We start from the raw sequence: 55,246 nt of genomic DNA, 5'->3' as shown, positions 1-55,246 counted from the left end.
TGTTCAAGAGAGCGAGGTTGGCGTTGACGACTGTTGGATCGGCCATGCCGGCCTTCGCTTCGAGCAGCAACGCCTTGGCCTTCTTGCGATTGCCGCGCAGCAGTTGCGAATAGCCCATATTGTTGACGATCTGCGGCTTGCGGCCGGCGACCTTCAAAAGCTGGCCGTAGGCTCGGTCGGCGAAGTCGAAGCGGCCGAGTTCATCATAGGAAGCGGCGAGCCCCATCCAGGCCTCCGCATTGTCGGCTTTCAACTCGACGGCCTTGCGGAAGTGCTTTTCGGCGAGGCCGTAATTGGCGTCGCGAAACTGCGCCTTGCCTTGCGCCAGATCGGAGGTTTCGGTGTCTTTTGCCGCCGGTTGGATGGCGGTGGTCTTGGTGGTGTCGACGCCACTCGTCGTACAGCCAGACATCATCAAGACGGCCGCCATTGCGGCCATTGCCGTGAAATTACTGTGACGCATGCCCCTGCCTCATCGCCCGATTTGCCGGGTCGTTCTCAGGAAACACAATATATCAGCGGCGATTAAACTTCGGTGCCGAAACGCCGCCAAAATTCGGCTTCGGGCACACCAGCCATTAACCACCAGGCACCAGACGAAGACCTATTCCTAAGAGAATCCCGGCAGCAAGGAAGCGAGCGGCCTTTCATGGCCCCATGACCTTGAGTACTTCGGGAACCGGATAGCGGTTGCCGTCATAGCGCAGCCGGTAGGTCCGTTTCACCGGCTTGCCGGGATGGGACTGGCACTCGCCATCCTTGTCGGGAGACGGGTCATCGGTTTGCGTCCGCTCGAGCGCGACCATGTCGTGATAGCCGTGATGGCTCGTCGGGCTCATTGCCAGGCTGACCTCGGTCGAATGAAAGGATCCCGCGCAATTGGTGTCGCCCTCGCCGCCATTGCCGGCCACGACAAGGCCATCGAGTACCAGGCGCAGGGCATCGTCGGCGAGAACATAAAGCCGCAGGTCGGTTTCGCTGAAGGGATTGGCCTGCGAATGGTTCGCGATTTCGATGCGCAGGCCGAAGGCCATCACCCCGGGCGCCAGCCTGTAGCGGCCGGTATCGAACTCGATCTTGCGGATGGCGATGGCATCATCGGCGATCAGCCCCGGCTGGAGCAGGCGCTGGCGCACCTGCAGGCTGTTCATGTCGACGACCAGAAGCTCGATATCGCCGACATGGCCGTCGTCGCTGGATTGGGCGCTGTCGATCAGCGGCACGGCTACCAACAGCAGGTCGTCATGGGCAGGCCAGATCTTGCAGCTCAACCCAAACGGCGTGTCGCCATCCGTCAGGGCGATGCTGAAATGGGGTTCGAGCGTGAATGAGGTGCCGTCGGCGCGCTTTCGAGCTTTGGGGTAGGCCTGCTGCACCAGGGCGGCGGCATCGCCGCAATCGTCGGCCACGGCGCAAGCGGGCGACAGGCTGGCTGCGGCAAGGCCGAGGAAGAGAGTGCGCAACAGCATGGACTTTTCACCTGCAAGGCCGAGTACGGTCATAACAATGGTTTGTCAGTCCCCTTGCTAGGACTTTTGTGGGGCGCTCGCCAGAGCCGGACGATTTCAGCTCGAATCGAAGCCTCACACCTTTCGGCATCATGCTATTGCGCCGTCATTTTGACGATGACTGGAATGGCCGCGATCATCAGCACCACCGGCAGGATGCATACCACCACCGGCACCGACATCTTGGCCGGCAGAGCGTGCGCCTTTTCCTCGGCCAACGACATACGCTTATGGCGCATGTCGTCGGAAAAAACGCGCAGCGCCCCCGACAGGCTGGTGCCGAGTTCCTTGGACTGCTGCAGCAGCGTGGCGAAGGAACGCACCTCGTCCAGGCTGAGGCGGTCGGCGAGCGCCTTCAGCGCATCGTCGAGGCTGCGCCCTGCCCTCAGCTCCAACGACACCAGCTGCAGGTTCTGGCTGAGCGCGGGATAGGTCTTGGCGAGTTCCTTGGAGACGCGCTCTATGCCCGCCTCCATGCTCATGCCGGCATCCGAGCAGACAATCATCAGGTCCATGAAATCGGGAAAGCCGTTGCGGTACTCACGCCTGCGTTCCCGCACTTTCTGGCTCAACACCAGGCCGGGCAGGAAATAGCCGGCCGCTCCCGACAGGATGACGAATGTCCAGCGACTGGCCATCGTCGCGTCCGGGCTGGCCATCCACCGGTTGAGCACAAACACACCGATTGCCGTGCCGATCATCGCGCTGAACCGGATCAGGAAGAACGTGCCGACAGCGCGCGGCTCCATGTAGCCCGCCTGGATGAGCTTCATGCGCAGCCGGGCGACATTTTCCGGATCGCTCCTGGCGTAGAATTCCTGCGCCCGCTTCACCGCCTTCTCGCGCACGACGCCGGTATTCTTCTTCTGCACCGGCTCTGGTTTGGCGGCCACGGGGCCGTTGTCGACCCTGAGCCGGCGCATGACCTCGTTGCGGTCGCCCTTCGCCATGACAACAGGCCAGGCAACAGCGGCAGCACCCGCCGCCAGCAGCAGGATGGCCACCGGCATCAATGAGGTCGGCGCAAGCGAGGCGAGGAATTCGATGAAGCCCTGCATGTCAGAACTTGAAATTCGACATCTTGAACATGATCAGATTGCCCAGCATCAGCCAGGTGATCGAGCCGCCGAGCAGGTACCAGGTTTTCGCCTCGCCCCAGACGTCGCGGTAGAAGCCCGGCATCAGCGCCATAATGGCGGTGAACAGCAACGCCGGCACCGCTGTCAGGATGTAGGCCGACATCCGACCTTCTGTCGCAATGGCGCGCACCTTGCGGCGCAGCTTGCCGCGCTCGCGGATCGTCGTCGCCAGGCCGTCGAGGATCTCGCGCAGATTGCCGCCCGAACTGGTCTGGATCGAGACGGCGGTGACGAACAGCGGCAGATCCTCCTGGCCGACCCGGTCGAACAGCGAGTTCAACGCCGAAACCAGATCGGAGCCATAGGTCACCTCGTCGGCGATGACGCCGAACTCGGTGCCGATCGGGTCGGGCATCTCGCGCGCCACCATGGCGATCGCCACCGGCACCGGGTGGCCGGCCTTCAGGCCACGCGTGATCAGTTCCAGCGCCTCCGGCAATTGCATGCCGAACCGCTTTACCCGGCGCTTGCGCTTGAAGCGCAGCGTGATCACCGGCAGCACCGGCACAAGCACCACAAACAGCACAAGCCCCATCAGCGGCGGCAAGCCGTACCAGATGGCGACCAGGGTCATCGCCATCGCCACGCCGCAGCTGATCATCAGGAATTTCGACAGCGGCATGATCATGCCCGACTGGGTTCGCAAAGCGCGGAACCGATCCAGCGAAAACAGCGGCGTGCCTGCGTCGAGGCCGCGTTCCTTGCGCAGTTGGACAAGCACCTGCTCCTGGCTGATCTTGTTTTCCTGCAGCTTCATGCGCCGGTTGATGGCGGTGCGCTTGTCGCTGCGGCCGGCATAAAGCAGGTAGCAGGCCTCGGCGATCAGGATGCCGGTCAGCGCGGCCGCGGCATAAACGACATAGATAGCGCTCATTCCATCGAACACTTGGCTACTCCTGCGGCCGGCCGGGTTCGAAATATCGTCCGGGAAACTCGATGCCCATGGCACGCAGATCCTCAAGGAAGCGCGGCCGGATGCCGGTCGCCTCGTAGTGGCCCAGAATCCTGCCGTCGGCCTCCATGCCGGTACGCACGAAGCGGAAGATCTCCTGCATCTGGATGACATCTCCTTCCATGCCGGTCACCTCGGCGACACTGGTCACCTTGCGCTTGCCGTCGGACAGGCGCGTCAGCTGAACGATCAGGTCGAGCGCGCTGGCGATTTGGCTGCGGATCGACTGCACCGTCATCGGCATGCCGGTCATGCCGAGCATCTGCTCGAGCCGCGAAATGGCGTCGCGCGGCGTGTTGGCATGGATGGTCGCCATCGACCCTTCGTGGCCGGTGTTCATTGCCTGCAGCATGTCGAAAGCCTCCTCGCCCCGGCACTCGCCGAGGATGACGCGGTCGGGGCGCATGCGCAGTGCGTTCTTGACCAGGTCGCGCTGCTTCAGCTCGCCATGGCCTTCGATGTTAGCCGGACGTGTTTCCATACGCGCGACATGCGGCTGCTGCAGTTGGAGCTCGGCCGCGTCCTCGATGGTGATCAGCCGCTCGTCCTCGGGAATGAAGGCCGACAGCGCATTGAGCATGGTCGTTTTGCCGGTGCCGGTACCGCCCGAAATGATCGTCGTCTTGCGGGCATGCACGGCCGCCGCCAGCACTTCGGCCATGTTCTGGGTGATGGCGCCGAATTCGACCAGTTTGTGCAGGCCGAGCTTGTTCTTGGAGAATTTTCGGATCGACACCAGCGGCCCATCGACCGCAACCGGGCGGATGGCAGCGTTGAAGCGCGAGCCGTCCAGCATGCGGGCATCGACCATCGGCTGCGATTCGTCGACGCGGCGACCAACCGCGGCGACGATCTTGTTGACGATGCGCAGGAGATGCGCCTCGTCCTTGAACGGAATGTGGACCGGCTGCAGCTTGCCCTTCTTTTCGACAAAGCAGTTCATGTGGCCGTTGATCAGGATATCGTTGATGTCCGGGTCCTTGAGCAGCGGCTCGAGCGGACCGAGGCCGACCATCTCGTCGACGATGTCGTCGACCAGCGCGTCAAGCTCGACGGTGTTGATCGCCATCCGCTCCTGCTTGGTCTTTTCCGACACGAAATCATGCACTTGCCGGCGCATCTCATCCTTCGGCAAACGCTCCAGCGCGACAAGATTGATCTCTTCGAGCAGCAGCCGGTGGATACGCACGCGCGCATCGAGCACCTTGTTGGCATTCTTTGCCGGCGCTGTGTCCGGCTTTGCCGGCAAAGCCTTTCGGCTGGTCGGAATGACGACGGCATGATGGGCGACCGGCGTCGTCTCAGGCACGCGCTGCGGAAGCGCATCGCGGTTCTGCAGGGCGGAGAAGCGGCTGGTCATCCGGCTTTCCTCTTCAGCAATCCACGGCCCATGCCAAACAGCGAGCGCGATTTCGCCCGGGTTGGGACCGCCTCCTCCGGCAGGATGATCTTCTTCAGATCGTTGACGACATTGGCGTTTGGATCGATCTCGTGCAACGGCACGCCGCGATCGACCGCCTCGCGCACCAGCCGATAGTTGTTGGCGATACCGCCGACGAAATGCTCGCCGAGAATTTCCTGGACGTCCGCCTGCTTGATGCCGTTGTCGAACATCTTCTGTTCGAAACGGTTGACGATGACGTTCGGCTTCACTTCCTTGCCGGCAGTCTCGTAGACCGCCTGGATCAGCCGCTGGGTGTGGCGCAGGCACGGCACCGTCATTTCCGCGACGATGTAGAGCTTGTTGGAACCGAGCAGCACGGTTTCCGTCCATGGAAACCAGGTGCGTGGCATGTCGATGACGACATTGTCGAAATAGGCCGAAACGAGGTCCAGCATGCGCACCACGACATCGGTCTTGAACGAGCGCATCTCTGCTGGATGCGCCGGTGCCGCCAGCACGCACAGCCCGCTGGCATGCTTGGACAGCATCACGTCGAGCAGTTGCCGGTCGAGACGCTCGGGCTGGTTCTCGATCTCGGTGATGTCGAAACGCGGTTCGAGGTCGAGATATTCGGCACAGGCGCCCTGCTGGAAATTGAGATCGACGACGCAGGTCGACGCGCCGCGCGTCACCGAGTGATGCAGCTGGAAAGCGGTCTGCAGCGCCAGCGTGGTGGTGCCGACGCCGCCCGCGGCAGGCATGAAGGTGTAGATCTGCGATTCGGTGTTTTCCTCGCGCCCGGGTCCCTGCAGCGCCCGCACGACGGAGCGCACCAGATCGGCCGTGGTGATCGGCTTGACCAGGAAATCCGCGACCTTGAGCTGCACCAGAATGCGCACCGCGGCGGCGTTGAACTCCTGGGTGACGACGACGACCGGAACCTTGTCCTCCAGCCGGCGCATAATGCGCTGCAGCGACTCGACCTCCTCCAGCCTTGCCGCATCCATGTCGACGATGATGGCGCCGAAGTCGGCTTCCTGGATCTCGCCGCGCAACTCGGTGACGTTCTTCTCCACCGTCGAGAGCTGTATGATCTCGGAGGCGGAAAATGCGGTGCGCGTGTCCTGCGCAAATGTCCTGTCGGTCGATACGAGCAGGATCTTCCTGGTCTTGATGCCGTTTGCCATTCTGTCAGCCTGTCAGGTCGATCGACCGTTGGATCAGTTGCCCGTGGGATCAATTGGTCGTGCTGGACTGCGACGCCTTGGCACCGGCCGCCTGATCGGGTGTGACAGCCGCGGCACTGCCTCGTTGGGCCGGCACCAGGAGCCTGGTGTTCTGGACCCCGTATTTCCAGGGATCGACCATCTGCATGACGGTGTTGGCGGCCTGCGCATTTCCGGCGCCGGCCGTCGGCCCTTCGCTGCGCACATAGTCGTCGCTGGTGCAGCCGGCGGCAAAGCCGGTCAGCAGCAAGGCGACGCTCGATCCAAAGACCAGACGCATGGCTTCAATCCTTCGGCAGGTCGAGGAAATGCCCAGCCGAAGCGGCCGCTGCAGGTTGAGTGACGCGGCCGTCTGCCAGCGCCACGGTGCGACCGGCATCGGAATCCTTCACTTCCTCGGTGTTGTTGAGAAAATAGTCGGCGTTGCTGGCCGGCTGCGTGCCATCTGTCGGCTCGATGAGCTTCTTCGACGGATCGACCGGCTTGACCAGATAGGGCGTCACGATGATGACGAGGTCGGTCTCGCGCCGCTGATAGGATTTCGAGGAAAACAGCGCCCCAAGCACCGGCATCTTGCCGAGGCCGGGAATGCGCGACGTGGTGATGTCGTTTTGCGACTGCAGCAGTCCAGCGATCATGAAGCTCTGGCCGTTCTTCAGGTCGACCGACGTCCTGGCACGGCGCACGATGAAGCCGGGAACCGAGATGGTGCCGATATTGTAGGAGGCCGATGCGTCGATCGAGGAGACTTCCGGCGCGATGTCCAGACTGACCAGCCCATCCTTGAGGACGGTCGGCGTGAAATCCAGGCTGACGCCGTATTTCTTGTAGCTGACCGAGATCTTGCCGTCGTCTTCGGAGACCGGGATCGGGAATTCGCCGCCGGCGAGAAAGCTCGCCGTCTGGCCGGACCGGGCGATCAGGTTCGGCTCGGCCAACCGACGGGCGAGACCGCGTTCCTCGAGCGCCTTGATAGCGATATCGATCGACACGCCGTTCGACAAAAGCCTGCCGATGATCTCGCCGGTGCCGGCGGCCGGCACTGTACCCGGATCGATCGAGACGTCGCGGCCACCGAGGCCGTAGGCAAAATTGGCGGCGTATTTGGCGCCCAGATCCTGACCCGCCTGGCGGTTGATCTCGACAAAGCGGACATTGAGCTGGACCTGCTGCGACGATGAGATGTTGACCGAGTTGATGACCTCCTCGGCGCCGGAAAAGCGCGTCGCGATCTTGTTTGCCTTTTCGGCGGCGACCGCGTCATCCGCCTCGCCCGACAGCACGACCCGGCCATTGGCCGATCCGACCTTGATCCTGGCATCCGGCACGCTGGCCCGAATGGTGCTGGCCAGCTGGTCTGTGTCGAGCGTCACCTCGATGTCGACGGTGCCGACAAGCTGCTTCTTCTCATCGAACAGCGCAATGCCGGTAGTGCCGAGATTGTTGCCGAGCACGTAGAAGGATTTGTCGGTCAGCGGATTGACGTTGGCGATCTCCGGGTCGCCGATGACGATCTGGTAGAAGGCGGCACTGGTCATGATCGTCTTCGGCTTGCCCTTGGCAACCTTGATCGACGCATTCTTGGTCGACGACACATAGACGATGTCGTTGTCAGCTCTCGCCGAGGCGCCGAAAGCCAGCATCGCGGCAGCAGCCAGCGAAGACGCGACAGCCACCGCACGCAAAATGCGCAACCGCCCCATGACCCGATATGTGAACAGCCCGAACATTGTCCCGTCCCTCACCCAGTCCCCACTGGCTTATTTCTGGTCCCGCGAAGGAACCTGGTATTCCTCGGCCTTCGTGCCGCGCGTTACGATGACCGTCTTGAACTTCGGTTTCTCCGGCTCCTTGGTGACGGCGTCGAACACCGAGCCGGCCGCGGCCTGCACATCCGAGGCGACCGATCCGCCGAAGGAGGAGATGGTGGTGACGCCGTTCTTGCCGTCACCGCCTTCGCTGGCGGACCGAAGCGACAGGGACAAGGTGCCGACGGTGCGGGCCAACGCCACTTTCTGCGCGCCGTCTGTCGTCACCTCTATAGTCACCGAATTGGAAATCTGCGGCGTCGTCTGGCGCTCGTCGGCGCCCTGCCCGACGCTCAGCACCTTGGCATCGGCGACGACGATCTCGGAGGTGATGGTCGAACCGGCGGCCCCTTGCGCATTCTTGGCCACTTCCTGAATTTCGCCGGCATCGCGCGTCAGCACCACGTCCACGCGGTCACCGGGCGTGACGAAGCCGCCGACACCGGCGATCTCATCGGTGCGGATGGTGACCGCCCGCATTCCAGGCGTCATCATGTTGGAGAGTGTCGCGCGGCCGTTCGGACCGGACAGCTTGGTCAGCAGCACCGGTTCGTTGACCTCGATCGGCGACAGCACCACGCGGCTGCCATCGGCAAGCAACGCATTGATGGTGGTGAAGGCGCCCTGCGGCACGGCCTCTTGCGACCACGGGATTTCGCTGAGCTGCGCGCGGTCGAGCGCCATGCCGTAGCGCAATGGGGCATTCGCCACCACGATGGTCTTGAACTCGACCTTCGGCACAACAAGTGCCGGGATCGACGACGTCTTCTCTTCGGAATCGGCCTCGGCCTGGCTTTTGACCCAGAAATCCGCGGCAAAGATCGAGATCGCCCCGAAAACGGCGGCGATGCCGATCATCGATATGGCCTTGCCCCTCACGCCTAAACCCCTGATATCAGCAGTTTCTTGTTTTGTTGGGCTCACGCTAGGCCGCATTGTTAAAGAATCAGGAATCTTGCGCGGCGGCATCGGACCTATTTCCGCCCGCTTGGTTATCGAATGGTTTTGGGTTAAGAGGGATCAGATCCCCGAACGGAACAGGAACCTCGGTCGCTTGGCGCTGAAAAGCGTGGCAGTATCGCGAGGTGATTCGCAGCACCGGACCCTATGGCAGGCATGGACGACAACAACGATCTCTTCGGCAATATGGACAAGCAGCCGCAGCCGGTTCGCACACCGGCGCGCCCGGCGGATCCGCTGGTGCAGGCCACCAAGCGTCCTGCCTCAATCAAGGATGGCAGCGAGGGCTATAGCGCTGCCGACATCGAGGTGCTGGAAGGGCTGGAGCCGGTGCGCCGCCGGCCAGGCATGTATATCGGCGGCACCGACGACAAGGCGATGCACCATCTGTTCGCCGAGGTCATCGACAATTCGATGGACGAGGCGGTAGCCGGCCATGCCACCTTCATCGATGTCGAGCTCTCGGCCGACGGCTATCTCGCCGTGACCGACAATGGCCGCGGCATCCCGATCGATCCGCACCCGAAGTTCAAGAAGCCGGCGCTCGAAGTGATCATGACGACGCTGCATTCGGGCGGCAAGTTCGACTCCAAGGTTTACGAGACATCAGGCGGCCTGCATGGCGTCGGCGTGTCCGTGGTCAACGCGCTGTCGGACCATCTCGAGGTCGAGGTCGCGCGGGGACGGCAACTGTATCGACAAAAATTCTCGCGCGGCGTTCCCGTGACCGGCCTGGAGCAACTGGGCGAAATCCACAACCGGCGCGGCACAAAGATCCGATTCCACCCCGACGAGCAGATTTTCGGCAAGGGCGCTGCGTTCGAACCGGCGCGGCTCTACCGCATGACGCGCTCGAAAGCCTATTTGTTCGGTGGTGTCGAGATCCGCTGGACCTGCGATCCGTCGCTGATCAAGGAAAAAGATCAGACACCGGCCAAGGCTGAATTCCATTTTCCCGGCGGCCTGAAGGATTATCTCAAGGCATCGCTCGGCGACGACTTCCAGGTGACTCGCGAAATCTTCGCCGGCAAGAGCGAGAAACAAGGCGGCCATGGCTCGCTCGAATGGGCGGTGACCTGGTTCGGCGGCGACGGCTTCATCAATTCCTACTGCAACACCATCCCGACCGGCGAAGGCGGCACCCACGAAGCCGGCTTCCGCAACGTGCTGACGCGGGGCCTGCGCGCCTATGCCGATCTCGTCGGCAACAAGCGCGCCTCGATCGTGACCTCGGAAGACGTCATGATCTCGGCGGCGGGCATGCTGTCGGTGTTCATCCGCGAGCCGGAATTCGTCGGCCAGACCAAGGACAGGCTGGCGACGATCGAGGCAATTCGAATTGTCGAGACCGCGATCCGCGATCCGTTCGACCATTGGCTGGCCGACAATCCGCAGGAAGCCTCGAAGCTGCTCGAATGGGTGATCGCGCGCGCCGACGAGAGGGTGCGCCGACGGCAGGAAAAAGAGGTGTCGCGCAAGAGCGCGGTGCGCAAACTGCGGCTGCCGGGCAAGCTCGCCGATTGCACGCAGAATGCCGCGGCCGGCGCTGAACTGTTCATCGTTGAAGGTGACTCGGCCGGCGGCTCAGCCAAGCAGGCGCGGGACCGCGCCAGCCAGGCGGTGCTGCCATTGCGCGGCAAGATCCTCAACGTCGCCAGCGCCGGCAACGACAAGCTCGCCGGCAACCAGCAGATCTCGGACCTGATCCAGGCGCTCGGCTGCGGCACGCGGTCGAAATACCGCGACGAGGATTTGCGCTACGACCGCGTGATCATCATGACCGACGCTGATGTCGACGGCGCCCATATCGCCTCGCTGCTGATCACCTTCTTCTACCAGGAGATGCCGGCACTGGTGCGTGGTGGCCACCTCTATCTGGCGGTGCCGCCGCTTTACTCGATCAGGCAAGGCGGCAAGGTCGCCTATGCCCGGGATGACGCGCACAAGGACGAGCTCCTGCGCACCGAATTCACCGGGCGCGGCAAGGTCGAACTCGGCCGCTTCAAGGGCCTGGGCGAGATGATGGCGGCCCAGCTCAAGGAAACCACCATGGATCCGAGGAAGCGCACGCTGCTCAGGATCGACGTGATCGACGCCGAGGCGGCGACCAAGGACGCCGTCGATGCGTTGATGGGCACCAAGCCGGAAGCCCGCTTCCGCTTCATCCAGGAACGCGCCGAATTCGCCGAGACGGAAGTGCTGGATATCTAGCCATCAGCCGGTTTAGCTTGCGCTTCTGATATGGAGACCAGCGTGTGATTGCGGCACGGCTGAAAGGCTATTTCGAAACCAGTTTGACCGACCTGACGCAACCGACGCGCTCGGACTGGATTTTCGCTCTTCGCACCGTTTCAGCCGGCCTGATCGCACTGCTGGCCGCCTACGCCCTAAAACTCGACCACCCGCAATGGGCCATGATGACGGTGTTCATCGTCGCCCAGCCGGTTGCCGGCATGGTGCTGGCGAAGGGCTTCTACCGGCTGCTCGGCACGCTGGTCGGCGGCGTCGCGGCGATCGGTATCACCACCGTATTCGGCACCAACCCCTGGGTGCTGGTGACGGTGCTTGCCGTCTGGATCGGCATCTGCACCTTCGTCTCGTCGCTGCTGCGCAATCCGGAAGCCTATGGCGCCGCGCTCGCCGGCTACACCGCAATGATCATCGGCCTGCCCGCCTTCGGACAGCCGCATCTCGTCGTCGACCTCGCGATCGCGCGATGTGCCGAGATCGTGCTTGGCATTGTCTGCGCCGGCCTGACCAGCCGCCTGATCCTGCCAAAACTGGCCAGCGACGCCATCGTCTCGCGCCTGAAACGCTGCATCCTCGATCTTGCCACCTATGCCGACGGTGCGTTCTCCGGCGGCGACCCGGCAACGCTGTCCGCGCTGCACCGGAAGCTGATCACTGATGCCCAGACGCTCGGCGAGATGCGCGCCTATGCCAGGCTCGAGGCGCCAAGCTTCGCGCCGCGCGCCCATCCGGTCCGGCGCACCATCGGACAGCTGCTCTCGGCCCTGTCGGCGGCACGCGCGCTGCATTCGCACGCCGCTCCGAAGAATGCGGCGCTCATTCCGGTACGCTCGGAACTGCAGTCGCTGGTCAGCGAGCTGGCGACCAAGCCCGGCGCGCTGAACGATACGGCGCTGTGGATGGCTCGGCTCGATGCGATTGCCGGAAACGCCCGGCAAATGCCCGATGCCTCGACCGAACAGGGCGACGACAGGGTCGGCACTATCACCCGCCTGACCATCGCCGCCGATTTCGCCGATGCGCTCAAGCAGGTGCTGCGCGGCCTCGATGCCTTGCGCGCGCCTGCCACGCGGTCGGCCAGGGGCAGCAGGCAGCCTGCGCTGGTGGTGCATCGCGATTACGCCGGCGCGTCGCGCAACGCCGTGCGCGCTGCCCTTGCCACGCTGCTGGTCGCGGCCTTCTGGTTGACGACGAAATGGTCGGAAGCGGCCGGTACGGTCATCCTCGTTGCTGTCGTATCGAGCCTGTTTGCTGCTCGCCCCGACCCTGTGCAGGTCGCCTGGGGTTTCTTCAAGGGAACGCTGCTCGCTTTGCCCTTTGCCTTTCTCGTCGGCCAGATCGCGCTGCCCGCTTTGCCGGGCTTCGGCTGGTTCATGCTGTTTGTCGTGCCCATCCTTGTACCGACGGCGCTGGCCATGGCCAATCCACGCTATGTCGGCGTGGCGACGGCCTTCGCCATCAACTTCCTCGCCTTCCTGAGCCCGCACCAGGCAATGACCTACGATCCCGTACCCTTCTTCGCCGGGTCGGCGTCGATCCTGGTCGGCATCCTGCTGGCGATCGGTGTCTTCATCGTCGTGCTGCCAGCCGATCCGTGGCTCGCGGCCAACCGCATCGTGCGCGCCATGCGCGAGGATCTGGCGCGGCTTTGCCTGCATGAGCGGGTGCCGAGGCGGTCGGCCTTCGAGAGCCTCGCCTACGACCGCATCAACCAGCTGATGCCGCTGGTGCAGAATGCCGGTCAGAAGGGCGATGCGGTTCTGGGCGGCGGAGTCGCCGCCGTCACCGTCGGCCTGGAGGTCCTTCGGCTGCGCGATGCAAGCCAAAGCCATGCCATTCCATCCGAGACCGCGCTTTCGATCGCCAACTTCCTGAGGGGACTGGCGCGCGAACTGCTTTTCCGCGCGCCCGGCGATCCACAGACCTCGACCGTCGCCGTCGCCCGGCAGTACGCAGCGAACATCGCCGAGCGAAACGGCACCGGCGAATTGCTACAAATCGCAGCATCGCTGCGCATCATTGCCGCGGCGATGGAGGATTTCCCGGACTTTTTCGCGAGGGATAAAGGCTAAGCCGCCGCTATCGCCAGTGCGTGGCCGCGTGCGTTCTCGCGCAGCGCGTCGAGATGGATCGACTTGACCAGCGTGGCAAGATCGCCTTCCGCGGACTGCCCGCCCTCCTCCTTGAGCATCAGCCAGCTGACCTCTTGCACACCGGCGACGCGCTTGCCGTTGGCAACCTCGCGCCAGATCTTCAGCGCACGCAGGATGATGGCATGGGTGACTGCGGCAAGTCCTGCGCTGCGGAACAGCGCCTGCAAGGCGACATCATGCCCGCCGGCAAGCAGCGCCCTTACCCTTTGTTCGGACTGCTGGCTGAGCGCGACCAGCGCCGAGCCGAAGAAATCGACCTTGCCATGCGCGATGGTGCGGATCAGAAAGCTCGCGGTAAGGTCGCCGCGCAGCCTGAGATGCTCGATCAGGGCCGCATGTTCTTCCTGGCGCGTGCCTTCTATCAGCGTCACCGAAGCCTTGACGCAGGCGTCGCGCATGACGCGGTCGGCTCGCGCCGCGCCCATCATCGCCATCACCAGTGGCGACGTTTTCAACATTTCGCCGAGCTTGACGAGCAGCATATGCCGACAGTCGGCCGGCAGCCTGATATCCGATATCAGCGCCTCGCGCACCAGCGGCAGGTGCCCATGCCGTTCGGCCATGCGGCGGAAGCTGAGCGAGGCGATGTCGGCGCCGCTGTTGGCGAGCAGCACCGCGCAGGCGTCCGCCTCGCCGATCTCGGCGATGGCCGCCGACAGCGCCATCGAGACGAGTGGCCGGTCGGCGATCAATTTCTGTGTCGCCTTCGGACTTGAGGCCACGCGGTTGATCAGGTCGGCGTCGGTGAGCAGCGGCGAGCGCGCCAGCACCACGCCGGCGACTTCCGGCTGGTCGGAGGCCAGCACGCTGATGATCTGCATTGGCGCTTGGTGGCTCATCGACAGCGCCTCGGCCATCGCCAGCCGCACCTTCGACGAGGCATCGTCGAGCAATAGCGTCAGCGCCGCCTCGGCGGCGCAACGGTCCTCGAAAGGCAATTCGGAATTGATATAGGCCCGGGCCAGAGCGCTCGCCGCCGCTGCACGCTCCGACACCCTGGCGGTGTAGATCCATTTCAGGAAATGCGAAACAACAACCATGCCCGCCTGCTTACGTCCCTTGTCAGAAGCTTCTGACCCCACTGACGACCGTAGGCAGAATTGGTTTACGAACCGTTCACCATGTTCATTAACTGGCTTGCGAGGCTGATTTGCAGCGCCTATCACCGTCAAGCACCTGAGGAGAAAGAAATGGCCGGGCTTTATCTCGAAGAGTTCGTTGTCGGCCATGTCTTCCAGCACACGCTGCGCAAGACCGTTACCGAAAGCGACAACATGCTGTTTTCGGTAATGACGCTGAACCCGCAGCCGCTGCATATCGACTTCGATTTCGCCGCCAAGAGCGAATGGGGCAAGCCGCTGGTCAACTCGCTGTTCACGCTCGGCTTGATGATCGGCATTTCGGTCAATGACATCACAGTCGGCACTACGGTCGCCAATCTCGGCATGAAGGAGACCGTGTTTCCGCATCCGGTCTTCCATGGCGACACCATCCGGGTCGAGACGACAGTCATCTCGGTGCGCGAATCCAGGTCGAAACCCGATCGCGGCATCGTCGAATTCGAGCATCGCGCCTACAACCAGCATGGCGATCTCGTCGCCAAATGCACCAGGCAAGCGATGATGCTGAAGAAGGCGATCTGACGCATGCGTTCGCTGCTGTTCGTCCCTGGCGATTCCCAGAGGAAACTGGAAAAAAGTTTTGGTGCCGGCGCCGACGTGATCATCGTCGACCTCGAAGATTCCGTGGCGCCGCACAACAAGGCGCTGGCGCGCGAGGTGGCGGCGCGCTTCATCCTGGAACGCAGGGCGCAAACCAGTTCAGCCATCTATGTCAGGGTCAACGACCTCACGACCGGCCTGACGGATGACGATCTGGTGGCGTTGGTGCCGGCACGACCCGACGGCATCATGCTGCCCAAGTCGAACAGCGGCCAGGATGTACAGCATATGTCGGCAAAGCTCAGGGTGCGCGAGGCCGAAAATGATCTGGCCGACGGCGCAATCAAGATCCTGCCGATCATCACCGAAACGCCGGCAGGCGTGCTGGCGGCGGCGACCTATACCGGGACAAGTGCGCGGCTTGCCGGCCTCACCTGGGGCGCTGAAGACCTGTCGGCGGCGATCGGCGCGCGCAGCGCCCGCGACGAGCATGGCCGCTACACGGACGTGTTCCGACACGCTCGCACCATGACCATACTTGCCGCCGGTGCGGCGGAGGTCGAGGCGATCGACACCGTCTTCCCGAATTTTCGCGACATGGCGGCCTTCGAAGCGGAATGCACCGAGGCCGAGCGCGATGGCTTTACCGGCAAGATGGCGATCCACCCCGATCAGGTGCCGGTCATCAACGCCGCCTTCACGCCGTCGGCCGAGGCCGTGAGACAATCGGCAGCAATCGTCGCCGCGTTCGCGGCAGCGGGAAGTCCCGGCGTTGTCGGCATTGACGGCAAGATGTTCGATCGACCGCATCTGCGGCTAGCCGAGCGGCTTCTGGCGCGGGCAAAGGCGGCAGGTGTTTCCGCCTGAGCGCCTGCTACCAAACCAATGGGATCAGGCGGTAACGGACCCGGGCCACATAGTCGTCATAGCCGCGCAGGCCGGTGCGAAGCGTCTTCTCTTCAATGAAGGTGCGGATGGCCAGGAGAACGACGATCACGAGTACCGACGCCAGCCCCCACCAGGAACCAAGCAGAAGTGCAGTGCCGGCGAAGAAAAGGATGGCGCCAGCGTACATCGGATGGCGGACGTAGCTGTAAGGCCCCGTGGAGATCACACGTTGTCCGCGTTCATCCTGGATCTTCACCACGGGCGCCGCGAAACTGTTCTCCAGCATCGTCAGATAGCAGATCCAGATTCCGAGCAGCAGGACGAGCGCGCCGACCACCTGCACCCAGACGGGAACCACGGACCAGCCGAAACGGACGTCGAACCCCATGAATATCTGCGAACCAAAGATGGCGAACAGTAGTATGGACAGCAGGACCTTGTCGGCCGTGTCCTGATTCTTCTGGATGGGAGAACTCAGCCGCTCATTCATCAGGCCGGGATCGCGCCTTGCCAGCGCCACGCCCAAGGTGAGACTGAGCCCCACCATCCCCACCAGATAGACCCAGGCCCCCGGCCAGTGCAGTGTGCCGGCCGACAGGAAGAGCAAGGCGCCCATGGCGCCAAACCAGACGAATGTTTGGAGGACCAATTTCGCGATCATGATCGACCTTTCATGATATCCGCTCACTTGCACTGGCAATTTCAGACCATCGGTCTACCATACCGACCAGCGGTCTGTAATTCAAGCGAACTGTGCAGAAGGTTCATCATGCCCCGTGTCATCAAGCATCCAGAGTTCAGGCGAGAAGAGCTTCTGGACCATGCCCAGACCCTTTTCCTGACGCAGGGCTATGACAAAGCGAGCCTCAACGACGTGATTGCGTCCGCCGGCGTCTCGAAGGGCGCCTTCTATCACTACTTCCCCTCCAAGGAGGCTCTTCTGGAAGCATTGGCCGATCGCTTTGCAAGACAGGCACTGGCTGGGGTGCAAGACATAATCGACGATCCGGACCTAGACCCGCTTGGCCGCCTGAATGGCCTGCTCAGCCAGTCGCGGCGGGCAAAGATCGAGACCGCGCCCGAAGCTTGGACTCTTTTCGAGACGATGTTTCGGCCTGAGAATCTGGTGCTTTTCCACCGTATCAATCTGGCCGCCAGCGCGTCGTTTTCACCTCTGCTGGTCAAGATCATCAGGCAAGGGATCGAAGACGGCACTTTCAGGACCTTCGATCCGGAAGGTGTTGCCGACATCGTCATGCAGTTCGGCATGGCCACGCATGACGTCGTTGCCAAGGCAATTGCCGGCGGCAGCGACGCCGACATGGAGATCGCGATCGAGGCCCTGGAGAAACGCGTCAGGCTCTACGAGATCGCTCTCGACCGCATACTGGGCCTGCCCGATGGAAGCATCCGGATCGGCGAGCCCGGCTATGTGCGCACCGTCATGACGGCCAGGCGGCGAAAGAGTGCCGGCAAGGCGCTGGCCAAGCCTGATACCTAGTCCTTGTCCCAGCGCGGCCGGCGCATCGAAAACACCTCGTCGACGCTGGCATAATCCATATAGCCGAGACGGGCGACATTGCCGGCCTTGGTGATGTCGAACAGGCCGTCTGTCAGGAAGGCGTCGTCGATGTGCACGCCGACCACTTCACCGGCAACAATCACAGCGCGTGTCGGCGATCCGTCCAGCGCCTTTGGCCGAAAGACTTCCGTCACCCGGCATTCGAGCGCGGCCGGCGCTGCCGCCACGCGCGGCGGCGCCACCAGCCGAGACGGCGCCATGGCAAGATCGGCATAGACGAACTCGTTGACGCCGCGCGGTGCGTTGACCGATGTGCGGTTCATCTTCTCCGCGAGATCGCGGCCGACGAGATTGGCGACGAACTCGCCGGTTTCCTGGGCGAAGGAGGCGCTGTCCTTCTCGCCTTCGGAGGAGAACCAGACGATGAAAGGCCGCGTAGAAACGGCATTGAAGAAGGAGTATGGCGCGAGATTGACCTCGCCTGCCCTGTTCAGTGTCGAAATCCAGCCGATCGGACGCGGCGCCACGATCGCCTTCGAAGGGTCATGCGGCAGGCCGTGGCCCTTTGAGGGTTCGTAGAACATTCAGCCCGCCCACGGCCCCGAATAGTCACTGTACAGCTTTGCCGGATCGGGCCGGGGCCGCTCCGGTGCCGGGCCGGCATAGGAGCCGATATGGATGAAGCCGATGACCCGCTCCTGCGGCGCCAGCCCCAGCAGCGCCCTGCCCTCCGGCACATCCGAATACCAGTTGCTGATCATGTTGGTGCCATAGCCCAGCGCATTCGCTGCTATCATCAGGTTCATCGCCGCCATGCCGCCCGACAGGAACATTTCCCATTGCGGGATTTTTGGATTCTCCCTGGGAATCGACACAACGCCGATCACCAGTGGCGCGCGCGAGAATCGCGCCAGTTCCTGGTTGCGGCGGCCTTCGGACAAGGGACCTTCCCGCTGCTCTGCAAGCGCTGCCAGTTGCCTGCCGATCTCGACGCGGGCGTCGCCACGGTAGAGGATGAAGCGCCAGGGCTCCAACCGGCCATGGTCGGGCACCCGGGAGGCAGCGGCGATCATCGTGGCGATCTCCGCATCGCTCGGCGCCGGCTCCTTCAAATCGGGGATCGGTGCGGAGTTTCGGGTGAGCAGGAAGTCGATGATCGGCGACGCCATGGGCGCAAGTCTCCTGGACATTCTGTTTTGAGCTGAAGCGCACCATCGGGGATTCGGGCGGCTCGGGCATTGGCGCGGGATACGCCGGAGGGAAGAGTCGTTTCAACTCTTAAGCCTTGAAATTGCCACCGCCATGGGCTTCAACGCAAGGCATGTTTGAGGGGACTGTCCGTCTTTTCCTGGTCTGGCTCGGCGCGCTGATATTCATGGCGCCGGTTTCGCTTGCCGTGGCGCAGAACGTCGACGGTGTCACCGACCTGAAGCTTCCGGGAATTTCGAGCTACGCGACGCCGAAAGGCGAGACGTCGCTGGCGCTGAGCGGCGGCGGCGCCATCACATTGTCCGCCCAACTGACCGACAAGGGTTCCGACATCACGCGCGGCATCGTCTGGCGGGTTTTCAAGCCCGAAGCCGTCAACGGCAAATTGCCGATGGTTGCCTCCTCCCATGGCGGCACCGCCGTCTTCCAGCTCGAACCCGGCAGCTATCTGGTTCACGCCTCCTACGGCCGGGCCGGCGCCACCAAGCGCATCACTGTCGGCAAGGACGCCAAGCGCGAAAGTCTCGTGCTCGACGCCGGCGGCCTCAAGCTCGACGCAGTGCTGTCCGGCGGCGTGCGCATTCCACCAAAGAAGCTGCGATTTTCGATCTACGAAGGCACCGCCGAGGCCAATGGCGACCGCGCGCTGATCATTCCCGATGTCGAGCCCAACAGCGTCGTGCGGCTCAACGCCGGCATCTACCATGTCGTCTCGACCTATGGCGCGGTCAACGCGGTCATCCGCTCCGACATCCGTGTCGAGGCCGGCAAGCTGACCGAAGCCACCGTCGAGCACCACGCCGCCGAGATCACCATGAAGCTGGTGCGCGAAACCGGTGGCGAGGCGATCGCCGATACGTCCTGGTCGCTGCTCAATGAATCGGGCGATCCGATCAAGGAAACCGTCGGCGCCTTCGCCTCGATGGTGCTGGCCGAGGGCGACTACACCATCATCGCCAAGAACCGCGACCGCATCTATCAGAAGGATTTTACGGTCGTGGCCGGGCAGAACCAGGAGATCGAGGTTCTGGCCACCGAGGCCGCGGCGATGGATCCCGAAGAAGGCGCGGACTAGATTGTAGTTCGCACTTCCTACCGGGGAATCAGGTGTCTGCGTCATCCTCTGAACCGGCCGGATAATCCTGTCCGCCGTAGAGCACGCGCAGGATGACCACGGTGCCACCGTCGACCCGGAAAACGATCGACACGCGGCGTTCAAAACCGACGATGCGGACGCCGGGGCCAACGGTGTCGCGCACGGTCCCGCGTTCCGGGAAGGTGGACAGCGCCATGCACGCGGCCTCTATGCGGTCGACATAGTCGCCGGCACGCCGATTCCCGCTGTCGTTTTCGATGTAGTTGTAGATGGCGAAGAGGTCGGCTTGAGCCGCCGGCCTGAAGACGACCTTATGTGTCACGCTTGGAGGTCTTCATGCGGTCCGCATGATGGGCGCGCAGCTCTTTGAAGACCTCTTCTGCCGGGATGTCTGGACGCGGGTCGTCAAGAGCTTCCTGGACCTTGGCGCGCATGATCGCGGCGATGGTCTGCTCCTCACGGTCGAGGGCACGCAGCGCGGCGCGCATGACCTCGCTGGCGGAGTCGTAGGCGCCCGACGCCAGACGTGCGTCGAGGCCGCTCTGCTGGCGGCCAAGGGTCACGGTGATCGGTTTGCTGGTTCTCATGGCAAGTCCTTCCTTGCCTTTCTATAGCACGCGACGTTACAGTGTCATACTATTTCTGCAATGGACGGCCGAGACCGGCCCCCTTTTGAGCTGGACGTTTGGCTGCCTCAAGCCGCCATCTTGGTCCGCGCCGGCAGGAACGGGATCCGGCGGCGTGGCAAAGCTGGCGCCAGGTCGAACACGCCTCGATAGAGGCGGTCGAGCAATGCCTTGCGGTCGCGCAACGGCTCCAGCTCGCTCCAGCTCAGCACATCCCCGACGCGCACCTCGATCGCCTTGCCGGACAGCCGCGCGAATTCGTGAATGAGCAGCGACGTGCGCAATGTCAGAGAGGCCCTGCCGACGAATTTCGCCAGGCGACTGTCGCGCTCGGCCATGTTCATCGGGCCGCTGACGAGATGGAACAGCCTGCCGTTCTGTCCGGAAAAATGCATCGGGATGACCGACGCCCTGGCGTCCTGGACGAGACGGGCTGGAAACATCTTCCACGGCAAGTCGCGTGCCCGGCCAAAGCCCTTCGGCGCGGTGGCGACACCGCCGGCCGGAAACACCACGATGGTGACGCCTTCCTTCAACAGCCGCACCGCCTCATGGCGCACGGCCATGTTGTTCTTCAGCGCGTCCTTGGTCTCGGAAAAGTCGATTGGCAGCGAGTAAGACTCCATTTCGCGGATCTTGAGCAGATCCTTGTGGATCATCACCCGGAACGGGCGTCCGAGCTGCTCGACCAATGACAGCACGGCAATGCCGTCACCAATGCCGAACGGATGATTGGCGACGATCACCAGCGGCGTATCCGGCAATTGCGCCGGCGGCCATTGATCCGATGTCCGCACGCGGACGTCGATCAGTTCGAGCATACGGCTGAACACGCGTTCGCCGGTCGGCACGACCTGGCTGCGCCAGAAATCATAAAGTGCTGTGTAGCGGTCGCGGCCTGACAGGCCTTCGACCGAATGAATGAACCAGCGTGTCAGCGCCGGCTGGCGCGGATTGGCATAGGAAAGCTCGGGAAAGGGTCGTTCGCGCAATTTCAACTTGAGCATAGGGGCTGGTTACAAGGTCGGCGTGACAGGGATATGAAAATGGCGGTGGATCGCTCCACCGCCATTAGTCGAAACTATGCCAATCAAGCCGCGCGTTTGCGCCGGCGGTCGGGTGTAACAGCTTCTTCGGCCAATTGCGCGATCGCCTGGTCAAGGCCAAGCGATTCCTGGTCGCGCGAGCCCAACCGGCGCATGTTGACGGTCTGCTCTTCGGCCTCGCGCTTGCCGCAGACGAGGATGACCGGAACCTTGGCCAGCGAGTGCTCGCGGACCTTGTAGTTGATCTTCTCGTTACGCAGATCCGCTTCCGCCAAAAGCCCGGCGGCCTTCAGCTTTGCCACCACCTCGGTCGCATAGCCATCGGCATCCGACGTGATCGTCGCCACCACCACCTGCAGCGGCGCGAACCACAGCGGGAAATGGCCGGAATAGTTCTCGATCAGGATGCCGAGGAAGCGCTCCATCGAGCCGCAGATGGCGCGGTGCACCATCACAGGCTGCTTCTTCTCGGAATCGGAGCCGATATAGAAGGCGCCGAACCGTTCCGGCAGGTTGAAGTCGACCTGCGTCGTGCCGCACTGCCATTCGCGGCCAATGGCATCCTTGAGCACGTATTCGAATTTCGGTCCGTAGAAGGCGCCCTCGCCCGGATTGATGGAGGTTTTGATGCGATTGCCGGACCGTGTCCTGATCGTCTCCAGCACGCTCCCCATGATCGCCTCGGCATGATCCCAGGCTTCGTCGGTGCCGACGCGTTTGTCGGGCCGCGTCGAAAGCTTGACGCTGATTTCGTCAAAACCGAAATCAGCATAGGTCGACAGGATCAGGTCGTTGATGCGCAGGCACTCCGCAGCCAGCTGCTCCTCGGTGCAGAAGATGTGCGCATCATCTTGCGTGAAGCCGCGCACACGCATCAGCCCGTGCAGCGCGCCCGACGGCTCGTAGCGATGCACATTGCCGAATTCCGCAAGTTTGACAGGCAGATCGCGATAAGACTTCAACCCATGCTTGAAAATCTGCACATGGCCCGGACAGTTCATCGGCTTCAACGCGAAGACCCGGTCGTCATCGGTGTCGTCGCCGGCGACCGTCACCTTGAACATGGCGTCGCGATACCAGCCCCAATGGCCTGACGTCTCCCACAGGCTCTTGTCGAGCACCTGCGGCGCGTTGACCTCCTGATAGCCCTGCTCGTCGAGGCGGCGGCGCATGTAGTTGACCAGGTTCTGGAACATCTTCCAGCCCTTGGCATGCCAGAAGACGACGCCCGGTCCCTCTTCCTGGAAATGGAACAGGTCCATCTCGCGGCCGATCTTCCTATGGTCGCGCTTCTCGGCCTCCTCCAGCATCATCTGGTAGGCTTCGAGCTGCGCCTGATCAGCCCAGGCCGTGCCGTAGATGCGGGTCAGCATCGGGTTGTTCGAATCACCGCGCCAATAGGCGCCGGCCACCTTCATCAGTTTGAAGGCATTGCCGATCTGCCCGGTCGAGGCCATGTGCGGGCCACGGCAGAGGTCGAACCAGTCGCCCTGCGCGTAGATCTTGAGATCCTGATCCTCGGGAATGGCATCGATCAGCTCCAGCTTGTAGCGCTCGCCCTTGTCGGCAAACACTTTTTTCGCCTTGTCGCGCGACCAGACTTGCTTGGTGAACGGCTTGTTGCGCGCGATGATCTCGCGCATCTTCTTCTCGATCACCGGAAAATCGTCAGGCGTGAACGGCTCGTTACGGGCGAAATCGTAGTAGAAGCCGTTCTCGATCACCGGCCCGATGGTCACCTGCGTTCCCGGCCATATCTCCTGCACGGCTTCCGCCAGCACATGGGCCGCGTCGTGGCGGATCAGCTCCAGCGCGCGCGCGTCGTCGCGGGTGACGATCTCGACCTTGCCGGACTTGCCGAGCGGATCGCTGAGATCGCGAACCGTGCCGTCGATCGCATAGGCGACCGCCTTCTTGGCCAGCGATTTCGAGATCGATTCGGCGAGGCCGGCACCGGTCATCGCCGCGTCATATTCGCGGACGGAGCCATCGGGAAATGTCAGAGAAACGGAATTCAGCATGTATATCTCCTATCCAGTCCCGCAAACGAGCGCGGGTGGTTGAAATGCATGTCGCCCAAAAGTGTATGGCGGTTTTGGAGTTACGACATGCATAGGGAAAAGCCGGATGCGTCCGGCAGCGGCTGTCTTTTATGGACAGATTCCGCCGCCGTAAAGCCCGGCTCAAATGTCAGCGTTCATTTGATGAGGAGCGGCAAATCCTTGAGGAACGCAGCCCGGGTCTTGAGGCCCTTTGGCATGTCGGTGCGGTTGGTGTCGACGACAAGCCGCGCAAAGACGATCTGGCGGCCATCCTTGTTCGCCCAGCCGACGAACCAGCCGAGCGAGCGCTTGTCCTGAACCTTGTCGGCGTCGTTGCGCAGCCTGGTGCTGCCGGTCTTGCCTTGCACCGTCCAACCCCCGGCCTGGAAGGTCGGGATGATGGCTGATGTCATGTCGTAGGCCTTGGCCGAGACAGGCAGCTTGCGGGCCAGCAGCTTGCGCAGGAATTCGACCTGCTCGACCGGCGTGATCTTGAGCGAGGAATTCACCCAGGACTTGGTCAAACCATCATTCTTGCCGGGATTGCCGGAAACATCGGCATTGCCGTAGTCGAATTTCGAGGCATAACCGGCAAAACTCTCAGACCCAAGCCGGCGGGTGATTTCCCGGGAAAACCACAGGATCGAATCTCGCTCCCAGACCACCGGATCGACGGTCTTCTGATCCCGCTTCACCGCGTTGAATTCAGGCTTGTAATCCCAGCTCGGCGTGTGCTCGTCGCTCAGGATCCCGCTGTCATAGCCGATCAGCGACAACGGCACCTTGAACGTCGACGCCGGGCTGAACCGCTGGTCGCACACCCCGTCCTGGTAAAGCGTCTTGCCGCTCGCCGCATCGGCGATCACCGTGCACTGCACGTCCCCCAACGGCGCCGATTGCGCGCGCAACGGAAATCCCAGCAGCCAGGCGAGCAGGAACAGTATCCCGGCAAAGATGAAGGGAAGACGGTCGAAATTGCGCATTTGTCTGCTCGCTCAAGAGGGGGGTTCGCGAGCGGCTTAGCGAGGTCTCTTGTCTCGATTTTGTCTCAAATGCGCAGTCTTTGTGCAGGCTGTTGTTAACCCTACCGGATCGTAAACGGGCAGAGCCGCCGGTACCTGACCGACGCGATCATCCCTGCGCTTCGCCGCGCTTGCTGCCGATCCGCCAGTACCGCCATGGCGTGAACCAGACATAACGATCCTCCAGCACCTCCGGCACGCGGTCGATGCCATGCGTGCCGAATGGCCCGCAGCGCAGCACACGGAACAATCCCATCCAGCCGCCGGCCCACAGGCCATGGCGGGCGATCGCCTCATGGGCATATTCCGAACAGGTCGGCAGATGCCGGCAGGTATTGCCGACAAAGCCCGACAGCGTCAGCTGATAGAGGCGCACGAGCGACGTGCCGAGGAGACGGCCCGGCGTCTTGCGCCATGGACCGGGCCAGTTGCGGCCGCGTTTCGGCGGCCTGGCGATATGCGCATGCCCATGCTGGTCGCGCATCACAGTCTCCGTATCGCGTTTCCCAGGCGATAGATGTGAGCTTCCACTGGAGAACGCAATCCCCACTCCTTGTGCGCACTCAGTCGTCACGGGCGGAACGGCGAAACGGCTGCCTGTCAGGCGAAGACGCCCACCGGGCACGACTGGTCGGCTCTTCGTAACGCTTTTCATGCTGTCTTCTGTCACGCCATTGAAACGTTGCGATCCGCATGACATCGCCAAAGATGCTCAGCAACTGGATCATGGTCAGTCTCCTTTGATGCGATTAGACGGCCGCTGGCCTTCGCCTTCAAACGAGTATAATTTCCACTTCGGATAATCCTGGGTTATGCGAATGAAGCGTGGGCGCCTGCCGCTGACGGCATTGAGGAGCTTCGAGGCGGCGGGCCGGCATCTGAGCTTCAGCCGGGCCGCCGAGGAGCTTTTCGTCTCGCAGGCGGCGATCAGCCGGCAGATCCGGGAACTCGAAATCTTCCTGCATCAACCCTTGTTCGAACGTCACCATCGCCGGGTCGAGCTGACCGACACCGGCCGACGTCTGCTGGAGCAGCTTGTCAGAAGTTTCGACGCCATCGACACCTTGCTTGGAGAACTGGTGGCGACACCGGCGCAGTCCGTGGTCCGCGTCAGTGTCGAGCCGTCGCTTGCATCCGTGTGGCTGGTGCCGCGACTCAACCGGTTCCGCCAATTGCGGCCTGACATCGACATCTCGCTCGAGGTCGACCCAAGGCTGATCGAGTTCCGCAGCGATCAGCCGGAGCTTGCCTTACGCTTCAGCACACATGTCACCGCGTGGCCGCGCAGCGAAGCGGAGCGGCTTGCCTCGACTGTCGATTCACCGGTTCTGTCGCCGGCGCTGCTTGCTTCTGGCCCAGCCCTCGATAAGCCGATCGATCTTGCCCGCTACACGCTTCTGCACGAGGAAAACCGTCAAGGCTGGGCGCGCTGGTTCGAAGCGGCCGGCGTGCCCGCCGACGCCATACCGGCGCGCGGGCCGATGCTGGCGGATGCGTCGCTTTCAAAACAGGCCGCCTTGCTCGGACATGGCGTGGCCTTGGGCGATCTCTTGCAGATCGGCGGGGAAATCGCATCCGGCGCGCTGGTCAAGCCGTTCGACATCGACGTCGCATCCGGCGCCTATTGGCTGGTGGCCAGAAACTTGCGCGACCTCTCGGAACCGGCCGCCGCGTTCGCCGACTGGCTCAGAAGCGAATTCGTCGAAAGCAGGCGGGTGCTGGAAGCGCGGGCTTGAACCCTTCCGGCCGGGCTCCCGCTACTTTGCCTTTTTGCTGTATTTTTCGAAGAGTTTGTCGAGCGCATCCGCGGCCGGAAGCTCGCCCGGTGAGTCTTCTCCCGGGTTGAATGTGAGGATGACATCGCGCCACATATCGTAGTGGGCAGCATATGATGTCAGCCTGGGAAATGGCGCGCAGCGTGCGATGGCCCGGACAGCGGACTCGGCAACCTTGTCCGGCGGCGTCGTCACAGGACCGAGGATTTTTGGCGGGCCTGCGAGTGACCCGTCCTTGTTCAGACTGATCTGGACGCGTGCAATGCTGTGGGTGTTTGCAGGCATGTTCCAACAATGCTGGATTGCCTTCATGAGATAGTCGCCGATAGTGCTCGACCGCTACGTCTGCCCGGCTCGGGGTCCCGCTCAACGCGAGTGAGCCAGCAAGGCTCCCGGCAAACACCAGGCTTTGGTAGCCAAACGCCAAGGTCAGGCCGCTTCTTCGGCGCGCTTCTTCTCGATCTGGCCGATGGCGTCGACCACGGCATCGAAAGTCAGCATGGTCGAAGCGTGCCGCGCCTTGTAGTCGCGCACCGGCTCCAGATATCTGAGATCCGCGAAGCGACCGTCCGGCGGGGCGCCATTTTCCTTGAGCATCTTCAGCATGGTGTCGCGCACCGCGCGCAATTCCTCAGCACTCGCGCCGACGACATGCAGCGCCATGATCGATGACGACGCCTGGCCGAGCGCACAGGCTTTCACGTCATGGGCAAAGTCCGTGACCAGGCCGTCCTGCATCTTGAGGTCGACGGTGACCGTGGAACCGCATAGCTTGGAGTGAGCCTTGGCGGTCGCGTCAGGATGATCGAGACGGCCGATGCGGCCAATGTTCCCGGCAAAACCGAGAATTTTCGCGTTGTAGACCTCGTTTATCATTATTTTCCAATCCGTCGCCGCCAAGCGAACAGCGATTGCCGCTGTCGTGTCTTCCTTTCGCTCGCTATGACCTTATATAATGCTGGCAGTCCGGTATCGACAAGAACGACGAAAGCCAATGTCCTTGCCGGGAAGTTCACGCCACTTACGGGGCTGGAAACGGGGCGAGTTTCCGACACCGAAAGGTCGTGGTCCGTTCAACTCGTTCCTCCGCCGAGAGGGACTACGGGAGACGCCTTTATGGATGCCGTCATCAAGAAGCTCATGCCACAGTCAGCCTATATGGAAAAGCCGGTCACCGACCGGCCAAGCGAAGCCGAAGTCGAAGCCGCCGTGCGCACGCTTTTGCGCTGGACCGGCGACAATCCGGACCGCGAAGGCTTGGTCGACACGCCGAAGCGGGTGGCAAAGGCCTTTCGCGAAATGTTCGGTGGTTACGACATGTGCCCGGCCGACGAGCTCGGCCGCACCTTCGAGGAGGTCGCCGGCTACGACGACCTGGTCATCGTCAAGGACATAACATTCCATTCGCATTGCGAGCACCACATGGTGCCGATCATCGGCAAGGCGCATGTCGGCTATCTGCCGGATGGCAAGGTTGTCGGCCTGTCCAAGATCGCCCGCGTCGTCGATATCTTCGCCCACCGCCTGCAGACCCAGGAGGCGCTGACGGCGCAGATCGCCGGCGTCATCCAGGACGTGCTCAATCCGCGCGGCGTCGCCGTCATGATCGAGGCCGAGCACATGTGCATGGCCATGCGCGGCATCCGCAAGCAGGGTTCAACCACGCTGACCTCGACCTTCACCGGCGTCTTCAAGGATACGCCCGAAGAGCAGGTTCGTTTCGTGACCATGGTGCGTGGCGGCGGGATCTGAATGGCCCTGCGACTTCGCTAGATAAGGACCGGCGATGTCGGCATTGGAATTCCCGAAAGCTTCGTCAGACAAGAAGGCCATGGAGGAAGGCGCGGTGTTTTCACCACGCTTCGATGCCGCTGGCCTCGTCACGGTCGTCGTCACCGATGCCGCGGACGGCATGCTGTTGATGGTGGCGCACATGAACGCGCAAGCGCTGGCGCTGACACTGGAGACAGGCATCGCCCACTACTGGTCGCGCTCGCGCAACGTGCTTTGGAAAAAGGGCGAAACATCAGGCAATTTTCAGCATGTCGTCGAGATGCTCACGGATTGTGACCAGGATGCCATATGGTTGCGCGTCAAAGTGTTAGGCCACGACGCAACCTGTCACACTGGCCGGCGTTCATGCTTTTATCGGACGGTGGGGCTGATCGATGGCAAGGGGACGCTTGCCGACGACGGCAGCAAGCCGCTGTTCGATGCGGTAAACACGTATCGGAAACCACCAGCTTGAACCTTCTGCCTGACACCAACCACACAGATTCATCATTTCGATACGGCCCGCTCGTATAGTGGCCGTGGGACAAGGGAGATCATGATGCTCGAGTGGGCGTCATTGCGTAACAGACCAGATGTCAGGGAGGCCAACGGCCTATCCTCGTCAGGCGGCGCGTCCGAAACGAACTCCCAGAAGAAAACAGCCATTTCGCTCGCCTTGGGTGGCGGTTGCGCCCGCGGCTGGGCGCATATCGGCGTGCTGCGCGCGCTCGACGAAGCCGGCATCGAAGTGTCGATGATCGCCGGCACCTCGATCGGCGCTTTGGTCGGCGGCTGCTATCTCGCCGGCAAACTGGACGAGCTCGAAGAATTCGCCCGCAGCCTGACCAAGCGCCGCATCTTCGGCCTGCTCGATCTCAATTTGCGCGGCAGCGGCCTGTTCGGCGGTATGAAGCTCGATGCAAGGCTGCGCGAGCACATGGCCGGCATTCGTTTCGAGGACCTTGCCAAGCCGTTCGTCGCGGTCACCTCCGAGATCCGCACCGGCCACGAAATCTGGCTGTCGAGCGGCTCATTGATCACCGCCATGCGCGCCTCCTACGCGCTGCCCGGCGTGTTCGAGCCGGTGAATTGCAATGGCCGCGTGCTGGTCGACGGCGCGCTGGTCAACCCGGTACCGGTTTCGGTCTGCCGCGCCTATGAGCAGCCGCTCGTCGTGGCGGTCAACCTTCACTATGATCTGTTCGGCCGCGCCGCCGTCATCAAGCACAGCGCCGGCGAGCTGGTCGTTGAAAAGGACGCGCCGCGGCCTGGTCAGATCGACGCCGAGCGCCAGTCGCATCAGACGCGGCTCGGCATCACCGGCGTCATGGTCGAGGCCTTCAACATCATTCAGGACCGCATTTCGCGCGCCAGGCTTGCCGGCGACCCGCCTGACATGTCGCTGCAGCCGAAGCTCAGTCATATCGGCCTGACCGAATTCCACCGCGCCGACGAGGCGATCAACCTCGGCTATCAGGCGACGATGGCGCAGATCGGCGAACTGACCCGGCTGCAGACCGTTCTCGCCTGACGCATATCTTCCCAACGCATGGAATCAAAACACTTGAAGCACGTCGATTGAATTCAACGCGACGCGCTTCAAGGTGACTGAGCAAGGATCAGTGCGCAGCTTCGGCAGAGGTGGCGGCATCCTGGGCTATGCCCGGAGCCTGCTTGAGCATCAGAGCCAGAACCGCACCAAGGAAAACCGCGGCGGCGGCGAACAATCCTGCCATACGCAATCCGTCGACGACATCCGATGTGGTAGCGGCCACTCCACCCAAACCGACATTGGCCACGACAAGAGCGGCGGCAAGACCCAAGGCTGCGCCGATCTGTAGGGATGTCGACCCTAGCGCCGAGGCGACTCCTTGTTCGTTGGCGGCCACTCCGGAAGCGGCAGCTACGAACAGCGTCGTAAAGGCGATGCCGCCACCGAAACCATAGATGAGGATCCCGGGCAGCACGGCCCAGTACGACCCGCCTGGTGACAGAGCAAGAGCGATCGCCACCAGCCCGATCCCATAGATGAGCATGCCGGCAACCATCGTGGCGCGAGTCCCCCACTTGGTGAGCAGCAGTGCCGCGCCCTTGCCGCCGCCGACCATCGCCAGCACGCCGAGCGGAACGAATGCCAGACCGGCGGCGAGCGCGTTGTAGCCAAGCAGGTTCTGAAAGTAGGTCGTGAGAATATAGTAGCCCGAACTCAGCGCCATGTGATGAAAGAAACTCACCGCCATGGCCGTGACAAGGCTTCGATTGGCAAACAGCCGCAGTGGCGCGAGCGGATCGCGCACGCGTCTCTCGATGAGAATGAAGGCACAAAGCAGCAGCACACCGATTGCAAGCGATCCGGTGCTGCGAACCGTATTCCAGCCCACCTCAGGTCCACTGGCCAAGCCGAACACCAGCAATGTCGCGGCTGCCGTGACAACCAGCGCACCCGGCAGATCAAAACTCCGCCTCTGGCCACTATTTACCGGATCGGGCGCCAGGAGAACTGGCGCGGCGACAAGAGCGGCGCCCAGAGCCAGTGGAACGGTGAAGAAGAAGACCGCTTGCCAACCCCAGCCATTGGTCAGGACGCCTCCGATGATGGCACCGGCTGCCAGGCCGCCACTACCCGTGGCACCCCAGACTGCCAGCGCCCGATTGCGTTCTGCACCTTCCGCGAAGCTGGTATTGATCAGCGCCAGAGTTGCAGGAAACAGAAGCGCCCCGCCCAGGCCCTGAACGGCCCGAGCGACCACCAGCGTAAGAGCATCGGGCGCAAAGCCTCCTGCAAAGGACGAGACGCCATAGAGCACGAGCGCCAGGATGAACATGCGCCGCGGGCCAAGCCGGTCAGCCGCTCGACCGCCGAGCAGCAGAAAGCCGCCAAACGCCACGGCGTAAGCGCTCACCACCCATTGCAGCGACTGTGGCGTAAAGCCGACCTCCCGGCCAATATCCGGCAGTGCGACATAGACGATGTTGTAGTCGATCGCGATTATGAACTGCGCGAACGCCAGCAGCGCGAGCCTGAGCCCGGACCAGCGTGGCACTCCCGCATCGGTTTGATTCAGTGATTTCCGCATTTGCATCTTTCCCGACTATGGATTCCGCAGCCCGCTCTTCGTCAGCGAGACCCGCATGCGGCTACCCTGGAGGCGCAGCGCTTGTTTCGGAATTGGCATTTTTGACAAAGATTGTGCTAAACTTGCCACTCGACGAAACCGATACCGGGAGCCGCCCCATGGCTGGCAAGTGCATCCACGTGGTCATCTGGCTGCCGTCCGATTTCTATTCGGCGGTTGTCTCGACGCTGGTGGAGATGTTTCAGCTCGTGAATGACGTCAGCGGCTCACAGGTTCTCTCCTGCGAGTTCGTTTCCAGGGCGCCGCCTGCAATTTCGACGGCCGGAATTTCTTTCCCTGCGAAGACGCAACCGTCTCGAAAAATGGATGTGTTGATCCTCATCGCGATGCCAGGTGTCGATATTCCCGAACTTCTGCGCTCGCTTGACCAGGAGAGTGAGTACTCAAAACCGCTGATCGCACTCGCACGACAACAGGATGCAATCATCGCGGCACATTGCGGTGCATGTTATCTGCTCGCCGATACAGGGCTGCTGGACGGCAAGCGTGCGACGATATCCTGGTGGCTAAAGTCCCACGTAAGCAGCCGATTTCCGCAAGTTCAATGGGACTCGTCGCACATGCTTGTTCGCGACGATCGCCTATACACTTGCGGCGGCGGATTTTCGGGACTGGAACTCGCCAAAGCTCTGCTGGTCGATCTCGGCTTCTCGAAAGAGGAGCGGATCGTTCGAAAGCTCTTGGTTCTTCCGCCCTCGCGCAAATTTCAAAGCCCCTACGAATTCCCTCTCGAAGAATTGCCGAAGGAGACCAATCCGCTGGAGACCAAACTGCGTGGACTCGCGGAAAACAAGATACGGGAAATCGATTTGGGCTTTCTCGCGGCGGGACTTGGCATGTCTGCGCGAACGCTGTCTCGCAGATTTGTTAGTGAACTCAAGACCACGCCGGGAAAATGGATCCAGGAAAGACGGCTTGAACTCGCAAGGTCGCTGCTTGAGGGAACCAAGCTAAGCGTCTCGGAAATCTGCTATCGGGTGGGCTATCAGGACGTGGCTTCGTTCAGTCGCACTTTCTCCAAGACGACCGGAATGGCGCCGGGCGAGTTTCGGAAGCAGATACGATCATAGATCGCCCGAGGCGAACATTGCCGCGCAAGCTACGGTTCGGTCACACAAGAACCTCACGCACGAGCCGCATCGCTGATGCGAAACTGCACGGTGCGGTTGCCGTTCCAGTAGTTGCCTGACAACGAACCGGCGACGTGGATCGTCTTGCCCCGGTTCTTGAACAGGAATTCGCCAAGTGCGGTTTCGACAGCGCGAAAGGCGATCGCCTGGATACGGCCGCCGCTTTCCGATTGCAGTTCGACGCGGATGTGGTTGGTGCCGACCGGCCGCGCATCGGCCAATCGGTGGCGCGGCAACGCGAAAACAGGGGCCACATGCCCGGCACCGAAGGGTCCGGCCTGTTCCAGCGCGTCGAGCAGGCTGAGCGTCGCGCCTTCAGCGGCAAGTGCGCCGTCTATGGCCAGGCTTTCCTCGCCCTGCAGGCGAAACACGTCGGCTGCCGCCCGTTCTTCAAAAAACGCCCTGAGTTCGCCAAGCCTTGCCCGCTCCACGGTGATGCCCGCCGCCATGCCATGGCCGCCGCCCTTGACGATCAGACCGGCAACGGCCGCCTCGCGCACCAGCCGGCCGAGGTCGAAACCCGAGACCGAGCGGCCCGAACCGGTGCCGATGCCCACAGCATTGAACGCGATGGCGAAGGCGGGCCGCCGGGCATGATCCTTCAATCGCGAAGCGAGCAGGCCGACAATACCCGGATGCCAGCTGTTGGAGGCGGTGACGACGATAGCCGGGCCATTGCCGCCGGCGAGCTCTGCATCGGCCTCGACGCGCGCCGCCGCGAGCATCTCCTGCTCCATCAACTGCCGTTCCTGGTTGAGCCGGTCGAGCGTCTCGGCAATGGTGCGCGCCTCGACCGGATCGTCGGTCGCAAGCAGCCGGCTACCAAGTGCGGCATCGCCGATGCGTCCGCCGGCATTGATGCGCGGGCCGATCAGATAGGCCAGATGGAAAGTGCTGATCGGCTCGCCGATGCGCGACACGCGTGCCAGTGCCGCCAACCCTTCATTCTTCTGCTGGCGCGCCATCTGCAGCCCCTTGACCACGAAGGCGCGGTTGACGCCGGTCAGCGGCACCACGTCACAGACTGTGGCCAATGCCACGATATCAAGCAGCGAAAGCAGGTCCGGCGGCGTAGCATCGGCCATGCGGCCGCGCAGGATCCTGGCCGTCTGCACAAGGGCGAGGAAGACCACGCCGGCGGCACAGAGATGGCCCTGCCCGGAAAGGTCGTCGTCGCGATTGGGATTGACGACGGCAATTGCCGCCGGCAAGGCACCGCCGACCTGGTGGTGGTCGAGCACCAAGACATCGGCCCCAGCCTCGTTGGCGGCATCGATGGAAACTGCGCTGTTGGTGCCGCAATCGACAGTGACGATCAGTGTCGCGCCACGCGAAACAAGTTCGCGCATGGCATCCGGGTTGGGCCCATAGCCCTCGAAAATACGATCCGGAATGTAGATTTCCGACGGCACCGAGAAATGCGTGAGGAACCGCTTCAGCAAGGCCGACGAGGCGGCGCCGTCGACATCATAGTCGCCGAAGATCGCCACCTTTTCCTTGGCCATCACCGCGGCGGCGATGCGGGCCGCCGCCCTGTCCATGTCGGTCAGCGATGCCGGATCCGGCAGAAGATCGCGGATCGTCGGGTCGAGAAACCGCTCGGTCTGTTTGGCGGTAACACCACGGCCGGCAAGCACCCGCGCGACGATGTCGGGCACGCCATGGCCTTGCGCGATGGCGAGCGCAATCATGTCCTGGCGTTCTGTCAGCCGATGTTCCCAGGAAACCCCTGATACTGACTGCCTGACATCGAGGAAGAGGCGTTTTTCGCCGGTCATACGCTTTGCCAACTCATCGTTGGCCGCACGATAATGCATGTCGCCCATAAGTGGGCAGCGGTTTTGGGGCGACGACCTGCATTGGCAACAATTTTAAGCGCGTCGCGTTCACGCGACGCTCTATAGGCCAAAGGCAGGCAAAGCCAAGCGATTCACGGGTGCGCGCGGTCCCGAAATAAGTCAAGAAAACTGCGCTTTCGGCTTTTCAGCCTGGCGCCGAAGCCATTCGTCGGCCGCATCGCCCATCGTCTTTTCCACACCGTCCTTGAGCCAAGCCATGAAAGGCCGGTCGAACCTGAATGCATCGCCGCATTCCCGGATGAGAAAGCGACGCACATTCTGGGTGTTGCGATAGGACTTTGTGATGGCGGTGGCACGCGAAATCGGATCCGCATGCCAGTCGAACGGTTTCATCGTCAAATCCTTGCAGCCAGCATCGGATGCGCCCGAATGGCTAGCAATTGCAAGGTGGCTTCGCAAGCGAGCGTCAGAACTTATCCAGACCCTGATGGCGGGCCTTGATCTCGCGCACCGTCCGCGACGACGAGCGCAGCACGATCGTGTGGGTGGTGATGTAATTGTGGCCGAACTTGACGCCAGCCAGCATGTTGCCGTCGGTGACACCGGTGGCCGCGAACAGCACATCGCCGCGCGCCATGTCCTCCGTCCGATAGACCCGTTTCGGATTGGAAATACCCATCTTTGCCGCGCGAGCAACCTTTTCCGGCGTGTCGAGGATCAGCCTGCCTTGCATCTGGCCGCCGGTGCAGCGCAGCGCGGCAGCGGCCAGCACGCCCTCTGGTGCGCCGCCAGTGCCGAGATAGATGTCGATGCCGGTTTCTTCCGGATCCGTGGTGTGGATGACGCCGGCGACATCGCCATCGCCGATCAGCCGGATCGCGGCACCCGTGGCGCGCACGGCATCGATCAGCCTGGCATGACGTGGCCGGTCGAGAATGCAGGTGGTGATATCCGATATCGCCACGCCCTTCGCCCTGGCGAGGCTGGCGATGTTCTCAGCCGCCGAGGCGTCGATGTCGATGACGCCGTCCGCATAGCCCGGACCGATGGCGATCTTGTCCATGTAGACGTCGGTCGCAAACAGCAGGCTGCCCTTTTCGGCGATCGCGATGACCGCGAGTGCATTGGGCAGGTTCTTGGCGCAAATCGTCGTGCCTTCGAGCGGATCGAGCGCGATATCGACGGCCGGACCTTTGCCGGAGCCGACTTCCTCGCCGATGTAGAGCATCGGCGCCTCGTCGCGCTCGCCTTCGCCGATCACCACAGTGCCCTTGATGGCAAGCCGGTTGAGTTCCTGGCGCATGGCGTCGACTGCGACCTGGTCGGCCGCCTTTTCGTCGCCGCGCCCGCGCAGCCTGGCGGCCGCGACGGCGGCTCGTTCGGTGACGCGCACCAGTTCCATGGTGAGTATCCGGTCAAGGCCGGCGACGATGTTCTGGGCCACATTCATCTGGTGATTTCCTCGTTGGCAATGCGGCCTCCCGCCGGAGGCGGGCCTGTTTTGTCAAACCAGCATGACAACGGCAAGACCTACCGAGGATTTTATCGAATAACCAACAATATCAATCGATTAAACCGCATCCTGAAACGAGACTGGCCCGATCGCCGTGCGCCGGGCCAGTCTCAAAACGGTAAAAATGGCGGCGTTCGCGGCCTAGAAAACCGCGAGGTATTTGAGCAGTGAAATGATGCCGATGATGATGACGATGACCTGAACTATCTGTCTCATCCGGCCATCGAGCGGCAGGCGTTGAACCAGATAGAGAACGAGGATGATGACGAGGAATGTGATCAGGATGCCGATCAATGCTGATGAAGCCATGGTGCCCTCCTTAAAGTGATTTGCTGAAAACAAGAGAGTGGGCCGGAAGCCCGGCCCTATCGCGCTGCGGTCAATACCAGCGGCGGGAGGTATCGTTCGTCGATTGACCAATGGCGAAGCCGGTCAGAAAGCCGAGCAGGCCGATCACGCCGACCAAAGCTGTCGTCGTACCTGGATTTTCACGCGCGACCTCCGAAACAGCCTGAGCCTGGCTGCGCAGCTGTTGCGCCGTACGCGAAGCGCGGCTCGCGGCCGTGTCGTACAACTCGGACGCCTGTTCGCCGGCGTCGTCGAGCATCTCCGCGCCCCGCGCCGAAATGCTCTTGTTGATCTTGGTGATCTCCTTGCGCAAATCGGCAATCTGCTTTTCCAGCGTCTTCTGGATGTCGTCGATATTAGGGGTGTCGGACTTGTTGGTATCGGCCATGAAGCGGTTCCTCTGGTTGCTGACCAAGAGAACGGCGACGACACCAATTCGTTCCCGCGTGGCGGCTGTCCCCACCAGACCAGACCTCAATGCCTGCGGGATTCCTGTCCCGCAGGGCCCATCGGGCGAAAGCTACCCTGCCCGCTCGATGCGGATGACCTGCGGCTTGTCGGTCAGATGGCCATCCTTGGTGATGCCATCGACGGCCTTGCGCACAGCAGCCTCGGTCGTCTCGTGGGTGACGAGGATCACCGTCTTCTGTGCCGCCGCCTCGCCATTGACCGCGTGCTGGACGATCGATTCCAATGAAATGTCATTATCGGCCATGCGCTTGGCGATTGCCGCGAAAACGCCGATGCGGTCATGCACGGTCAACCGGATGAAATAGCCGCCGGCATGGCTGCGCATCTGCGCCTTCTTGTAGGGTTTCAGCTCCTTCGCCGGCCGTCCAAAGACCGGACCATGCTGGAAGCCTGGCCGGCTCTTGGCGATGTCGGCGATGTCGCCGATGACGGCCGAGGCGGTGGCGTTGCCGCCGGCACCGGGGCCTGACAGCAGCAGTTCGCCCAGAATGTCGGTCTCGATCGCCACCGCATTGGTGACGCCATGCACCTGCGCGATGACCGATGCCGTCGGCACCATCGTCGGATGCACGCGCTGCTCGATGCCGCTCTCGGTGCGCTGGGCGACACCCAGCAGCTTGATCCGGTAGCCAAGATCGGCGGCCGCGCGGATGTCGGCCTGGGTGATGTTGGAGATACCTTCCATATAGATGTCGTTGGCGGCGATCCTGGTGCCAAAGGCAAGGCTGGTCAGGATCGACAGCTTGTGCGCGGTGTCGTGGCCCTCGATGTCGAACGTCGGATCGGCTTCGGCATAGCCCAGCCGCTGCGCGTCCTTCAGGCAAGCATCGAACGAGATGCCCTCGGCCTCCATGCGCGTCAGGATGTAGTTGCAGGTGCCGTTGAGGATGCCGAACACGCGCGTAACCGAATTTCCGGCCATCGCCTCGCGCATGGTCTTGATGACGGGAATGCCGCCCGCCACCGCCGCCTCATAGTTGAGCAGAACACCCTTTTTCTCGGCGATCTCGGCCAGCGCCACGCCATGCTTGGCCAGCAGCGCCTTGTTGGCGGTGACGACGTGACGGCCGGCTTCGAGTGCCGCTTTCACCGACGAGCGCGCCGGGCCCTCGTCGCCGCCGATCAGTTCGACGAACACGTCGATTTCTGCGGTCTGCGCCATCTTGACCGGATCGTCGAACCACTTTGCCGAGCTCAGATCGACGCCGCGATCGCGCTTCTGGTCGCGCGCCGAGACGGCGGTGACGATCACGTCACGGCCGCACTGGCGGGTCAGTTCCACCGCTTTGTCGCGCAGCACGCGCGCCACCGACGCGCCAACGGTGCCGAGGCCGGCAATTCCAACACGCAATGCTTCAGCCATGTCCGGCGACGTCCCTCAAAGTCAGATCGAATTTGCGTGCGGCAAGCTTACCGGTGAGCGGAGAGCGGCACGACATTGTTGGGCTGCTTGGCGCTGGTCGACAGGAAGCGCTTGATGTTGCGCGCCGCCTGCCGGATCCTGTGCTCGTTCTCGACCAGAGCGACGCGCACGAATTCGTCGCCATGCTCGCCGAAGCCAACACCGGGCGCCACGGCCACGTCGGCATGTTCGATGAGCAGCTTGGAGAATTCGAGCGAGCCGAGATGTCGGAACGGCTCCGGGATTGGCGCCCAGGCGAACATCGATGCCGCCGGTGCCGGAATGGTCCAGCCAGCGCGGCCGAAGGCATCGACCATCACGTCGCGGCGCTTGTGGTAGATGTCGCGCACTTCGGCGATGTCGGCGCCGTCGCCATTGAGCGCATGTGCCGCCGCCACCTGGATCGGCGTGAAGGCGCCGTAGTCGAGATAGGATTTCACCCGCGTCAGCGCCGAGATCAGCCGCTCGTTGCCGACGGCAAAGCCCATCCGCCAACCGGGCATGGAGAAGGTCTTCGACATGGAGGTGAATTCGACGCAAACGTCGATCGCGCCAGGCACCTGCAGCACCGAGGGCGGCGGATTGCCGTCGAAATAGATCTCCGAATAGGCAAGGTCGGACAGGATGATGATGTCGTTCTTCTTGGCGAAGGCGACCACATCCTTGTAGAAATCGAGCGAGGCGACCAGCGCCGTGGGGTTCGACGGATAGTTGAGGATCAGCGCCAGCGGCTTCGGGATCGAATGTTTGACTCCGCGCTCGAGCGCCGGGATGAAGCCGTCGTCCGGCTCCACCTGCAGCGAGCGGATGACGCCACCAGACATGATGAAGCCGAAGGCATGGATCGGATAGGTCGGGTTCGGGCACAGGATCACGTCGCCGGGCGCCGTGATCGCCTGCGCCATGTTGGCGAAGCCTTCCTTCGAGCCAAGCGTGGCCACCACTTGCGTGTCGGGGTTGAGCTTCACGCCGAAGCGCCTGCCATAGTAGGCGGCCTGGGCCCGACGCAGGCCCGGAATGCCGCGCGACGAGGAATAGCGATGCGTGCGCGGGTCGCGCACGACCTCGCACAATTTGTCGACGATAGCCTTGGGCGTCGGCAGGTCCGGATTGCCCATGCCGAGGTCGATGATGTCGGCGCCACGCGATCGGGCGCTGGCCTTGAGCCGGTTGACCTGCTCGAACACGTAAGGCGGAAGCCGGCGAACCTTGTGAAATTCTTCCATGGCAGTTCCAGACAGCGAAGGGGGTGTTGGGCGCGCGCTATATACTTATTTGCAGGTAGGGTCGAGGGCGGGGTCGCATTTGGCTTCGATCTGCTTCAGCGTTTCGTCGCCATGCTTCTTGGCCAGATCCGTCAGCGCCGCCTGGTTGGCGACCTTCGGGCCGCCGCCCTTTGCCGCCTGCGCATTCTCATCCGCCTTCAATTGCGCGAGCTTGGCGTTCTTCTCGGCTTCGGTGAACTGAGGCGCCGCCACTTGCGGCTTGATGTTCAGGTTCGGAAAGGTGCCGGTATCCTTCGGCCCCGTACCCGCAGCGACAGGCGTCGGGCCATTCGTGTTGGTGCTCGAGCACCCGGCAATCCCGATGAGGACGATCGCCGCGCCGATGCGGCAAAAATGTCCAGCACCGAAAAAAACAGTTTCGCCAATATTAATCGTCATATTGTTTCCTTGGCAGCCGAGGTAGAGCGAGATTGGCCCGGTCGGATGTCCCATGTTAATATGTCAAGAAAAGGCCTCGGGAGGAACCCCGCCAACCATGTCCAAAACACCCGATTCGGGCAAAGCGGAAGATGACGAGCCTTCGACCGTCGAGCAATATCTGGTGAAGGACCCGGAACGCTTCGCCCTGAACATGGCGCGCATGATCGAGCAGGCCGGCAAGGCCGCTTCCGCCTGGGCCGAGCCGCGCGAAAAAGGCGACGTGCGCGACCATGTCGCTGAGCCCGTTGTCGATATGGTGAAGACCTTTTCCAAGCTCAGCGAATACTGGCTTGCCGATCCGCAGCGCGCGCTGGAAGCGCAGACGCGGCTGTTCTCCGGCTATATGACGGTCTGGGCCAACGCCATTCAGCGCACCAGCAACGCCGCGCAAGACACCGAAGACGCGGTCAAGCCGGAGCGCGGCGACAAGCGGTTCCTCGACCCGGAATGGGGCCGCAACGCCTTCTTCGATTTCCTCAAGCAGGCCTATCTCGTCACCTCGCGCTGGGCGGCCGATCTGGTCGAGCACGCCGAAGGCCTTGACGAGCACACCCGCCACAAGGCCGGCTTTTACGTCAAGCAGGTGTCCAACGCCATCTCGCCGTCGAATTTCATCCTGACCAATCCGGAACTGTTCCGTGAAACCGTCGCGTCGAACGGCGAAAACCTGGTGCGCGGCATGAAGATGCTGGCCGAGGACATCGCCGCCGGCAAGGGCGACCTGAAGCTGCGGCAGGCCGACTACTCGCCCTTCGAGATCGGCAGGAACATCGCCACCACTCCTGGCAAGGTGGTCGGCCGCAGCGACGTCGCCGAAATCATCCAGTACGACCCGGCGACCGAGACGGTGCTCAAGCGGCCCTTGCTGATCTGCCCGCCATGGATCAACAAATTCTACATCCTCGATTTGAACCCGCAGAAATCCTTCATTCGCTGGGCGGTTGAACAGGGCCACACCGTGTTCGTCATCTCCTGGATCAATCCGGACGAGCGCCACGGCACCAAGAGTTGGGAAGCCTATATCCGCGAGGGTCTGCAATACGGCCTCGACACCGTCGAGAAAGCCACCGGCGAACGCGACGTCAACGCGATCGGCTATTGCGTTGGCGGCACGCTTCTGGCGGCGGCACTGGCGCTGATGGCGCAAGAGGGCGACGACCGCATAAAATCGGCTACCTTCTTCACCACGCAGGTCGACTTCACCTATGCAGGCGACCTGAAAGTGTTCGTCGACGAAGAACAGGTCGCCGCTGTGGAAAAGTCGATGAGCGAAAAGGGCTATCTCGACGGCACCAAGATGGCGACCGCCTTCAACATGCTGCGCTCAGGCGACCTGATCTGGCCCTATGTCGTCAACAACTACATGCGCGGCAAGGATCCCCTGCCCTTCGACCTGCTCTACTGGAATGCAGATTCCACCCGCATGGCGGCGGCCAATCACTCTTTCTACCTGCGCAACTGCTATCTCGAGAACAACCTTTCGCAAGGCACGATGGAACTGGCGGGCCACACGGTCTCGCTTGGGGACATCACCATCCCGGTCTACAACCTCGCCTCCAAGGAAGATCACATCGCGCCGGCGCTTTCGGTGTTCCTCGGTTCGAAATATTTCGGCGGCACGGTCGAGTATGTGATGGCCGGGTCGGGCCATATCGCAGGGGTCGTCAATCCGCCGGCATCCAACAAATACCAGTACTGGACCGGGGGTACGCCGACGGGCGACTTCAGCCAGTGGATAGCCAATGCCACCGACCATCCAGGATCCTGGTGGCCGCACTGGCAAGACTGGATAGAGGCCAAGGACAACACCCGCGTGCCTGCCCGCAAACCGGGCAAGCATATGAAAACCTTGGGTGATGCTCCCGGCACCTATGTGAAAGTACGTGTGTAACGGACTGTAATGTGTGGTGAGTTGACGGACCGCCAAAAGCGGGCGAAATGGTGTCGTCAACCATCAAGCGGCCGTAATTCGGCAATCACCGCAAAAATACTTCCAGGCTTGCGGATTTGACACATGTCTCGTTTCCGGATCGGAGACAAAGGTCACCCTGGCATCGACGCATGCGTGTGGCGCCAAGGATATACCGACCGGACATCGAGGGGGAATTTGACTTTGAAATCAGCAGGATGGAGCCTCGCAAAGGGAGAACGCCGCGCCATTGTGGCAGCGCTCTGCTCCTTGCTTCTGGCCTCCTGCACTTCGGCTGGCGACCCGACAATGTCGGTCGGAATGCCCGGTTACAATGCCACCGCATCGGATATGAATGCCGCCTCAAGTGGCAAGTCGGCCGCTGTCGCCGATTCGTCCGAGATCACGACCGAGCAGTCGACCGTGATGACGAGCGATACGGCGCTGCCTGAAAAAGTCGCCTACGTGCCTATGTCCAAACCGGGAGCTGCCTTTCCGCTGACCACGCCGGCGGGCGCCGAAACCATCGTTGGAAACACGCCGCAATCGCTGACGCAGCAGGCACAGACCGCGCAGCAAACCGACGCGGTCGCCCAGCAGATTGCCGCGGTCGACGGCGACGTGGCGGCGCCGAAGCCCGCTGCCGCTCCGGCCATGAACAACCCGGTCTATGTGACGGCTGGCGAGATGCCGCAGGCCGAAGCACCAAAGAAGAAAGGCTTCCTCGCCTCGATGTTTGGCGCAACGCCAGCCTCGGCGACACCATCCCCCATCATCAGCAACGCCCGGACGGGCGAGCAGCCCCCGGCGCAGGCAAAAGCGGCGCCAGCAGCGGCAAAGCCGATCATCACGCTGGCCTCGGCCAATTCCACGGCCAAGCCGGTGCAACTGGCTTCGCTCGGTGGCGATAGCGGTCACATCACCGGCAGCGATGCCCTGCCCGGCGTGCGCCAGACGGCCCTGTTCGAGATCAAGCGCAAGTCCGGCCTGGACGACGAAAGCGACGTCGACCTCAACGAGGATGAGGGGCCAATCGGCGGCTCCTATCAGGTTGCGTCAGCCGCCGGCATGGCCCGGTTGGCGCCCAACGGGCTGCTCAAGCAGAACGAAAGCGTCGATGTGGCCTGCCTGAAGCCGTCGCTGGTGCGCGTGCTGAAGACGATCGAAGGCCACTACGGCCGCAAGATGACGGTGACGTCAGGCTATCGCGACCCGGCCCGCAACCGGCGCGCCAACGGCGCCAAGAATTCGCTGCACATGTATTGCGCCGCCGCCGATATCCAGGTTCCCGGCGTTTCGAAATGGGAACTGGCGAGCTACATCAGAAGCATGCCCGGCCGCGGCGGCGTCGGCACGTACTGCCACACAGAATCGGTTCACGTCGACGTCGGCCCCGAGCGCGACTGGAACTGGCGCTGCCGCCGGCGCAGCGGCGGTGACGGCTAGTCTAGCAGACGGTCTTAGGCCTATTAGCAGCCAAGATCGTACCGGTGACCATTCTGAGCATTCGGGATTAGCCGAAGCCTCCCACAAACTTCGTCATCCTAGGGCGAAGCAGGAGCGAAGCTCCGTCGCGAGACCCTGGGATCCATGCCGCGACGGCTGTCGAGGAATGCGACGGAGCAGAATTCTGCACCGTGGTGATGCGTTTGAGTCGCGGCATGAATCCCTTGGGTTGCGGAGCAGCTCCAGGGGTCTGCGCTGCGTCGCTGCGCTCCTTGCTCCGCCCGAGGATGACGAAACGATGGGTGTCGCCGCTAATTATCAAAGCCTGCCAACCCTCGGGAAATCGTTGATTTGGCTGGCCCGGAAAAAAGTTGTCCAAGGTGGCACCTGACGGGTTGCCGGTTGCGCACAACGCCAGTATAAGCCGCTTCGTCTGAGCGCGCCCATCGTCTAGCGGTTAGGACACCGCCCTTTCACGGCGGTAACAGGGGTTCGATTCCCCTTGGGCGTACCAGAAAAATAATGCGTTTAGCGCAAACCTCCCTCCCAATGTGGCCAATTTCGACTGGCTCCCTGCCGCGGTCTTCAACTGACGCGCAGCTTCCGCGATCACACCATAGGCTAACGCGGCCACACAGGTCATAATCCTGCTACAAAGTGGTCGATTCCTCAGGGATGTAGCCGCTCCAAGAGCCCGCCGCAGGTCGCCCCCGTGGCGGGCTTTTCGTTGCACGGTCGAGTTGGGTTCTCGGGCACCGCGACAAATGAGAAAGCCCCGCAGTGGTAAGCCCGCATTTATTGCCTGGTTTCCCGGCTTTAAACAGCTGACTTCGCGGTGTACGGATTCGGGCGCAAAAGCCGGATACTACCTGATGAACGCGAGCCACCACGGTCAAAGAGTGGGTGTTGCAACCCCCTCAAGCGCAATGATCCTGGTGTTGGCGCAACGCTTCCGGATTTCAATAAGGCGGGCGTATTCCGGCGAATTGTACCAGCCCATCAACGACGTCATGTCGGGGAATTCGATAATAACCAAACGGTGTGGCTCCCAATCGCCCTCCAAAACCTTGGTCGCACCGCCACGACCTAGATATCTCCCACCATAACGCTCCTCGGTGGCTGGCACATCCCGCCGGTATTCCTCGAACGCGGCAGCGTCCTTTACGTCTACATCCGCGATCAGATAGGCGGCCATTTGCGCTTCCTCCTTCTCGACGGCGCCCGACCGTTACGGTCCGGTCCCGGGGGCGGGGCCTGTCGGTTAAGACGACTCTCTTCAGCGCTTCAACCGGCATCCGCCAACGCGAAGTCAAAAGCCTGTTATAATCCACGGATTGGCGTCGTATCCGAGGCGCGGCTCTGCCTTTGCGCCGCTATCTTCCGATTTGGCTGTTCCCGTGAAACCACAGTCCAGATTTGGAGCGGGCTTCTTGGCTGACGGGTTGGTGGAACATAAAGCGGCGGCGTCACTGACCGCCGCCTTCTTTTCCTTGGCAACAGCGATACCAGTCGCAGCGAAAACGACAGCCACGCAAAATACAGCCACTCTCATTGGAACCCCCATATTGCACCCGACAGATGGTCGGACATGACCTAGCGTCACCTTAATATTAGCACTACGAAATATATTATCTAGCCCCGTGCCATCAAAAGCAGGCTGATTGCCAAGCTTGCATCGTGACCGCCAAAACCGGTGCCGATCTGGACACCAGCCGGCATGAGTCGCATTCTGCTCGTGGAGAAGGACCTGGATCGACAAAACACAGGGGCTGATCAGGCCAACGCTGGCGGGACCGGGCCCTGCGCAGTCGCCGGAGGCGTCTGTCACACAACATTGTGTCGTGGGCGCTGATCCTCATGGCGATAACCATTCTCGGCGGTCTGATCGCGCTCAAGGCGTATCTGATCGCGCTCAAGGCGTACAAGTAAGCAGAGCCCCAGCGCGAGGCTATCAGGCCACAGCCTAGCCGCTGCCAAGCAGCGGCACCGTAACGGTTGTCGCGTAGTTGATCGGGAAGGAACTGAAGTAGGGAAAGTCGATGACGAAGGCATAGGCGGCGGTCAGATGCGCCATGCGGAAGCCGCCGCTCACGGGGTCGATGGCGATGGTGACGTTCACGTCCTTGAACCCCAAGGCCTGCAATTTCTGCGTGGCGATCGATTGAATGTCGGCCTGGGTCAGCGTGTTTTTAAGCTGCAGCGAGCGCGCTGACGTCTCCAGCGTATAGCGAACACTGGAGACCGAGTGCATCGACCAGCCAAAGGCGAAGATTCCGAACAGCAGCATGACAAGGAAGGGCGCGATCAGCGCGAACTCCAGCCCGGCCCCGCCCGATCGATCCCGCCGGAACGCGCTTACCCTAGCGGACACGGATCGTCTCCTGGTGACCGATGACGGTGGAAGTGGCAAAGGCGCCGAAGGCAATTGGCGGCACCCAGGTGCCCGATGCCTGTATCTGGACATAGACCGCTGGCACCTTCGGCCCACTGCACATGGTGGACGCGTCGACCACCGTCGCCCCGCACATACGGATGCGGCTTAGCGTGACCTGGCCGTCTTCCGGCCGATTTTCCCAGCTCGCAATGGCAAGGGCCTGGGTCGCCGCATCATCGGTCGATCCGCTCATGACCAGGTTCGCGGCGGTCTTCACACCGGCGCGCATCGACAGTGAACTCGTTACGTAGGACCAGCCGTCCAGAATGCCAAGCAGCACCAGGCACAGAATCGGCAGCACCATCGCGAACTCGACCGCCGCAACGCCCGAATCATCGCCAAGGATCGGAATCGATCGGTGACGCACGGCGCTACTCGGACAGTGCCACGGACCGCGCGGCTGGAATGTTGGGCACTCCGAGGCTCGAGCAATCCTGACTGATGGTTGAGTTACCGGACCATTGGATCGTGTTGGCGACGACCCTGGTGCAGCCGCCATTGCCCGAGAAATTGCCAAGATAGTTCACTTGCTGCTTAGGGAAATAGATGGCCCCGGTCAAAAGCGAGTCCGCGGTGCCGTTGAACGTGCTGGATGCGCTCATGCCGGTCCTGTCGCCGTAGAACAGAACGCCTGAATAGGTGCCCGAAGTCGCCGCGCTGAGCTTCACGGACGCATTGCCATTCATGCTGACCGTCGAACTGCCCGACATGAAGATGGTCACCCCGCTGCCGGTGATGGCTGCGTTGGCGTTTATCTTGAAACTGCCCTGGACGACATAGACGCCGGGCGAAAGCGTGACATTGCCCTTCAGGTTCATGCCGCTGCAATAGGTGCCTGGACCGAGCGTCGCCTTGTTGTCGTTCTGGCAGGGGGTTGCGGCCACTGGGGCCGGCAGGTCGACAAAGGGATCGCCGGCAGGCAGTGCCTGGGTGATCGGGGCCGCGCAGACGGTGGTGACGGGATTGCTGAGAGAGACCCCGCCCGCCGATATAAGACAATCGGCCTGCAGACCAGCCGAGCCCTGAAGCTTGATGGCGTCCGAAGCGATCGAATTGGACATGACCGAGCAGCCGTTGAGCTTAACGCTGGTGCTGCCGGAAAACAGCGCCGCCTGCGAAGCGGACGGATCGAGCGCGAGCATGCAGGCACTCGAGGCATCGGTAATAACGGCCACCGCCCTCGCCTGTTCGGGGACCTTGTCCTGCGTGAAGATCAGGGTGAACATCCGGTCGAGCTGCTGGCCGACGATCACCTCGACCGCTTTTTTCGCCGTATTCGGTCCGGACGCCGGCGGCGTATTGACGACGATCGTGCCCGAACCCAGTCCGTTCGACGCCGCGGACTGGGTCGCGGCCGCGACGATCGTCGGCTTGTCGGAACCCGAAATCTGTTCGAGCGCACCGGCATAGGCGGCTGCATCGGCCGTCGCCTGCAATCTCAGGCTGTTGTAGTACCAATAGGAGGTCTCGACGCCGAAGCCCGCAGCGCCGACAACGACCGGCAAGGTGAGGGCAAAAATGGTGGCGACATTTGCGCCCGTGCTCCGGCGCAGGGCGTCCATTACAAGCCGAACACGGGTGAAGCTACTCAAGGCCATGGATTAAATTAGAAAGCACGCATAAATGAACGAATGGCTAAAAAGTTCGTTGCATTTTTGAGCAGTGGTCGATTGGCTTCAAAAAAAGTGTTTCGCTGGCTGACCTACGCGCAAGCGCGTCGATGTCTCAGAGTGGGCCGCCCCTCAAGGCCGGCGGGAAATTGCCGGATTCGCAGCCGAGACCGCGCGAACAACGACCGGGTCTCCGAAAACCACACCGGAGCAAACGTATTTACAAATTATTGAAGCATGTATTGAGGCTGGAGGTTCAGGATTTGCTTCAAGCGGAAAGAATTGGCATCGACTCTGCGACCGTATCAGCCAACATCTCTCGCTGCACGGCCAGGAAAAACCTGCGCACTTCATCGCTGGCTGCCGTTCTGTCCCTGCCGGACCCGACGACGAGATCGAGCAACTCCGACGCCTTGGCTCTCCAGAACGAGGTGGCGGTCTCGCCATGCAGATTGCCGAGCTTGGCGGCAACCTCCCTGACCAAGAATACCTGACGGTCGATCGGGAATGCACGGACTTTTTCTGGGGACATCTTCCAAACCATGAGACTGACGCAACGAATCAACCATTGCCAACAAGCAAAGGCGTAGCCGGGAAGATGGAAACGGAAGCTTAACAGGGCCGGCCTTGGTGCGGTGCAGTCGTCGGGACGAAACGCGCGCAGCGGCGCGCTCACGACATTGCCGCGTGCGTTCAAACACGATCGCCGGTGTTTTGATCGGGCAACGAACAGGGCACAGCCCTCAGGCCTGGAGCGCCCTCGCCTCACCGCCGCGCTTGCGCGGCGTCATCATGTCCCTGGCCATCAGTCCACTGGCGCGGCAAAACGCCATGAACGCCCGGCAGGCATCCTCGGTCTTGACCACGTCCACCGTGGCGCCAAAGCAGGCGTTGAACGCTTTCTGATAGATCGGGCCCTGACGGCGCGCAGGCCAGTCCTGGAGAAAATCGAGCGCCTGTTCGACGCCATAGATTTCCTCGACTGGCAGACCGGGTCCAGGCGCTATGCGCACAGGCACCTCGAATTGCAGTCTATCCATTTCCTGTCTCCCGAACGGCATCGCCGAGGCAACGCCGTTCGTCGTCAAAAGTTGCTTTGACCGGCCTCTGGCCCAGAAATGTGTCGTCACTTGGGTCGCGGGCCGCCATGTCGCGCCAAACAAATCGCGCACCCGAGATCTGTCCTGGGGTGACATATGCTCACTGGTTCGCCGGATCCGTCTCCGCGTCGAAGGCCATGCGACTGGCGGTGATCAGTACAAATACCGTCGGCACGGCGAAGATGCCGCCGAGAACAAGGGCCGCCATCGCCGACAGGCCGAGCGTCTCGGCAACCGCCCAATAGACGGTTCCGATGCAGATGAGCGCCTGGACGCAGAGGAACGCGGCAGCCGAGGCCACGCGCGACAGGGTTTTGAAGGTCTTGATGCGTTGTTGCATTGAAAAAATCCGGAAATGACGCGCCGCGCGACCGCCGCGCGACCGACAGCCGCCGCACGATCACTACGCGAACAGGAATAGCGATGAGGTGGGGGTACGGCCCTGGGCCGCTCAGGCCGTGATGGTCGGGGGTGCGCGCGGCTGGTTGGTGCTCGCCCCGGGAACCGAGGCGGCCCCATATCCCGAAACCATCGCTCTTTGCGATGGCCGTTCGGCCCAAAGAAAAACAGCGTCGGGGACCGGAAGCGCGGGGTGGCCGCCGGCGAACTTGACCAGGACCGGACGGCCGGCACGAACCTCCAGCGCTTGCGCCTTGCCGGTGACACGCAGCAGCGCCGCCACTTCGCCCGACCGCTCGACACCGACGCTGACACCGCTTGGCGCAGACCCCGCAAAGCCTGACGCCACCGGCAGGCCGAAGCACAGCATCGCGAGCAGCACCATGCCCATCAGGCATGAGCACGCTGCCGTCAGCGGCGCTTCAGGCCATCCGGTTTGCCTGGCCGCCGCGAAGGGACGCGATCTCGAAAACATCACCCGCCCTAACGCACCATGGCCAGAAAGGGAAGCAAACCGGGCAAAAACCGGCAAGACATCGCCCTTGCGAGGCAAATATCGGGAAGCGCGCGGCCGCATCAGACAGTTCTTCCTTGAACCTTTTGCCCTCAAGTGCCAAATCTGGGGAAATTTTCACGCTGGCTCTCCTGCAGAGCCCTACCCGCTACACGGACAAAATGGTCACCTATCTCGACGCTGCCACGGCCCCGCTCAGAAATACCGGCCAGATCCGCCTCTATGGCGAGGACGGCTTTGCCGGCATGCGCAAGGCATGCGATCTCACCGCACGCTGCCTCGACGAGCTGGTGCCGATGGTCCAGCCCGGCGTCACCACCGAAGCAATAGACCGCTTCGTCTTCGAATTCGGCATGGACCACGGCGCGCTGCCGGCGACGCTCAACTATCGCGGCTACACGAAATCGTCCTGCACCTCGATCAACCATGTCGTCTGCCATGGCATTCCTGACAACAAGCCGCTCAAGGATGGCGACATCGTCAACATCGACGTCACCTACATCCTCGACGGCTGGCACGGCGATTCTTCGCGCATGTATCCGGTCGGCACGATCAAGCGCGCCGCCGAGCGGCTGCTCGAAGTCACGCATGAATGCCTGATGCGCGGCATTGCAGCGGTCAGGCCGGGCGCCCGCACCGGTGCCATCGGCGCCGCCATCCAGACCTTTGCCGAAGGCGAGCGCTGTTCGGTGGTGCGCGACTTCTGCGGCCACGGCGTCGGCCAGTTGTTCCATGACGCGCCGAACATCCTGCATTACGGCAGCGCCAATGAAGGCGTCGAGATGCGGCCAGGCATGATCTTCACCATCGAGCCGATGATCAATCTGGGCAGGCCGCATGTGAAGGTTCTGTCGGACGGCTGGACTGCGGTGACGCGCGACCGCTCGCTGTCGGCGCAGTACGAGCACACGATCGGCGTGACCGACACAGGGTGCGAGATTTTCACGCTGTCGCCCAAAAAGCTCGATCGCCCCGGCCTGCCGGCTTAGAGCGCGTCTACCCGGCAGGAGGCCGTCTATGCCGACTGCACGCCAGCGGCATTCGGCAGGTCGATGGTGACGACCAGTCCGCTGGGCTGGTTGTCCTGCAATTCGATCCTGCCGCCGTGGCCCTGGACGATGTCGGCAACGATCGAGAGGCCCAGACCGAAGCCATGCTTCGATGCAATGCCGCGCGACGCGTCTTCCTTGAAGAATGGTTCGAAAACACGGGCGCGTGCCGTCATCGGAATACCCGGCCCGTCGTCCCCTACCGTGATGCGCGCCGCCGTGCCGGTCGCTGTCAAGGCGACCGTGACGTTGCCAGCGAATTTGACCCCGTTGTCGCAGAGATTGGCGATCGCACGCGCCAATGCATTGGGCTTGCACCAGCCCAGGAGCCGGTCCGGCCCGGAATATGAGACAGGAAATCCGACATCGGAGAACTCGGCGCAGACGGTTTGCAGAACGCTGGCAATGTCGGCGAGCTGCAGCTTCTCCGTCGAAACATCGTTGCGCAGATAGGTCAGGGTCTCGTCGATCAAGATTTCGATGTGCTGGACATCGGACAGGATTGCGGTTCGGATGGGGCCATCATCCATACGCTCGGCGCGAAGCCGCAGCCGCGTCAACGGCGTGCGCAGATCATGACTGACACTGCGCAACATGCGCGTGCGGTTTTCGATCATCGTGCGGATGCGCGTCCTCATCCTGTTCAGGGCGCGCGCCAATCCCACCATTTCAATGGAGCCGTGTTCGACGAAGAGCTGGTCGCCATTCTCAATCTCGGCCGAACCGACTGCTGCCGAGATGCGCTTCAATGGATCCGTCACGGCCCAAACCGCAAACAGCCAGATCAGCACGGGCAAGGCGACGAAAGCCATGAACCTGTAGAACGAGGCACGGACGAGCCCCGATGTCAGCCAGGAATCGGGCATGCCAAAATGGGCCAGGACGTCCTGCTGGTCCAAGTCGATGACAAACGCGTATCGGCCGCCGATCCTTAGCCAGCGTCCATCAACCGTCCCCCTGTCGATACGCAAAAGCCATTCGACACTTCGCCATTGCAGATAGGACTGGGGAATGCCGGCTATCTGGTCCTTGGGCAATATCTCGAAATCAAAGCCGGCCCGCTTTGCTGTCGCCAGAATTGCGCCACGCGCCTCCGCCGGCGTTTCTTGCAACAAGGCAGCAACAACGCCTGCACGCCTTGCGTTATCTTCCGCGGCGGGAAGGTCGACGTTCTCTATGAAACTCTCAACGACCGAACCGACGAACATGATCACGATCACCGCGATGAAAATGATCGCCACAAACTGCCCACGCACGGACTGCGGCAGGAAACGGCGGAGGATATCACTCATGCTTCCTCCACCGTCGCGGTGAAGATATAGCCACCCAACCGAACGGTCCTCAAAAGCACCGGATCGCGCGCATCCTTTTCGATCTTCCTGCGGATTCGACTGATATGGACATCGACGCTACGCTCGATCGGCCCCGCGAGCCCGGCATGGGTTACGCCCAGAAGTTCCTCGCGAGAGAGAACCCGGCCCGCATTGCGACAAAAGGCAAGCAACAGGTCGAATTCATGCGTCGTGGTCGTAACCCGCGCATTGTTGGGGTCATGCAATTGCCGGCGTATTGGATCGAGGCGCCAGCCGTTGAAACGAAGCACCTTCGACCAGTCCCGCTCGTCTGGAGCATAGGCTGTGCGGCGCAGCAGCGCCCGTATCCTGGCCGTCAATTCGCGCGCGCTGAACGGTTTCGTCACATAGTCGTCGGCGCCGATTTCCAGCCCGAAGATGCGGTCGATTTCCTCACCGAGCGCGGTCAGCATCAGGATCGGAATGTTGGTTCCGGCCCGAAGACGGCGGCAGATGTTGAGACCGTTTTCGCCCGGCAGCATGACATCGAGCACGATGAGATCGAATTTCTGGTTGCGAAGCGCGGCGTTCATCTGGACGCCGCTCTCGGCAATTTCCACGATCATGCCGTTGTCGGTGAGCGTCTCGCCCAGCATGCGCGCGATCTCAAGATCGTCTTCGACAATGAGGATGCGCGAACCTTGCCTGGCCGACCTGGATTCGGCGCTCAAATCGCTTTGGTGCCGTTGCTGTGCCATTCCGGAGTTTGTCTAGCCTGCATTTGGTGCCTGGGTAGGCGTCAGAACCGATATCCGACGAGAAGCATCCCTGAAGGCTGGATCTTTTCGAGGACAACAGGGCTGTCGGCAGCGTCCCCCAAGAGAACACCGACCCCCGCTTCGCCGCGCACCATCCAGCTCTCGTCGAGCATATATGTGGCGGAAATCGAAAAATCGGCGCGCTTCAAACCGGCACCGGCATCATAGCGCGCCAGCCCCGAGCGAGCCGATTGTTCGGGCGTGACACCAAAATAGGCCTGCATGTAATTTTCGTCGGCGAAGACGGCGGACGCGCTGGCGCCGATCATCAACGATTGAGACAGAGGCCGGGTCACCTCGATCCCCACCCTGCCCTCAAGGCCATCGCTGCCGCCGATGGTCTTGTCGAGTTGCGCGAATATTTCGGCCGGACCGAACTTCGCCGCTGCCTTCACGCCGACCGTCGCGCCCATGTCGACGTCCCCCAAGCCGCGCAGATGGTCGGAGTCGTCTTCCTTGCGGCCCATCTCGTAGCCAAGCCGAGCGCTGAACGCGAACGGTCCTTGTTCATAGACGGCGATGTTGGCACCTGTCGGGTCGATCGTCACCGTGTCGAGGAATGTCGCCGTGACGAAAGGCACCGGCATGATCTTGAACTCATTGCTGCCTTCGTATTTGGGGACGATGATGGCGCCGCCGCCGACCACGACATGCCAGTCGGACAGTTTCCGTTCGATGCGCCCGAAACGGGAAGGCTCGGGCGGCGGGGTGAAATCGTCGGTATCGACGGCAATGGCGTCGGCCGCGAGCGCGCCCTCCGAATGGGCTGAAAGCAGGATTGCCATGGCCGCAAGAGATGCCCGGCGGGCAAACAGTCCAGAGTCAATTTTGGTGAACATGCGTGCTCCAGTATAGCGAGGCAACGAGCCTCCGATGGCGCCAACATGTCAGGTGAAAGTGGCCGCATGCGTTAAGTGATGTTAAGTTTTGTTGCGCAATCGTGGTTTCATCTTGCCGTGTGAGAAAGCCATAGCCACGATCTGCCGTGGGGCGTCTCGCGATCGGGGAACAGAACTGTTTCAATCCCGGCCAGAACAGTTCTAATGTCTGCGCTGGAGCAATGTGGGCGGTGTATGGGGAACACAAACGACGACGACGAGCGGAGTTTCTTCTCCGAAGCGCCGATGCGGCCTGCGGCGAAAGCCAAGGCGACGCTCGACGAAAAGCCGCATTACCTCGGTCACCGCGACCGACTGCGCGAGCGTTTTGCCCTGGCGGGTCCGGACGCCCTGCCCGATTACGAACTTCTGGAACTTCTGCTTTTTCGCCTGATCCCTCGTGCCGACACCAAACCGGCGGCCAAGGCGCTGCTGGCGCGCTTCGGCACGCTGGCCGAAGTGCTCGGGGCGCCGGTTGGCCTCTTGCAGGAAATCAAGGGCATTGGCCCTGCGGTGGCGCTCGATCTCAAGATCGTCGCGGCAACCGCGCAGCGCATGGCGCGCGGAGAGGTGCAGGGTCGCGAAGTCCTCTCGTCCTGGACACAGCTTCTTGCCTATTGCCGGTCGGTCATGGCCTTCGAGGCGCGCGAGCAGTTCCGCATCCTGTTCCTCGACAAGAAGAACGCGCTGATCGCCGACGAGGTTCAGCAGACAGGCACCGTCGACCATACCCCCGTCTATCCGCGCGAGGTGGTCAGGCGCGCCCTCGAACTCTCGGCCACCGCCATCATCCTGGTCCACAATCACCCGTCAGGCGACCCGACGCCGTCGCGCGCCGACATCGAGATGACGAAGCTGATTATCGAGACGGCAAAACCGCTTGGCATTGCCGTCCACGACCACATCATCATCGGCAGGAAAGGCCACTCCAGCATGAAGGGCCTGCTGCTGATCTGAAGCTTGATGCTACCTGCCTGGCCTGCCATGCGCATTTGGCGCGACGCTCAACGCCGATCGCGCCGGCAAATGCAGGGACCGGCGCTCAGCTGGGGCGCTGGCGCCGAGACCCGGCAAAAGGCTCGGGCGTGGCGGATTTCCGTTCCCAGCACCTTCAGGCATTCACGGATGAACGCCGCAAGCGCCGTCCAACCTTTGGCCGACACCATCGTCCCGTCCACATAGCCATCGGTGGGAGATAGATCGATGTAGGTGCCGCCAGCAAGCGTCACCTCCGGCTCGCAAGCCGCGAGCGCCGCCACCTTCTTGCCGCGGACGACGCCGTCGACCGCAATCAGAATCTGGACGCCATGGCAGATCGTGAAGATCGGCTTTTTCGCTTCGTGAAAATGACGCACCATCGCCTGCACGCGCTTGTCGGTGCGGATATATTCGGGGCCACGACCGCTGGCGCAGTAGACAGCATCGTACTGGCTCAACTGCTTCTCGGCGTCGGAAAAGGTCTTGTTGATCAGCGCGTTGTGACCGGGCTTTTCGGTGTAGGTCTGATCGCATCCGCCGCTGCTTCCCCGGTAACTAGGCCTGCAGCTCTGTCATATGGTGGTGTCGGTTTTCAGTACCCGCGAAATCGCCGCACTGACCGATATGCGGCGCAAAGCTGGCGCCGGTTGGTTAGTGCTTCGGTGAGACGCCGATGAGCGAACTGACCTTGCTCGCCCGGCTTAACAAGCGCGTGCTGCACGTGAACATCCGCATCGGCATCGGAGTGGACACAGACAAAACGCTGGAAGGACATTGGTCGGAGTCCCCGGTGAAGCGCGAACGTTTTCGCAATATCCAGGCCGAGTCTGCTCAAGCTGAGGCATCCAGCCGGTCGCGAAAGCTGCGGGGCTTGCTAGAGAGCTATGCAAATAGCGCGGGCTGGCGCTTGCAGTCTTAGTTCAATACTTACGCACCGCTGCTCCTAGCTAGCTGCAGCCAAAGGTGATCGGGGCATGTTGCACGATTGCCACATAACTGCAAAATCCAACAATTTTTATTGGCGATGGCTGGTGATGTGCCTGTCACTAGATTTGATGCGAATCGCTCTCGGAGGGGTGGCCGATGCAGTTTTATTTGATTTATTCGTGGTTACTGCGCGCGTCTCGGTCATGCTTCACTGTTCCATTGTGCGTTCTGGCATTCGCAGCGGCCGCGGCTAACCCGGCTTTTGCACAAACGATCTCGGTCGGCGACGTTGCCATTGTCGAGGGCGATGCGGGGACCACGTCAGCCCAGTTTGCGGTGACACTGA

The 55,246-nt window shown here is 62.1% G+C and carries 60 protein-coding genes, 1 tRNA gene and 1 pseudogene (1 of these 62 running past the window's edge); 18 read left to right on the top strand and 44 right to left on the bottom strand.

The window, feature by feature from the left end:
- From AC0L2U_RS23595 to cpaB, 9 genes are all read right to left on the bottom strand, one after another.
- Positions 1-463: the 5' portion of a hypothetical protein gene (locus AC0L2U_RS23595; protein ID WP_127320645.1), read on the bottom strand. Its footprint begins 8 nt before the window's first position; 463 of the gene's 471 nt are visible here — the first part of the coding sequence; it begins with the start codon at positions 461-463; the stop codon falls past the left edge of the window.
- Positions 464-647: 184 nt separating this feature from the next.
- Positions 648-1,469: a PA3715 family protein gene (locus AC0L2U_RS23590; RefSeq protein WP_473602727.1), complete on the bottom strand. Its 822-nt coding sequence runs from the start codon at positions 1,467-1,469 to the stop codon at positions 648-650.
- A 134-nt stretch (positions 1,470-1,603) separates the two neighbouring features.
- On the bottom strand, positions 1,604-2,566 hold the full coding sequence (locus AC0L2U_RS23585; protein WP_127270729.1) for a type II secretion system F family protein: 963 nt from the start codon (positions 2,564-2,566) through the stop codon (positions 1,604-1,606).
- 1 nt (position 2,567) lies between these two features.
- Entirely contained in the window at positions 2,568-3,533 is a 966-nt protein-coding gene (locus AC0L2U_RS23580) for a type II secretion system F family protein (RefSeq protein WP_127327445.1), read from the bottom strand.
- Between the two features lie 4 nt (positions 3,534-3,537).
- Complete coding sequence (locus AC0L2U_RS23575) at positions 3,538-4,959, bottom strand: CpaF family protein (protein WP_127810562.1); 1,422 nt, start codon at positions 4,957-4,959, stop codon at positions 3,538-3,540.
- The gene (locus tag AC0L2U_RS23570) at positions 4,956-6,170 is read right to left on the bottom strand and encodes a CpaE/TadZ family protein (RefSeq protein ID WP_013531961.1); all 1,215 of its coding nucleotides are present in this window, start codon (positions 6,168-6,170) and stop codon (positions 4,956-4,958) included. Before AC0L2U_RS23570 ends, AC0L2U_RS23575 begins: the two co-directional genes overlap by 4 nt.
- 49 nt (positions 6,171-6,219) lie before the next feature.
- A complete protein-coding gene (locus AC0L2U_RS23565; protein WP_127269273.1) occupies positions 6,220-6,489 on the bottom strand; it encodes a hypothetical protein in 270 nt (89 codons plus the stop codon).
- 4 nt (positions 6,490-6,493) lie between these two features.
- On the bottom strand, positions 6,494-7,912 hold the full coding sequence (locus tag AC0L2U_RS23560; RefSeq protein WP_473563714.1) for a type II and III secretion system protein family protein: 1,419 nt from the start codon (positions 7,910-7,912) through the stop codon (positions 6,494-6,496).
- 57 nt (positions 7,913-7,969) lie between these two features.
- Positions 7,970-8,896 carry a Flp pilus assembly protein CpaB gene (gene cpaB, locus AC0L2U_RS23555; protein ID WP_245481739.1) on the bottom strand — a complete coding sequence of 309 codons (927 nt, stop codon included), beginning with the start codon at positions 8,894-8,896 and terminating at the stop codon, positions 7,970-7,972.
- Positions 8,897-9,133: 237 nt separating this feature from the next.
- On the opposite strand from cpaB, the gene parE reads away from it, so the two are divergent.
- Together parE and AC0L2U_RS23545 are read left to right on the top strand one after the other, a co-directional pair.
- Positions 9,134-11,188, top strand: coding sequence for a DNA topoisomerase IV subunit B (gene parE / locus AC0L2U_RS23550; RefSeq protein ID WP_127270722.1), 2,055 nt, complete (start codon positions 9,134-9,136; stop codon positions 11,186-11,188).
- A 44-nt stretch (positions 11,189-11,232) separates the two neighbouring features.
- Positions 11,233-13,299: an FUSC family protein gene (locus tag AC0L2U_RS23545; RefSeq protein WP_127395788.1), complete on the top strand. Its 2,067-nt coding sequence runs from the start codon at positions 11,233-11,235 to the stop codon at positions 13,297-13,299.
- Here the strand turns inward: AC0L2U_RS23545 and AC0L2U_RS23540 are convergent.
- Complete coding sequence (locus AC0L2U_RS23540; RefSeq protein ID WP_127395787.1) at positions 13,296-14,420, bottom strand: DUF2336 domain-containing protein; 1,125 nt, start codon at positions 14,418-14,420, stop codon at positions 13,296-13,298. The genes AC0L2U_RS23545 and AC0L2U_RS23540 overlap by 4 nt on opposite strands.
- A 150-nt stretch (positions 14,421-14,570) precedes the next feature.
- Between AC0L2U_RS23540 and AC0L2U_RS23535 the strand changes: the two genes are divergently transcribed.
- Positions 14,571-15,023, top strand: coding sequence for a MaoC family dehydratase (locus AC0L2U_RS23535; RefSeq protein ID WP_023810497.1), 453 nt, complete (start codon positions 14,571-14,573; stop codon positions 15,021-15,023).
- Between the two features lie 3 nt (positions 15,024-15,026).
- Positions 15,027-15,908 (top strand): HpcH/HpaI aldolase/citrate lyase family protein, encoded by an 882-nt coding sequence (locus AC0L2U_RS23530; RefSeq protein WP_128290192.1) that lies wholly within the window; start codon positions 15,027-15,029, stop codon positions 15,906-15,908.
- A 7-nt stretch (positions 15,909-15,915) separates the two neighbouring features.
- On the opposite strand, the gene AC0L2U_RS23525 is transcribed toward AC0L2U_RS23530, so the two are convergent.
- Positions 15,916-16,590: a methyltransferase family protein gene (locus AC0L2U_RS23525; protein ID WP_292137928.1), complete on the bottom strand. Its 675-nt coding sequence runs from the start codon at positions 16,588-16,590 to the stop codon at positions 15,916-15,918.
- A gap of 108 nt (positions 16,591-16,698) precedes the next feature.
- Between AC0L2U_RS23525 and AC0L2U_RS23520 the strand changes: the two genes are divergently transcribed.
- A complete protein-coding gene (locus AC0L2U_RS23520) occupies positions 16,699-17,430 on the top strand; it encodes a TetR/AcrR family transcriptional regulator (protein WP_128289476.1) in 732 nt (243 codons plus the stop codon).
- Here the strand turns inward: AC0L2U_RS23520 and AC0L2U_RS23515 are convergent.
- Positions 17,427-18,035 carry a flavin reductase family protein gene (locus AC0L2U_RS23515; RefSeq protein WP_127810565.1) on the bottom strand — a complete coding sequence of 203 codons (609 nt, stop codon included), beginning with the start codon at positions 18,033-18,035 and terminating at the stop codon, positions 17,427-17,429. The two genes, AC0L2U_RS23520 and AC0L2U_RS23515, sit on opposite strands and share 4 nt — an antisense overlap.
- Positions 18,036-18,620, bottom strand: a complete 585-nt coding sequence (locus AC0L2U_RS23510) for a nitroreductase family protein (protein WP_128289477.1) — start codon at positions 18,618-18,620, stop codon at positions 18,036-18,038. It lies immediately after the preceding gene.
- Positions 18,621-18,772: 152 nt separating this feature from the next.
- Here AC0L2U_RS23510 and AC0L2U_RS23505 point away from each other — a divergent pair, with 152 nt between their 5' ends.
- On the top strand, positions 18,773-19,735 hold the full coding sequence (locus AC0L2U_RS23505) for a hypothetical protein (RefSeq protein ID WP_127270173.1): 963 nt from the start codon (positions 18,773-18,775) through the stop codon (positions 19,733-19,735).
- 28 nt (positions 19,736-19,763) lie between these two features.
- Here the strand turns inward: AC0L2U_RS23505 and AC0L2U_RS23500 are convergent, their stop codons facing one another.
- From AC0L2U_RS23500 to AC0L2U_RS23470, 7 genes are all read right to left on the bottom strand, one after another.
- Positions 19,764-20,078 carry a type II toxin-antitoxin system RelE/ParE family toxin gene (locus tag AC0L2U_RS23500; RefSeq protein ID WP_127396403.1) on the bottom strand — a complete coding sequence of 105 codons (315 nt, stop codon included), beginning with the start codon at positions 20,076-20,078 and terminating at the stop codon, positions 19,764-19,766.
- Positions 20,068-20,343: a type II toxin-antitoxin system ParD family antitoxin gene (locus AC0L2U_RS23495; RefSeq protein ID WP_128289478.1), complete on the bottom strand. Its 276-nt coding sequence runs from the start codon at positions 20,341-20,343 to the stop codon at positions 20,068-20,070. Before AC0L2U_RS23495 ends, AC0L2U_RS23500 begins: the two co-directional genes overlap by 11 nt.
- 107 nt (positions 20,344-20,450) lie before the next feature.
- The gene (locus tag AC0L2U_RS23490; RefSeq protein WP_127396401.1) at positions 20,451-21,389 is read right to left on the bottom strand and encodes a lysophospholipid acyltransferase family protein; all 939 of its coding nucleotides are present in this window, start codon (positions 21,387-21,389) and stop codon (positions 20,451-20,453) included.
- Between the two features lie 83 nt (positions 21,390-21,472).
- Positions 21,473-23,449 (bottom strand): threonine--tRNA ligase, encoded by a 1,977-nt coding sequence (gene thrS / locus AC0L2U_RS23485; protein ID WP_128289479.1) that lies wholly within the window; start codon positions 23,447-23,449, stop codon positions 21,473-21,475.
- Between the two features lie 176 nt (positions 23,450-23,625).
- A complete protein-coding gene (blaOXA, locus tag AC0L2U_RS23480; protein ID WP_128289480.1) occupies positions 23,626-24,453 on the bottom strand; it encodes a class D beta-lactamase in 828 nt (275 codons plus the stop codon).
- A 148-nt stretch (positions 24,454-24,601) separates the two neighbouring features.
- Positions 24,602-24,976, bottom strand: a complete 375-nt coding sequence (gene yidD, locus AC0L2U_RS23475) for a membrane protein insertion efficiency factor YidD (RefSeq protein WP_127267644.1) — start codon at positions 24,974-24,976, stop codon at positions 24,602-24,604.
- Between the two features lie 79 nt (positions 24,977-25,055).
- Complete coding sequence (locus AC0L2U_RS23470; RefSeq protein WP_127295902.1) at positions 25,056-25,220, bottom strand: hypothetical protein; 165 nt, start codon at positions 25,218-25,220, stop codon at positions 25,056-25,058.
- Positions 25,221-25,310: 90 nt separating this feature from the next.
- On the opposite strand from AC0L2U_RS23470, the gene AC0L2U_RS23465 reads away from it, so the two are divergent.
- Positions 25,311-26,228 carry a LysR substrate-binding domain-containing protein gene (locus AC0L2U_RS23465; protein WP_473602726.1) on the top strand — a complete coding sequence of 306 codons (918 nt, stop codon included), beginning with the start codon at positions 25,311-25,313 and terminating at the stop codon, positions 26,226-26,228.
- A 21-nt stretch (positions 26,229-26,249) separates the two neighbouring features.
- On the opposite strand, the gene AC0L2U_RS23460 is transcribed toward AC0L2U_RS23465, so the two are convergent.
- Together AC0L2U_RS23460 and AC0L2U_RS23455 are read right to left on the bottom strand one after the other, a co-directional pair.
- Entirely contained in the window at positions 26,250-26,579 is a 330-nt protein-coding gene (locus AC0L2U_RS23460; RefSeq protein WP_128289482.1) for a cell envelope integrity TolA family protein, read from the bottom strand.
- Between the two features lie 117 nt (positions 26,580-26,696).
- Positions 26,697-27,143, bottom strand: a complete 447-nt coding sequence (locus AC0L2U_RS23455) for an iron-sulfur cluster assembly scaffold protein (protein ID WP_128289483.1) — start codon at positions 27,141-27,143, stop codon at positions 26,697-26,699.
- Positions 27,144-27,383: 240 nt separating this feature from the next.
- Between AC0L2U_RS23455 and folE the strand changes: the two genes are divergently transcribed.
- The 3 genes from folE (at position 27,384) to AC0L2U_RS23440 (ending at position 29,571) form a co-directional block, all read left to right on the top strand.
- The gene (gene folE / locus AC0L2U_RS23450) at positions 27,384-28,019 is read left to right on the top strand and encodes a GTP cyclohydrolase I FolE (protein WP_127379830.1); all 636 of its coding nucleotides are present in this window, start codon (positions 27,384-27,386) and stop codon (positions 28,017-28,019) included.
- Between the two features lie 34 nt (positions 28,020-28,053).
- Positions 28,054-28,515: a phosphoribosyl-AMP cyclohydrolase gene (hisI, locus tag AC0L2U_RS23445; protein ID WP_127321550.1), complete on the top strand. Its 462-nt coding sequence runs from the start codon at positions 28,054-28,056 to the stop codon at positions 28,513-28,515.
- Positions 28,516-28,599: 84 nt separating this feature from the next.
- Positions 28,600-29,571, top strand: a complete 972-nt coding sequence (locus tag AC0L2U_RS23440) for a patatin family protein (protein ID WP_127267650.1) — start codon at positions 28,600-28,602, stop codon at positions 29,569-29,571.
- 88 nt (positions 29,572-29,659) lie between these two features.
- Here the strand turns inward: AC0L2U_RS23440 and AC0L2U_RS23435 are convergent, their stop codons facing one another.
- Positions 29,660-31,117 carry an MFS transporter gene (locus AC0L2U_RS23435; RefSeq protein ID WP_128289484.1) on the bottom strand — a complete coding sequence of 486 codons (1,458 nt, stop codon included), beginning with the start codon at positions 31,115-31,117 and terminating at the stop codon, positions 29,660-29,662.
- A 158-nt stretch (positions 31,118-31,275) separates the two neighbouring features.
- On the opposite strand from AC0L2U_RS23435, the gene AC0L2U_RS23430 reads away from it, so the two are divergent.
- Entirely contained in the window at positions 31,276-32,247 is a 972-nt protein-coding gene (locus AC0L2U_RS23430) for a GlxA family transcriptional regulator (RefSeq protein ID WP_164873856.1), read from the top strand.
- A 53-nt stretch (positions 32,248-32,300) separates the two neighbouring features.
- Here the strand turns inward: AC0L2U_RS23430 and recJ are convergent, their stop codons facing one another.
- The 8 genes from recJ to AC0L2U_RS23390 all read right to left on the bottom strand — a co-directional run bounded on the left by recJ (position 32,301) and on the right by AC0L2U_RS23390 (position 39,504).
- Positions 32,301-34,085, bottom strand: a complete 1,785-nt coding sequence (gene recJ, locus AC0L2U_RS23425) for a single-stranded-DNA-specific exonuclease RecJ (RefSeq protein WP_128289485.1) — start codon at positions 34,083-34,085, stop codon at positions 32,301-32,303.
- 180 nt (positions 34,086-34,265) lie between these two features.
- Positions 34,266-34,499: a DUF6434 domain-containing protein gene (locus AC0L2U_RS23420; protein WP_127810572.1), complete on the bottom strand. Its 234-nt coding sequence runs from the start codon at positions 34,497-34,499 to the stop codon at positions 34,266-34,268.
- Between the two features lie 73 nt (positions 34,500-34,572).
- On the bottom strand, positions 34,573-35,556 hold the full coding sequence (gene glpX / locus AC0L2U_RS23415) for a class II fructose-bisphosphatase (RefSeq protein ID WP_473602725.1): 984 nt from the start codon (positions 35,554-35,556) through the stop codon (positions 34,573-34,575).
- 204 nt (positions 35,557-35,760) lie between these two features.
- On the bottom strand, positions 35,761-35,928 hold the full coding sequence (locus AC0L2U_RS23410) for a Thivi_2564 family membrane protein (RefSeq protein ID WP_013531988.1): 168 nt from the start codon (positions 35,926-35,928) through the stop codon (positions 35,761-35,763).
- A 70-nt stretch (positions 35,929-35,998) separates the two neighbouring features.
- Entirely contained in the window at positions 35,999-36,355 is a 357-nt protein-coding gene (locus AC0L2U_RS23405; RefSeq protein WP_292679901.1) for an ElaB/YgaM/YqjD family protein, read from the bottom strand.
- A 132-nt stretch (positions 36,356-36,487) separates the two neighbouring features.
- Positions 36,488-37,801, bottom strand: coding sequence for a homoserine dehydrogenase (locus AC0L2U_RS23400; RefSeq protein ID WP_127301770.1), 1,314 nt, complete (start codon positions 37,799-37,801; stop codon positions 36,488-36,490).
- A 47-nt stretch (positions 37,802-37,848) separates the two neighbouring features.
- Positions 37,849-39,066, bottom strand: a complete 1,218-nt coding sequence (locus tag AC0L2U_RS23395) for an LL-diaminopimelate aminotransferase (RefSeq protein WP_023810473.1) — start codon at positions 39,064-39,066, stop codon at positions 37,849-37,851.
- A gap of 45 nt (positions 39,067-39,111) precedes the next feature.
- Complete coding sequence (locus AC0L2U_RS23390; RefSeq protein ID WP_127269945.1) at positions 39,112-39,504, bottom strand: hypothetical protein; 393 nt, start codon at positions 39,502-39,504, stop codon at positions 39,112-39,114.
- Positions 39,505-39,601: 97 nt separating this feature from the next.
- Between AC0L2U_RS23390 and phaC the strand changes: the two genes are divergently transcribed.
- From phaC to AC0L2U_RS23375, 3 genes are all read left to right on the top strand, one after another.
- Positions 39,602-41,437, top strand: a complete 1,836-nt coding sequence (gene phaC / locus AC0L2U_RS23385) for a class I poly(R)-hydroxyalkanoic acid synthase (protein ID WP_127396079.1) — start codon at positions 39,602-39,604, stop codon at positions 41,435-41,437.
- A gap of 216 nt (positions 41,438-41,653) precedes the next feature.
- A complete protein-coding gene (locus AC0L2U_RS23380) occupies positions 41,654-42,901 on the top strand; it encodes a YcbK family protein (protein ID WP_127396080.1) in 1,248 nt (415 codons plus the stop codon).
- Positions 42,902-43,340: 439 nt separating this feature from the next.
- Positions 43,341-43,415 (top strand) — tRNA-Glu (locus AC0L2U_RS23375).
- A gap of 378 nt (positions 43,416-43,793) precedes the next feature.
- Here AC0L2U_RS23375 and AC0L2U_RS23370 read toward each other — a convergent pair.
- The 9 genes from AC0L2U_RS23370 to AC0L2U_RS23330 form a co-directional block, all read right to left on the bottom strand.
- Complete coding sequence (locus AC0L2U_RS23370) at positions 43,794-44,096, bottom strand: DUF1330 domain-containing protein (protein WP_127327465.1); 303 nt, start codon at positions 44,094-44,096, stop codon at positions 43,794-43,796.
- A 114-nt stretch (positions 44,097-44,210) separates the two neighbouring features.
- Positions 44,211-44,453, bottom strand: coding sequence for a hypothetical protein (locus AC0L2U_RS23365; RefSeq protein ID WP_127396081.1), 243 nt, complete (start codon positions 44,451-44,453; stop codon positions 44,211-44,213).
- Positions 44,454-44,864: 411 nt separating this feature from the next.
- Positions 44,865-45,272 (bottom strand): TadE/TadG family type IV pilus assembly protein, encoded by a 408-nt coding sequence (locus AC0L2U_RS23360; protein ID WP_127270088.1) that lies wholly within the window; start codon positions 45,270-45,272, stop codon positions 44,865-44,867.
- Positions 45,262-45,702: a TadE/TadG family type IV pilus assembly protein gene (locus AC0L2U_RS23355; RefSeq protein ID WP_245466311.1), complete on the bottom strand. Its 441-nt coding sequence runs from the start codon at positions 45,700-45,702 to the stop codon at positions 45,262-45,264. Before AC0L2U_RS23355 ends, AC0L2U_RS23360 begins: the two co-directional genes overlap by 11 nt.
- Before the next feature lie 4 nt (positions 45,703-45,706).
- Positions 45,707-46,933 carry a pilus assembly protein TadG-related protein gene (locus tag AC0L2U_RS23350; RefSeq protein ID WP_164873857.1) on the bottom strand — a complete coding sequence of 409 codons (1,227 nt, stop codon included), beginning with the start codon at positions 46,931-46,933 and terminating at the stop codon, positions 45,707-45,709.
- Between the two features lie 280 nt (positions 46,934-47,213).
- Positions 47,214-47,642: a DUF6074 family protein gene (locus tag AC0L2U_RS23345; protein ID WP_245481740.1), complete on the bottom strand. Its 429-nt coding sequence runs from the start codon at positions 47,640-47,642 to the stop codon at positions 47,214-47,216.
- A gap of 46 nt (positions 47,643-47,688) precedes the next feature.
- The gene (locus AC0L2U_RS23340) at positions 47,689-47,985 is read right to left on the bottom strand and encodes a DUF982 domain-containing protein (protein WP_127271426.1); all 297 of its coding nucleotides are present in this window, start codon (positions 47,983-47,985) and stop codon (positions 47,689-47,691) included.
- Positions 47,986-48,145: 160 nt separating this feature from the next.
- Entirely contained in the window at positions 48,146-48,385 is a 240-nt protein-coding gene (locus AC0L2U_RS23335) for a hypothetical protein (RefSeq protein WP_127396082.1), read from the bottom strand.
- A gap of 111 nt (positions 48,386-48,496) precedes the next feature.
- Positions 48,497-48,919, bottom strand: a complete 423-nt coding sequence (locus AC0L2U_RS23330) for a hypothetical protein (protein WP_127272230.1) — start codon at positions 48,917-48,919, stop codon at positions 48,497-48,499.
- 200 nt (positions 48,920-49,119) lie between these two features.
- Here AC0L2U_RS23330 and map point away from each other — a divergent pair, with 200 nt between their 5' ends.
- The gene (gene map / locus AC0L2U_RS23325) at positions 49,120-49,947 is read left to right on the top strand and encodes a type I methionyl aminopeptidase (RefSeq protein ID WP_013532002.1); all 828 of its coding nucleotides are present in this window, start codon (positions 49,120-49,122) and stop codon (positions 49,945-49,947) included.
- Between the two features lie 26 nt (positions 49,948-49,973).
- On the opposite strand, the gene AC0L2U_RS23320 is transcribed toward map, so the two are convergent.
- The 3 genes from AC0L2U_RS23320 to AC0L2U_RS23310 are packed head-to-tail and all read right to left on the bottom strand — an operon-like array spanning position 49,974 to position 52,956.
- Positions 49,974-51,299 (bottom strand): HAMP domain-containing sensor histidine kinase, encoded by a 1,326-nt coding sequence (locus AC0L2U_RS23320; RefSeq protein ID WP_128363540.1) that lies wholly within the window; start codon positions 51,297-51,299, stop codon positions 49,974-49,976.
- The gene (locus tag AC0L2U_RS23315; protein ID WP_032900681.1) at positions 51,296-52,057 is read right to left on the bottom strand and encodes a response regulator; all 762 of its coding nucleotides are present in this window, start codon (positions 52,055-52,057) and stop codon (positions 51,296-51,298) included. Before AC0L2U_RS23315 ends, AC0L2U_RS23320 begins: the two co-directional genes overlap by 4 nt.
- A 41-nt stretch (positions 52,058-52,098) precedes the next feature.
- The gene (locus tag AC0L2U_RS23310; RefSeq protein WP_473602724.1) at positions 52,099-52,956 is read right to left on the bottom strand and encodes a MipA/OmpV family protein; all 858 of its coding nucleotides are present in this window, start codon (positions 52,954-52,956) and stop codon (positions 52,099-52,101) included.
- Between the two features lie 234 nt (positions 52,957-53,190).
- Between AC0L2U_RS23310 and radC the strand changes: the two genes are divergently transcribed.
- Positions 53,191-53,952 carry a RadC family protein gene (gene radC / locus AC0L2U_RS23305; protein WP_127810578.1) on the top strand — a complete coding sequence of 254 codons (762 nt, stop codon included), beginning with the start codon at positions 53,191-53,193 and terminating at the stop codon, positions 53,950-53,952.
- 47 nt (positions 53,953-53,999) lie between these two features.
- On the opposite strand, the pseudogene AC0L2U_RS23300 reads toward radC, so the two are convergent.
- Positions 54,000-54,503: pseudogene (locus tag AC0L2U_RS23300) on the bottom strand (DJ-1/PfpI family protein); the annotation flags it as partial.
- 143 nt (positions 54,504-54,646) lie between these two features.
- Here AC0L2U_RS23300 and AC0L2U_RS23295 point away from each other — a divergent pair.
- Together AC0L2U_RS23295 and AC0L2U_RS23290 are read left to right on the top strand one after the other, a co-directional pair.
- A complete protein-coding gene (locus AC0L2U_RS23295) occupies positions 54,647-54,892 on the top strand; it encodes a hypothetical protein (RefSeq protein ID WP_128290064.1) in 246 nt (81 codons plus the stop codon).
- Between the two features lie 164 nt (positions 54,893-55,056).
- A partial coding sequence (locus AC0L2U_RS23290; protein ID WP_473602723.1) for a hypothetical protein occupies positions 55,057-55,246 on the top strand: 190 nt, incomplete at its 3' end.

The sequence above is a fragment of the Mesorhizobium sp. WSM4808 genome (assembly GCF_055811675.1).
Note: the sequence above shows the minus strand (reverse complement) of the source record. Positions and strands in the feature narration are given on the sequence as shown.

Coding starts and splice junctions, on each gene's coding strand:
- AC0L2U_RS23315 (WP_032900681.1), bottom strand. CDS start 52,057: ATGGCACAGCAACGGCACCAAAGCGATTTGAGCGCCGAATCCAGGTCG.
- AC0L2U_RS23540 (WP_127395787.1), bottom strand. CDS start 14,420: ATGGTTGTTGTTTCGCATTTCCTGAAATGGATCTACACCGCCAGGGTG.
- AC0L2U_RS23515 (WP_127810565.1), bottom strand. CDS start 18,035: ATGTTCTACGAACCCTCAAAGGGCCACGGCCTGCCGCATGACCCTTCG.
- AC0L2U_RS23330 (WP_127272230.1), bottom strand. CDS start 48,919: ATGTTTTCGAGATCGCGTCCCTTCGCGGCGGCCAGGCAAACCGGATGG.
- AC0L2U_RS23460 (WP_128289482.1), bottom strand. CDS start 26,579: ATGAAGGCAATCCAGCATTGTTGGAACATGCCTGCAAACACCCACAGC.
- AC0L2U_RS23560 (WP_473563714.1), bottom strand. CDS start 7,912: ATGGGGCGGTTGCGCATTTTGCGTGCGGTGGCTGTCGCGTCTTCGCTG.
- AC0L2U_RS23410 (WP_013531988.1), bottom strand. CDS start 35,928: ATGGCTTCATCAGCATTGATCGGCATCCTGATCACATTCCTCGTCATC.
- phaC (WP_127396079.1), top strand. CDS start 39,602: ATGTCCAAAACACCCGATTCGGGCAAAGCGGAAGATGACGAGCCTTCG.
- AC0L2U_RS23535 (WP_023810497.1), top strand. CDS start 14,571: ATGGCCGGGCTTTATCTCGAAGAGTTCGTTGTCGGCCATGTCTTCCAG.
- AC0L2U_RS23570 (WP_013531961.1), bottom strand. CDS start 6,170: ATGGCAAACGGCATCAAGACCAGGAAGATCCTGCTCGTATCGACCGAC.
- AC0L2U_RS23525 (WP_292137928.1), bottom strand. CDS start 16,590: ATGATCGCGAAATTGGTCCTCCAAACATTCGTCTGGTTTGGCGCCATG.
- AC0L2U_RS23495 (WP_128289478.1), bottom strand. CDS start 20,343: ATGAGAACCAGCAAACCGATCACCGTGACCCTTGGCCGCCAGCAGAGC.
- folE (WP_127379830.1), top strand. CDS start 27,384: ATGGATGCCGTCATCAAGAAGCTCATGCCACAGTCAGCCTATATGGAA.
- AC0L2U_RS23510 (WP_128289477.1), bottom strand. CDS start 18,620: ATGGCGTCGCCGATCATCGACTTCCTGCTCACCCGAAACTCCGCACCG.
- AC0L2U_RS23420 (WP_127810572.1), bottom strand. CDS start 34,499: ATGAAACCGTTCGACTGGCATGCGGATCCGATTTCGCGTGCCACCGCC.
- AC0L2U_RS23455 (WP_128289483.1), bottom strand. CDS start 27,143: ATGATAAACGAGGTCTACAACGCGAAAATTCTCGGTTTTGCCGGGAAC.
- parE (WP_127270722.1), top strand. CDS start 9,134: ATGGACGACAACAACGATCTCTTCGGCAATATGGACAAGCAGCCGCAG.
- AC0L2U_RS23400 (WP_127301770.1), bottom strand. CDS start 37,801: ATGGCTGAAGCATTGCGTGTTGGAATTGCCGGCCTCGGCACCGTTGGC.
- blaOXA (WP_128289480.1), bottom strand. CDS start 24,453: ATGCGCAATTTCGACCGTCTTCCCTTCATCTTTGCCGGGATACTGTTC.
- AC0L2U_RS23590 (WP_473602727.1), bottom strand. CDS start 1,469: ATGCTGTTGCGCACTCTCTTCCTCGGCCTTGCCGCAGCCAGCCTGTCG.
- AC0L2U_RS23565 (WP_127269273.1), bottom strand. CDS start 6,489: ATGCGTCTGGTCTTTGGATCGAGCGTCGCCTTGCTGCTGACCGGCTTT.
- AC0L2U_RS23430 (WP_164873856.1), top strand. CDS start 31,276: ATGGCTGGCAAGTGCATCCACGTGGTCATCTGGCTGCCGTCCGATTTC.
- AC0L2U_RS23340 (WP_127271426.1), bottom strand. CDS start 47,985: ATGGATAGACTGCAATTCGAGGTGCCTGTGCGCATAGCGCCTGGACCC.
- AC0L2U_RS23335 (WP_127396082.1), bottom strand. CDS start 48,385: ATGCAACAACGCATCAAGACCTTCAAAACCCTGTCGCGCGTGGCCTCG.
- AC0L2U_RS23365 (WP_127396081.1), bottom strand. CDS start 44,453: ATGAGAGTGGCTGTATTTTGCGTGGCTGTCGTTTTCGCTGCGACTGGT.
- AC0L2U_RS23530 (WP_128290192.1), top strand. CDS start 15,027: ATGCGTTCGCTGCTGTTCGTCCCTGGCGATTCCCAGAGGAAACTGGAA.
- AC0L2U_RS23520 (WP_128289476.1), top strand. CDS start 16,699: ATGCCCCGTGTCATCAAGCATCCAGAGTTCAGGCGAGAAGAGCTTCTG.
- radC (WP_127810578.1), top strand. CDS start 53,191: ATGGGGAACACAAACGACGACGACGAGCGGAGTTTCTTCTCCGAAGCG.
- AC0L2U_RS23470 (WP_127295902.1), bottom strand. CDS start 25,220: ATGATCCAGTTGCTGAGCATCTTTGGCGATGTCATGCGGATCGCAACG.
- AC0L2U_RS23575 (WP_127810562.1), bottom strand. CDS start 4,959: ATGACCAGCCGCTTCTCCGCCCTGCAGAACCGCGATGCGCTTCCGCAG.
- recJ (WP_128289485.1), bottom strand. CDS start 34,085: ATGACCGGCGAAAAACGCCTCTTCCTCGATGTCAGGCAGTCAGTATCA.
- AC0L2U_RS23350 (WP_164873857.1), bottom strand. CDS start 46,933: ATGGCCTTGAGTAGCTTCACCCGTGTTCGGCTTGTAATGGACGCCCTG.
- AC0L2U_RS23395 (WP_023810473.1), bottom strand. CDS start 39,066: ATGGAAGAATTTCACAAGGTTCGCCGGCTTCCGCCTTACGTGTTCGAG.
- AC0L2U_RS23440 (WP_127267650.1), top strand. CDS start 28,600: ATGCTCGAGTGGGCGTCATTGCGTAACAGACCAGATGTCAGGGAGGCC.
- thrS (WP_128289479.1), bottom strand. CDS start 23,449: ATGCTGAATTCCGTTTCTCTGACATTTCCCGATGGCTCCGTCCGCGAA.
- AC0L2U_RS23370 (WP_127327465.1), bottom strand. CDS start 44,096: ATGGCCGCCTATCTGATCGCGGATGTAGACGTAAAGGACGCTGCCGCG.
- AC0L2U_RS23505 (WP_127270173.1), top strand. CDS start 18,773: ATGTTTGAGGGGACTGTCCGTCTTTTCCTGGTCTGGCTCGGCGCGCTG.
- AC0L2U_RS23310 (WP_473602724.1), bottom strand. CDS start 52,956: ATGTTCACCAAAATTGACTCTGGACTGTTTGCCCGCCGGGCATCTCTT.
- glpX (WP_473602725.1), bottom strand. CDS start 35,556: ATGAATGTGGCCCAGAACATCGTCGCCGGCCTTGACCGGATACTCACC.
- AC0L2U_RS23465 (WP_473602726.1), top strand. CDS start 25,311: ATGAAGCGTGGGCGCCTGCCGCTGACGGCATTGAGGAGCTTCGAGGCG.
- hisI (WP_127321550.1), top strand. CDS start 28,054: ATGTCGGCATTGGAATTCCCGAAAGCTTCGTCAGACAAGAAGGCCATG.
- AC0L2U_RS23295 (WP_128290064.1), top strand. CDS start 54,647: ATGAGCGAACTGACCTTGCTCGCCCGGCTTAACAAGCGCGTGCTGCAC.
- AC0L2U_RS23405 (WP_292679901.1), bottom strand. CDS start 36,355: ATGGCCGATACCAACAAGTCCGACACCCCTAATATCGACGACATCCAG.
- AC0L2U_RS23490 (WP_127396401.1), bottom strand. CDS start 21,389: ATGCTCAAGTTGAAATTGCGCGAACGACCCTTTCCCGAGCTTTCCTAT.
- AC0L2U_RS23585 (WP_127270729.1), bottom strand. CDS start 2,566: ATGCAGGGCTTCATCGAATTCCTCGCCTCGCTTGCGCCGACCTCATTG.
- AC0L2U_RS23390 (WP_127269945.1), bottom strand. CDS start 39,504: ATGACGATTAATATTGGCGAAACTGTTTTTTTCGGTGCTGGACATTTT.
- yidD (WP_127267644.1), bottom strand. CDS start 24,976: ATGCGCGACCAGCATGGGCATGCGCATATCGCCAGGCCGCCGAAACGC.
- AC0L2U_RS23320 (WP_128363540.1), bottom strand. CDS start 51,299: ATGAGTGATATCCTCCGCCGTTTCCTGCCGCAGTCCGTGCGTGGGCAG.
- map (WP_013532002.1), top strand. CDS start 49,120: ATGGTCACCTATCTCGACGCTGCCACGGCCCCGCTCAGAAATACCGGC.
- AC0L2U_RS23435 (WP_128289484.1), bottom strand. CDS start 31,117: ATGCGGAAATCACTGAATCAAACCGATGCGGGAGTGCCACGCTGGTCC.